At 61.1% G+C, this 47,026-nt stretch carries 39 protein-coding genes (1 of these 39 running past the window's edge); 24 read left to right on the forward strand and 15 right to left on the reverse strand.

From position 1 onward, the window contains the following. A protein-coding gene (gene mdcA / locus BT119_RS05870; RefSeq protein WP_003432104.1) for a malonate decarboxylase subunit alpha crosses the window boundary here: on the reverse strand, positions 1-243 show its 5' portion. 1,434 nt of this gene lie to the left of the window's left edge; 243 of the gene's 1,677 nt are visible here — the first part of the coding sequence; it begins with the start codon at positions 241-243; its stop codon lies off the left edge, out of view. 262 nt (positions 244-505) lie between these two features. On the opposite strand from mdcA, the gene BT119_RS05875 reads away from it, so the two are divergent. Then, a complete protein-coding gene (locus tag BT119_RS05875) occupies positions 506-910 on the forward strand; it encodes a PAAR domain-containing protein (protein ID WP_003366077.1) in 405 nt (134 codons plus the stop codon). 186 nt (positions 911-1,096) lie between these two features. On the opposite strand, the gene BT119_RS05880 is transcribed toward BT119_RS05875, so the two are convergent. Next, positions 1,097-1,876: a ParA family protein gene (locus tag BT119_RS05880; RefSeq protein ID WP_003432106.1), complete on the reverse strand. Its 780-nt coding sequence runs from the start codon at positions 1,874-1,876 to the stop codon at positions 1,097-1,099. Positions 1,877-2,184: 308 nt separating this feature from the next. Here BT119_RS05880 and BT119_RS05885 point away from each other — a divergent pair, with 308 nt between their 5' ends. From BT119_RS05885 to BT119_RS05970, 18 genes are all read left to right on the forward strand, one after another. Then, on the forward strand, positions 2,185-2,904 hold the full coding sequence (locus tag BT119_RS05885; protein ID WP_003366073.1) for a beta-ketoacyl synthase chain length factor: 720 nt from the start codon (positions 2,185-2,187) through the stop codon (positions 2,902-2,904). Further along, entirely contained in the window at positions 2,880-3,692 is an 813-nt protein-coding gene (locus BT119_RS05890) for a lysophospholipid acyltransferase family protein (protein WP_003366070.1), read from the forward strand. Before BT119_RS05885 ends, BT119_RS05890 begins: the two co-directional genes overlap by 25 nt. Next, a complete protein-coding gene (locus tag BT119_RS05895) occupies positions 3,667-3,927 on the forward strand; it encodes a phosphopantetheine-binding protein (protein WP_003316688.1) in 261 nt (86 codons plus the stop codon). The genes BT119_RS05890 and BT119_RS05895 overlap by 26 nt, the downstream gene beginning before the upstream one ends. Before the next feature lie 9 nt (positions 3,928-3,936). Beyond that, on the forward strand, positions 3,937-4,191 hold the full coding sequence (locus tag BT119_RS05900; protein ID WP_003432110.1) for an acyl carrier protein: 255 nt from the start codon (positions 3,937-3,939) through the stop codon (positions 4,189-4,191). Next, positions 4,188-4,733 (forward strand): COG4648 family protein, encoded by a 546-nt coding sequence (locus BT119_RS05905; RefSeq protein WP_003432112.1) that lies wholly within the window; start codon positions 4,188-4,190, stop codon positions 4,731-4,733. The genes BT119_RS05900 and BT119_RS05905 overlap by 4 nt, the downstream gene beginning before the upstream one ends. A gap of 10 nt (positions 4,734-4,743) precedes the next feature. After that, entirely contained in the window at positions 4,744-6,426 is a 1,683-nt protein-coding gene (locus BT119_RS05910) for an acyl-CoA synthetase family protein (RefSeq protein ID WP_175550554.1), read from the forward strand. Further along, positions 6,419-7,153, forward strand: a complete 735-nt coding sequence (locus BT119_RS05915; RefSeq protein ID WP_003366060.1) for a glycosyltransferase family 2 protein — start codon at positions 6,419-6,421, stop codon at positions 7,151-7,153. The genes BT119_RS05910 and BT119_RS05915 overlap by 8 nt, the downstream gene beginning before the upstream one ends. Further along, positions 7,150-8,097 carry an LpxL/LpxP family acyltransferase gene (locus BT119_RS05920; RefSeq protein ID WP_003432116.1) on the forward strand — a complete coding sequence of 316 codons (948 nt, stop codon included), beginning with the start codon at positions 7,150-7,152 and terminating at the stop codon, positions 8,095-8,097. The genes BT119_RS05915 and BT119_RS05920 overlap by 4 nt, the downstream gene beginning before the upstream one ends. 65 nt (positions 8,098-8,162) lie before the next feature. Next, entirely contained in the window at positions 8,163-8,612 is a 450-nt protein-coding gene (locus BT119_RS05925) for an acyl-CoA thioesterase (RefSeq protein ID WP_003366054.1), read from the forward strand. After that, on the forward strand, positions 8,609-9,223 hold the full coding sequence (locus tag BT119_RS05930; protein WP_003432120.1) for an outer membrane lipoprotein carrier protein LolA: 615 nt from the start codon (positions 8,609-8,611) through the stop codon (positions 9,221-9,223). The genes BT119_RS05925 and BT119_RS05930 overlap by 4 nt, the downstream gene beginning before the upstream one ends. Then, the gene (locus tag BT119_RS05935) at positions 9,207-11,570 is read left to right on the forward strand and encodes an MMPL family transporter (protein ID WP_161429165.1); all 2,364 of its coding nucleotides are present in this window, start codon (positions 9,207-9,209) and stop codon (positions 11,568-11,570) included. Before BT119_RS05930 ends, BT119_RS05935 begins: the two co-directional genes overlap by 17 nt. Positions 11,571-11,624: 54 nt before the next feature. Next, positions 11,625-12,872: an NAD(P)/FAD-dependent oxidoreductase gene (locus BT119_RS05940; RefSeq protein WP_054081268.1), complete on the forward strand. Its 1,248-nt coding sequence runs from the start codon at positions 11,625-11,627 to the stop codon at positions 12,870-12,872. Next, positions 12,869-13,603 (forward strand): class I SAM-dependent methyltransferase, encoded by a 735-nt coding sequence (locus BT119_RS05945; protein ID WP_003432126.1) that lies wholly within the window; start codon positions 12,869-12,871, stop codon positions 13,601-13,603. Before BT119_RS05940 ends, BT119_RS05945 begins: the two co-directional genes overlap by 4 nt. Further along, positions 13,600-14,082, forward strand: a complete 483-nt coding sequence (locus BT119_RS05950) for a hypothetical protein (protein WP_058397757.1) — start codon at positions 13,600-13,602, stop codon at positions 14,080-14,082. Before BT119_RS05945 ends, BT119_RS05950 begins: the two co-directional genes overlap by 4 nt. After that, positions 14,079-15,275: a beta-ketoacyl-[acyl-carrier-protein] synthase family protein gene (locus BT119_RS05955; RefSeq protein WP_072365078.1), complete on the forward strand. Its 1,197-nt coding sequence runs from the start codon at positions 14,079-14,081 to the stop codon at positions 15,273-15,275. The genes BT119_RS05950 and BT119_RS05955 overlap by 4 nt, the downstream gene beginning before the upstream one ends. Further along, positions 15,272-15,727: a hotdog family protein gene (locus BT119_RS05960; protein ID WP_003366036.1), complete on the forward strand. Its 456-nt coding sequence runs from the start codon at positions 15,272-15,274 to the stop codon at positions 15,725-15,727. Before BT119_RS05955 ends, BT119_RS05960 begins: the two co-directional genes overlap by 4 nt. Then, positions 15,724-16,452: a 3-oxoacyl-ACP reductase FabG gene (fabG, locus tag BT119_RS05965; protein WP_003432130.1), complete on the forward strand. Its 729-nt coding sequence runs from the start codon at positions 15,724-15,726 to the stop codon at positions 16,450-16,452. Before BT119_RS05960 ends, fabG begins: the two co-directional genes overlap by 4 nt. After that, positions 16,452-17,678 carry a beta-ketoacyl-ACP synthase gene (locus BT119_RS05970; RefSeq protein WP_072365080.1) on the forward strand — a complete coding sequence of 409 codons (1,227 nt, stop codon included), beginning with the start codon at positions 16,452-16,454 and terminating at the stop codon, positions 17,676-17,678. The genes fabG and BT119_RS05970 overlap by 1 nt, the downstream gene beginning before the upstream one ends. A gap of 764 nt (positions 17,679-18,442) precedes the next feature. On the opposite strand, the gene BT119_RS05975 is transcribed toward BT119_RS05970, so the two are convergent. Beyond that, on the reverse strand, positions 18,443-19,333 hold the full coding sequence (locus BT119_RS05975; RefSeq protein ID WP_058397760.1) for a LysR family transcriptional regulator: 891 nt from the start codon (positions 19,331-19,333) through the stop codon (positions 18,443-18,445). 115 nt (positions 19,334-19,448) lie between these two features. On the opposite strand from BT119_RS05975, the gene BT119_RS05980 reads away from it, so the two are divergent. The 4 genes from BT119_RS05980 to BT119_RS05995 all read left to right on the forward strand — a co-directional run bounded on the left by BT119_RS05980 (position 19,449) and on the right by BT119_RS05995 (position 24,697). Beyond that, positions 19,449-20,717 (forward strand): MFS transporter, encoded by a 1,269-nt coding sequence (locus BT119_RS05980; RefSeq protein ID WP_072365082.1) that lies wholly within the window; start codon positions 19,449-19,451, stop codon positions 20,715-20,717. 290 nt (positions 20,718-21,007) lie between these two features. Then, positions 21,008-22,357, forward strand: coding sequence for a GntP family permease (locus tag BT119_RS05985; RefSeq protein ID WP_003366023.1), 1,350 nt, complete (start codon positions 21,008-21,010; stop codon positions 22,355-22,357). Next, positions 22,358-23,218 (forward strand): MurR/RpiR family transcriptional regulator, encoded by an 861-nt coding sequence (locus BT119_RS05990; RefSeq protein ID WP_003432135.1) that lies wholly within the window; start codon positions 22,358-22,360, stop codon positions 23,216-23,218. Positions 23,219-23,221: 3 nt separating this feature from the next. Next, positions 23,222-24,697: an N-acyl-D-amino-acid deacylase family protein gene (locus tag BT119_RS05995; protein WP_058397761.1), complete on the forward strand. Its 1,476-nt coding sequence runs from the start codon at positions 23,222-23,224 to the stop codon at positions 24,695-24,697. 60 nt (positions 24,698-24,757) lie between these two features. Here the strand turns inward: BT119_RS05995 and hemE are convergent, their stop codons facing one another. From hemE to BT119_RS06060, 12 genes are all read right to left on the reverse strand, one after another. After that, on the reverse strand, positions 24,758-25,822 hold the full coding sequence (gene hemE, locus BT119_RS06000; RefSeq protein ID WP_003366016.1) for a uroporphyrinogen decarboxylase: 1,065 nt from the start codon (positions 25,820-25,822) through the stop codon (positions 24,758-24,760). A 139-nt stretch (positions 25,823-25,961) separates the two neighbouring features. After that, positions 25,962-29,222 carry a dermonecrotic toxin domain-containing protein gene (locus BT119_RS06005; protein ID WP_072365084.1) on the reverse strand — a complete coding sequence of 1,087 codons (3,261 nt, stop codon included), beginning with the start codon at positions 29,220-29,222 and terminating at the stop codon, positions 25,962-25,964. A gap of 423 nt (positions 29,223-29,645) precedes the next feature. Then, on the reverse strand, positions 29,646-31,064 hold the full coding sequence (locus BT119_RS06010) for an FAD-dependent oxidoreductase (protein ID WP_010438787.1): 1,419 nt from the start codon (positions 31,062-31,064) through the stop codon (positions 29,646-29,648). Between the two features lie 121 nt (positions 31,065-31,185). Next, positions 31,186-35,631, reverse strand: coding sequence for a glutamate synthase large subunit (gene gltB / locus BT119_RS06015; protein ID WP_054081260.1), 4,446 nt, complete (start codon positions 35,629-35,631; stop codon positions 31,186-31,188). Positions 35,632-35,987: 356 nt separating this feature from the next. Next, a complete protein-coding gene (locus tag BT119_RS06025; RefSeq protein WP_003432141.1) occupies positions 35,988-37,616 on the reverse strand; it encodes an SPOR domain-containing protein in 1,629 nt (542 codons plus the stop codon). 10 nt (positions 37,617-37,626) lie between these two features. Further along, complete coding sequence (gene aroB, locus BT119_RS06030) at positions 37,627-38,730, reverse strand: 3-dehydroquinate synthase (protein WP_044308720.1); 1,104 nt, start codon at positions 38,728-38,730, stop codon at positions 37,627-37,629. A 115-nt stretch (positions 38,731-38,845) separates the two neighbouring features. Further along, entirely contained in the window at positions 38,846-39,364 is a 519-nt protein-coding gene (aroK, locus tag BT119_RS06035; RefSeq protein WP_003365999.1) for a shikimate kinase AroK, read from the reverse strand. A gap of 4 nt (positions 39,365-39,368) precedes the next feature. Continuing rightward, positions 39,369-41,474: a type IV pilus secretin PilQ gene (gene pilQ / locus BT119_RS06040; protein ID WP_024662382.1), complete on the reverse strand. Its 2,106-nt coding sequence runs from the start codon at positions 41,472-41,474 to the stop codon at positions 39,369-39,371. 47 nt (positions 41,475-41,521) lie between these two features. Continuing rightward, positions 41,522-42,049, reverse strand: a complete 528-nt coding sequence (pilP, locus tag BT119_RS06045; protein ID WP_003350151.1) for a type 4a pilus biogenesis lipoprotein PilP — start codon at positions 42,047-42,049, stop codon at positions 41,522-41,524. Next, positions 42,046-42,669, reverse strand: a complete 624-nt coding sequence (gene pilO, locus BT119_RS06050) for a type 4a pilus biogenesis protein PilO (protein WP_072365088.1) — start codon at positions 42,667-42,669, stop codon at positions 42,046-42,048. Before pilO ends, pilP begins: the two co-directional genes overlap by 4 nt. Beyond that, on the reverse strand, positions 42,666-43,241 hold the full coding sequence (locus tag BT119_RS06055) for a PilN domain-containing protein (protein ID WP_003365994.1): 576 nt from the start codon (positions 43,239-43,241) through the stop codon (positions 42,666-42,668). The genes pilO and BT119_RS06055 overlap by 4 nt, the downstream gene beginning before the upstream one ends. After that, complete coding sequence (locus BT119_RS06060; RefSeq protein ID WP_003365992.1) at positions 43,241-44,305, reverse strand: pilus assembly protein PilM; 1,065 nt, start codon at positions 44,303-44,305, stop codon at positions 43,241-43,243. Before BT119_RS06060 ends, BT119_RS06055 begins: the two co-directional genes overlap by 1 nt. A 209-nt stretch (positions 44,306-44,514) precedes the next feature. Between BT119_RS06060 and BT119_RS06065 the strand changes: the two genes are divergently transcribed. Beyond that, positions 44,515-46,956 carry a penicillin-binding protein 1A gene (locus tag BT119_RS06065; RefSeq protein WP_371124301.1) on the forward strand — a complete coding sequence of 814 codons (2,442 nt, stop codon included), beginning with the start codon at positions 44,515-44,517 and terminating at the stop codon, positions 46,954-46,956. Positions 46,957-47,026 lie beyond the last annotated feature (70 nt).

Here is a 47,026-nt window from a genome sequence, read left to right on the forward strand (position 1 = left end):
CAGGTCATGCACCTTGCCCGGATCGACTTTGGCCAGCGCGCGGGAGAGGAAGTCCGCCTGCTTCTGATTGTTGCCTTCAAGCACCACGCGGTCGCCGGAAACCAGCAGGGCCTCCAGCGCGGCGACGATATTGCCGGTCGGCAACACCACACCATCGGCCAACGCCCGCACTTGCTCCAGACGCCGCTGCTTCTCGCTGCGACGACGTGTCCAGCGTGCGTCGGGGGAAGTTGTTGTTGTCATGATCGCTCCACGATTTTGCTGTCGTCGGCCACCTTAGGAGCGATAGCGGTCGGGCATCAATCAAGCAGCGCGTCGAATCATTACGGCTGGAGTAACGATGGGGAAACGGACGTTTCGCCGGGTGCGTCATCGCGCATGCAACATGCTCGAAATGCCCGGCTGGTAATTGCGTAGGACCGGTCTTTAAAGGGCCCGGGGTGCTATCGAAATCCGTGTTTGCGCCTAGCCTTGAGGTTTTCCGTAACCCAGAGGCAGTAGCGCGATGTCATTTATAGTCAGGGAAGGCGATCTCACTACCACCGGCGGCTTCGTGCTGGCCGCATCGGCAAGCGAAGTCATCGAACTGCGTCGTGTGGCGCGCATGGGTGACCCGGTGTGGTGCCCGGCCTGCAGGCAGATTGGCTTCATCGCCCAGGGAAACCCCACCTACATCGACGAACTTGTGGCGGTCGCTACTCAGGGTCATGAGGTGCAGTGTGGCTGTGCACCCGGCAGCAACACGCTGACCACCTCGCAGGAGCACGTCCGGGCCGACATGGACGCAACCGTCGCCATCCCCGAAGAACTGGCCTCGACAGCGCGACTCTATGCCGAACATCTGGCGCGCTCATTGAGAGACGGCAGCTATACGCCCGAAGTACTCAGGCCTCTTTCGCAGCCATGTTGAGTTGCGAATCTCGTGCCCATGCTCCGTATTCAGCATACACATGCTTTGTGGGAGTGAGCTTGCTCACGAATGCGCTGGTTTAAACGCCCTGCTTTCGGGGTCTGTACCGGCCCCTTCGCGAGCAAGCCCGCTCCCACATGACTTGCGTTTCAACTCTAGCGCCAAGGCTCCGTATAGGTATGCCCATCACGGATGGGCGTTGGTCTCGAGCAAGTGATGCAGTTCCATGAACTGCTGCGTCAGTTTGTGCCGTGGGTCGAGGTGGATCAGCGGCAGGTTGGCCTGATGCGACTCGCGCATTTTTACCGAGGCGTTGAGATAGACCGGCAGCACCGGCAGGCCTTCGGCAATCAGTTCGTCGAGCATCTGCTGCGGCAGGCTGGCTCTGGGCTGGAACTGGTTGACGATGATGCCTTCAACCTGAAGATCTTCGTTGTGGTCCTCTTTCAACTCCTCGATCTCGCGCATCAACCCATACAGCGCCTGTCGCGAGAAGCTGTCGCAGTCGAAAGGGATCAGCACCCGATCAGAGGCGATCAACGCCGAAACCGCATAAAAATTCAGTGCTGGCGGCGTATCCAGATAGATACGCTCGTAATCTTCGCTCAACTCGTCGAGCAGTTTGCGCAGCTTGTTGATCTTGTGCTTGGCCTCGAGCTTGGGCTGCAGGTCAGCAAGCTCTGCAGTCGCCGTGATCACGTGCAGGTTGTCGAACGGTGTTTCGTAGATATCGACATGGTTCTTTTTGGCGACCGGTGAGCCGGACAGCGTGTTCTTGAAGAACTCGGCAATCCCCATCGGAATGTCCTGACCGGTCAGGCCGGTGAGGTACTGAGTCGAGTTGGCCTGGGCATCGAGATCGATCAATAACGTCCGATAGCCTTCGTGAGCGCTGACTGCAGCCAGATTGCAGGCGATGCTCGATTTGCCGACACCGCCCTTCTGATTGAATACCACGCGACGCATGCTTTGGATTCCTTGAAAGATGAAGAAACAGCAGGAGTGGCCGATAACGACCGTAAGAGGAAATCGAGTCTAGACAGTGCATGTGACAACGGTGAGCTTAACGCAAAACAGTTGCTGGCCGGTTGTCATACAGAAAAACGACTTCAACCTTAAAATACACGCCTGTAAACGGTTTTTATGTAACAAATTTGCTAGTAATGAGCCCCATCAGGATAATGCGCGCACTCGGTCAATTACCGCACCCAGGCTGATATCGACCTGATATCGATGTAGCGAGAAACAAGCCCGCAGGGGCGGGAAGAGAAGCCTTGATCACCTTCAACATTGCACGATGGCAAGCCTGGGCGCCGGGCCTGGCGAGCGCGGAAGACTGGCAGCGATGGAGCCTCGATCCGACGCTGCTGGAAACCAGTGATGCAGCGCCAGACGTGTCTTTCCTTCCTGCGATGCAACGCCGCCGCCTGGGCCGCATGGCGAGAATGGCGTTTGCCGTCGGCTGGCCATTGACTGAAGGGCTGGAGCGCGTCCCGCTGGTGTTTGTCTCGCGCCACGGAGAAACCCCGAGGACCTTTGAAATCCTGCGTGATCTGGCCGCCAACGAGCCGCTTTCACCGACCCAGTTCAGCCTTTCAGTGCATAACGCCATCATTGGTCTGTGGTCGATCATGCGCGGTGAAACAAGTGAGATGACAGCCCTGGCCGCCACAGGCGACGGGCTGGAGTATGGAGCATTCGAGGCCGCAGCGTTGCTGGCCGAGGGAGCAGAAGCAGTATTGCTTGTGGTGACTGAAGAACAGCCGCCGCAAGCCTATGCCCAATGGATTGATGACGTGCCCTTTCCCTACGCGGTCGGCTTGCTGCTGACGCCGGGGAATGAGTGGCAACTGTCTCTGAACACCGATACGCAAGGCACCAAGCGCACTCAGTGGCCCCATGCCCTGAACCTGCTGCGGGCCTTGCACACTGATCAATCCGTCTGCCTGCACCCTTGGAATAACCGGTTATGGAACTGGCAACGCAGTCACTGAAAAAAGGTCGGGACGCCTATTACTGGCGTCTGCTGGCAACAGGCATCAGCTTTGCCCTGTTCGGGTTGAGCGGTTTATGCCTGCGGTTGTTCGTTTTTCCAGTATTGAGTTGCCTGCCTGGCAGTGTGGCCAGCCATCAGCGCCGCGCGCGACGGACCATCAGCCGCCTGTTCTGGCTGTTCATCCGCATCATGGCGCGCATGCGGGTGCTGACCTATGACGTACAAGGCGCCGAAAAGCTTGGTCGCCCAGGGCAGATGATCATCGCCAACCACCCGTCACTGATCGATGTCGTGTTTCTGATCGGGCTGGTGCGTGACGCCAACTGCGTGGTCAAACGCAGCCTGTGGGAGAACCCGTTCACCCGCGGCCCTGTGCGCTCCACCGGTTACATCAGCAACGACGGCAGCATGGAGATGCTAGACGCCGCCGTAGAGCGCCTGCAAAGCGGCCAGACACTGATCATTTTCCCGGAAGGCACGCGCACCCAGCCAGGCCAGCCGCCTGTCTTTCACCGCGGCGCGGCCGCCATTGCGCTGCGTGGCGCGAGCGTCATCACCCCGGTGACGATCAAGGTCCAGCCGACCACCCTGACCAAGGCCGAGCCTTGGTATCGCATTCCGCAACGCCGCGTGCACTTCACTTTGCGCGTCGGTGCCGATATAGAACCAACCGCCTTCAGTGCGCTAGGCCCACCGCCCCTGGCGTCCCGCAAGCTCAACGATTACCTGCATGACTATTTCACCAAGGAGCTCGCCTCAGATGAGCGATCTGCACCAGGACATTAAATTGTTGATCATCGATGCCCTGGGCCTCGAAGACATCACCCCGGAAGATATCGGCAACGATATGACGCTGTTTGGCGAAGGACTGGGACTGGACTCGGTGGATGCGCTCGAATTGGGCCTGGCCATCCAGAAGCGTTATGGCATCAGGATCGATGCCGATGCAAAGGACACCCGTAACCATTTCGCCAGCGTCGACAGCCTTGCGGCCTTCGTCAGCGCCAGACAACCGGCCTGAGAATTGAACATGCAAACCCGTGAAGACATCTTCGAAATCCTGCGCACCGCAATGGTGGAACTGTTCGAACTGGAGCCTGAGCGAGTCACGCTTGAAGCCAACCTGTATCAGGACCTGGAAATCGACAGCATCGATGCCGTGGACCTGATCGATCACATCAAACGCAAGACCGGCAAAAAGATTGCGGCTGAAGAGTTCAAGTCGGTGAGGACCGTGAATGACGTGGTAGAGGCCGTCTACAAACTGGTCAACACCGCCGAATGAAGCGGCTGATTGGCCTGATTCTGGTGCTGGCCGGCGTGCTCTATCCATTCGCCGTCTATTGGGGGACCGAGCATTTCGCCCCTTGGCAGTTCGCGCTGCTGCTGGGCAGCCTGTGGCTGGCGCGCGCCCTGACCGGAGAGCGCAGGCAAGGCAGCCTGGCGATGGCGATTGTAGCGCTGATCTTTTGCGCGGTGCTCGGCGCCCTCGACAGTCACATGATGCTGCGCTGGTACCCGGTACTGGTCAGCACCTTCATGCTCGGCCTGTTCGGCTCAAGCCTGGTCTACGGCCCGCCGATCGTGGAAAAGATGGCGCGCCTGAACCGTCCCGATCTGCCTGAGGCGGGTATCCGCTATACACGTAAAGTCACGCAGATTTGGTGCCTGTTCTTTCTCGTCAACGGCCTCACGTCAGCCATCCTGACACTGTGGGCACCGTTGTCATGGTGGACGCTGTACACCGGCCTGATTTCCTACGGCCTGATGGGCGTGTTATTCGCTGTTGAATGGATCGTCCGCCCACCCTCAGCGGGCGGCAAATGAAATGGATCGCATGAACTGGTTGAACCTGGAACACCTGCTGCTCGATGCGCTGCCCGACCGGTTGCTGACGCTGGCCCCGACCCTCGACCACGCGCAGTTTCGTGATCAGGCGCTCGGCGTGGCTGCGGGGCTGAACGCGCGCGGCATCACACGCCTTGCAGTGTACCTCGAGGATGCCGCCGACCTGGCCATTGCGTTGTTCGCGGCCTGGCGCGCAGGTGTGCACGTGTTGCTGCCCGCCGACTTGCAGGGCCAGACCCGCGAGCGCTGGGCGAATCAGGTCGACCTGTGGCTGACTGACCTGCCGGGTGACACCCACCTGAGCGACCTGCATGCCGCGCCTCTCCCCGCGGCAGCGCTGGACCTCGACCAGTGCCGGCTGAGCCTGTGCACCTCCGGCTCCAGCGGCGAGCCCAAACTGATCGAAAAACACCTGCGGCAACTGGCCAACGAAGTCTGCGGGCTGGAACAGCTGTGGGGCGCGGAGCTCGGCGCGGCATGCATGATCGGCAGCGTGGCGACGCAACATATTTACGGGCTGCTGTTTCGTTTGCTCTGGCCGCTGTGCGCGGCACGCCCGTTCGTGCGCCGTCAGTTGCCGTTCGCCGAAGACCTGCAACGCGCCAGCCGTGAATACCCGTCATTCGCCTGGGTCGCCAGCCCTGCGCTGCTCAAGCGCATGGGCGACAATCTCGACTGGCCGGGTCTTGCCGCCGTGCGCCGGGTGTTCTCTTCCGGCGGCGCATTGCCGGCCGAAGCCGCACAGAGCCTGCAGCAACGCCTCGGTCAGTGGCCGACGGAAATTCTCGGCAGCTCGGAAACCGGCGGCATCGCCTGGCGTCAGGGCGGGCAACGCTGGCAGGCCTTCGACGGCGTAGAGCTGAGTCAGGATGCGCAAGGTGCGCTGCGCATCAGCTCGCCCTATCTGCCGCCCGGCCATGTCGAGCAGACCGCCGATGCGGCGCTGATCGGTGCAGACGGGCGCTTCGAACTGCTGGGCAGGCTCGACCGCATCGTCAAACTCGAAGAGAAGCGCGTGTCCTTGCCGCTGATCGAGCAGGCCCTCGCGGCTCACCCGTGGGTGAGTGAAGCGCGCCTTGGCGTGGTGCAGGCAAACCGTGCCTCGCTGGGCGCGCTGCTGGTGCTGAGCGACGCGGGCTTGCTGGTCCTGCGCAATCAGGGCCGTCGGGCGCTCACCGAAGCCTTGCGGCAGTACCTGCAACCGCACTGCGAAACCATCGCCCTGCCGCGTCGCTGGCGTCTGCTGCGGCAGATGCCGCTCAACGCCCAGGGCAAGCTGCCTCAGGCAGAGGTCGAGGCGCTGCTGCTGGCGCCACGCTCGAAACAGCCGGAAGTGCTTGAGCAACAGAACGTCGAAGGCGAGCTGCACCTGCAATTGAGCGTCCCGCCCGATCTGGCGTTTTTCAGCGGCCACTTTCCCAAGGCGCCGATTTTGCCGGGCGTGGTGCAAGTCGACTGGGCGATCAGCCTGGGCCAGCGACTGCTCGACCTGCCATGCGGATTTGCCGGTATGGAGGTGCTCAAATTTCAACAACTGGTGCGTCCCGGTGATCGCCTCACGCTGACACTGCGCTTCGATGCGACACGCTCCAAGCTGCACTTCGCCTTTCGCAACGCCGACAACGCGCCCTGCTCCAGTGGCCGCATCCTCCTGGAGGACGACCATGCATAAGCCTTGCGTGATCATTCCGGTGTTTGACCACGAGCTGGCCGTGCCCAACGTGGTCAAGGCCGTGCGCAACGCCGGGTTGCCGTGCATTCTGGTGGACGATGCCAGCAGTCCGGCCTGCGAAGCCGTGTTACAGCAGTTGGCGCAGGGTGAGGCTATCCACCTGCTGCGCCTGCCGGTCAATCAGGGCAAGGGCGGCGCGGTAATGGCCGGCTTTCGCGAGGCGATCCGGCTGGGTTTCAGCCATGCGTTGCAGGTCGATGCCGACGGCCAGCATGATCTGAGTGATATTCCGGTGTTTCTGGAGCAGTCGCGCCAGCACCCGGATGCGCTGATCTGCGGTTATCCGCAGTTTGACGAGAGCGTGCCCAAAGGCCGTCTGTATGCACGCTACCTGACCCACGTCTGGGTGTGGATCAATACCTTGTCGTTGCACATTCGCGATTCCATGTGCGGCTTCCGCCTCTATCCACTGGCCCCGGTCCTGGCGCTGATCGACAGCGTGCAGATCGGTAGACGCATGGATTTCGACTCGGAAATGCTCGTGCGCCTGTCCTGGCGCGGCCAGCCGATGCGCTGGCTGCCGACCCGCGTTCATTACCCGCAGGACGGTCTGTCGCATTTCCGCCTGTTTCATGACAACGCCCTGATTTCGAAAATGCACGCCAAGCTGTTCTTCGGCATGCTGCTACGCCTGCCAATGCTCCTGTGGCGACGGTGGCGGCCATGAGCATCGACAAGTCGCCCAAGGAGCATTGGGCCAGTCATCAGGAGCGCGGCAGCTTCATGCTCATGAAACTCACCGCCTGGGGCATGCGGGTGCTCGGTCGGCGCCTGCTCAGCCCGGTGCTGTATGGCATCGTCCTGTATTTCTTTGTCTTCGGCCGACGTGCCCGGCACAGCATCTGGCAATACCAGCAGCACCTGGCGGACTGGAGCGGCAAACCCGAACTGCGGCCCAGCCAGCGCCGGGTGTTCGGGCAGTTCATGGCATTCGCCGATGCCTTGCTCGACAAGCTCGACGTGTGGAACGGCAGGCTGGGTATCGATCAGATCGAGATCGTCGACCAGGCCTTGCTGCGCCAGAACCTGCGTGGCCAACGCGGACAGATGCTGGTCGGTGCGCACCTGGGCAACCTTGAAGTGTGCCGAGCGCTGGCCGAACTCGGCGAAAAGGTCACCATGAACGTGCTGGTGCACACCAAACATGCCGAACGCTTCAATCGCCTGCTCGGTGAAGCCGGCGCGACACATCTGCGCCTGATTCAGGTCAGCGAGCTGGACCCGGCCATCATGCTGCAATTAAGCCAGCGTCTGGACGAAGGCGAGTGGCTGGCCATCGCCGGTGACCGCGTCGCGCTGCATGGCGGGCGCAATGTGCAGGTCGACTTTCTCGGTCAGCCGGCCAACTTCCCGCAAGGCCCCTGGCTGCTGGCCGGGCTGCTCAAGTGCCCGGTCAACCTGTTCTTTTGCCTCAAGGGTGCGAAAGGCTATCGGGTAATTCTCGAACCGTTCGCCGACGCCATCGAGTGGCGGCGCAGCGACCGTGCCCAGGTCATCGAGCAGTGGGCCACGTGTTATGCCGAGCGTCTTGGGCACTATTGCCTGGAAGCGCCGCAGCAGTGGTTCAATTTCTACCCATTCTGGAAGTCTGCCGATGAATCAGGCTCATGAGCTGATCGCGCTCGGCGGTCATGTGCTGCGTTGTAAAATCAGCGCGGATCGCCACAGGAGGTTACATGCGCAGTAAGGGTTTCCTGCACATCGACACTGAAATCGTCGTGCCGTTTTTCGACGTCGACATGATGAACATCGTCTGGCACGGGCACTACGTGAAGTACCTCGAAGTGGCGCGCTGCGCGCTGCTCGATCATATCGGCCATAACTACATGCAGATGCTCGAATCCGGTTATGGTTGGCCGGTGATCGATCTGCAATTGCGCTATGTGCGCAGCGCCGTGTTCGGTCAGACACTGAACGTGCGCGCCAGTCTGGTGGAGTGGGAGAACCGTCTGAAGATCAATTACCTGATCACCGATGCACACACCGGTGAGCGCCTGACCCGCGCCAGCACTGTGCAGGTCGCCGTCGACAGCCAGAGCCGGGAAATGCAACTGGCCTCGCCGCAGGTGTTCATCGATGCCGTCAAAACTGCCCTTGAGAGCACAATAGAGAGCGCCTCGCCATGAACCGCCCGCTTCGTACCTTGATTCTGCTGGGTCTGCTGTGCCTTTCTTCTCTGGCGCAGGCGTTCGATCTGCAACAACTGAGCGATCAGCTCGCCAAGCCTGCCGTGGTGCAGGGTCGTTTCGTTCAGGAAAAACACCTGCGCGCCCTGCCGCAACCGCTGCTCAGCAAGGGCCGCTTCGTGCTCGCCAGGGATTTCGGGCTGCTCTGGCTGCTGGAAACACCGCTCAAACAGGATTACCGCATCAATGCCGACGGTATTGCCCGTCGTGAAGCCGATGGCAATGTTAGCACCTGGAAGCCGGTGCCGAACAAGAACGCCGGCGCCGAGCAGAACCGTCTGTTCCTGGCGGTCTTGCAAGGCGACAGCAGCGGTCTGCAGCGGGATTTCGACTTGCAGCTCAAGGGCGAGGCGAATGCCTGGCACCTCACCCTGACGCCGCGTTCGATGCTGCTGCAACAAGTGTTCAAACAGATCAACATCGACGGTGGCGAACTGGTGCAGCGTATCGAGCTGCTGGAAACCCAGGGCGACAGCACGGTCCTGAAAATGATCGACAGCAGCAGTGCCCCGACCCTGACCGATGCGCAGCGTAATGACTTCAAAGACTGAGCGGCTGTTGCCGCGACTGTTCCTGCTGATTCTGGCGGGCGTACTGGCGCTCGCGGGCTGGCAGTGGCACGACCGCTCGCCGCTGTCGGCCAACCTGATGGAGCTGGTGCCGGGCACCGATAACGACGAACTGGTCGTGAGCGCCGAAAAGCGCATGCAGGAACCGCTCAACCGCGAAATGCTGGTGCTGGTGGGCCACAGCGATCGGCAGAAGGCCGTCGAACTGGCACGCAATCTGGCTGAACAATGGCAGTCGACCGGCCTGTTCGAGAAGGTTCAGTGGTCGCTGCAGGCCGATCTGCCCGCGTTGCGCACCCAGTTGCTGCAAGGGCGCATCGCCATGCTGCCGACAGCGGACCGCACACTGCTGATCGACGACCCGAAAACCTTCATCGAACAGCGCGTACAGACGCTGTTCGACCCGTTTGCCGGGTTCAGCCTGGTGCCTGGCCAGGATGACTGGCTGGGGCTGACCGGACGTATCCAGAACGGCCTGCCGAAGCAGGGCTCGGTCGAGGCGGACCTGGCCAGTGGCGCGTTGGTGGCCAGCGCCGAGGGCAAAAGCTGGGTACTGCTGCGTTCGCGAACCCGAACCGATGCCTTCGACATGCACCTGCCCGGCCAGGTCGCGGACCTGCTGGCGCAAGCGCGGGTGCAGGCCAGTCAGGCGGGTGGTCAATTGCTCGCGGCCAGCGGGCTGCTTTACGCTGCCGACGGGCAGAAGCAGGCCAGCCGGGAAATCACCTGGGTCGGCGGTGGCGCAACGGTCGGTATCCTGTTGTTGCTGTTACTCGCCTTCCGCCGCTGGAGCGTGCTGCTGGCATTCGTGCCGGTGGTGGTCGGCATGCTCTTCGGCGCGGTGGCCTGCGTTGCGATATTCGGCAGCATGCACGTCATGACGCTGGTGCTGGGCTCGAGCCTGATCGGGGTGGCGGTGGATTACCCGCTGCATTACCTGTCCAAGAGCTGGAGCCTCAAACCCTGGCGCAGCTGGCCCGCCTTGCGCCTGACCCTGCCGGGCCTGAGCCTGAGCCTGATCACCAGTTGCATCGGCTACCTGGCGCTGGCCTGGACGCCGTTTCCGGCACTCACGCAAATTGCGGTGTTCTCGGCGGCCGGCCTGATCGGCGCCTACCTGACGGCGGTGTGCCTGCTGCCCGCGCTGCTCGCAAAAGTCGAGATCAGCCCTGCCCAGTGGCCGCTGAAACTGGCGCAATTGATGCTCGATTGCCGCGCCGCCTTGCTGCTGCGCATCAGCACACCGATCCTGCTGGTGCTGCTGTTGGTCTTCTGTGGCGGCGGACTCTGGCACCTGACCACCAAGAACGATATCCGCCAATGGGTGGCAGCACCTCAGGCGTTGACCGATGAAGCCCAGGCCATCGCACGGATCACCGGTTATCAGCCCACCAGCCAGTTTTTTCTGGTGCGCGGCAAGGACCAACAGCAGTTGCTGGATCGGCAGTCCGAACTGACCCAACGGCTCGACCAACTGGTCAGCATGGACAAGCTGCAAGGCTACATGGCGCTCAACCAGTTGCTGGATTCGCCTGCCGAGCAGCAACTGACCCGTGATGCACTGGGCAAATTGCCGCAACACTGGGAGCCACTGGTACAGCTTGGCGTTCCGGCCAACGCACTGAAAACCGAACTCGCGCAATTGCAGGCACTGCCAACGCAAGACATTGATCAGGCGCTTCAAGGCCCGCTCAGCGAACCGTGGCGCACGCTCTGGCTGGGCGCCAGCGAAGATGCCGAAGGCGACGCTCAGGTAGCCAGCATCGTCAGCCTGCGTGGCATGAACAGCATGGCGTTGCTGCGCGTGCAGGCCATCGGACTGGAGGGCGTGCAACTGGTCGACCGCTTGGGTGAGCTCAACGAGGTGTTTGCCCACACGCAGATCAGCGCAGCGGAATTGAAGCTGGCATCGTGCGTACTGATCGTCCTGCTGCTGATCGCTCCGTTTGGCTTCGGCGGTGCGTTGCGCATCGTCGCCCTGCCCCTGCTGGCGGCCCTGTGCAGCCTCGCCAGCCTGGGCTGGCTCGGTCAGCCGCTGACTCTGTTCAGCCTGTTCGGCCTGTTGCTGGTCACGGCGATCAGCGTCGATTACGCCATCCTGATGCGCGAGCAGATAGGCGGCGCGGCGGTCAGCCTGCTGGGCACGCTGCTGGCAGCGGTCACCACCTGGCTGTCGTTCGGCCTGCTGGCCGTTTCCAGCACCCCGGCGATCAGCAACTTCGGCCTGTCGGTCAGTCTGGGGCTAGCGTTCAGCTTCCTGCTGGCGCCTTGGGCCAGCCCTCGTAAAGCGCTTCATTCGCCAGCCAATGCTGAAGGGCCACACGCATGAGTCTTGCAGCGTTGTCGTCACTCCCAGCCACCGCCCAACCGAAAAGGAATACCTGTGCCCATCACTGATAGGGAAATTCGTCAGGTCGTCATCATCGGTGCCGGCCCGGCCGGTTCAATAGCGGCTGCCCTGCTCAAACGCCAAGGCCATGACGTGCTGATCATCGAGCGCCAGCTGTTTCCGCGCTTCTCTATCGGTGAAAGCCTGCTGTGCCACTGCCTGGACTTCGTCGAAGAAGCCGGGATGCTGGAGGCCGTGCAGGCCGCCGGTTTCCAGCCCAAAAATGGCGCAGCCTTCGCGCGCGGCGAGCAATACAGCGATTTCGACTTCAGCGATACGTTCAGCAACGGCAAGCCGACGACCTTTCAGGTGCAGCGCAGCGAGTTCGACAAACTGCTCGCCGATCAGGCTGCGCTGCAAGGCGTGGACATCCGCTATCAGGAAGAGATCGTCAGCGCCGACTTCGATGGTCCGCAGCCGGTTTTGCGTGTGAGGCGTGAGGACGGCAGCGAATACAGCGTGCAGGCCAGCTTCGTACTCGACGCCAGCGGCTATGGCCGTGTGCTGCCGCGCTTGCTGGATCTGGAAGCGCCGTCGGGTTTTCCGGTGCGCCAGGCGGTGTTCACCCATATCGAAGACCGCATCGAAAGCCCGCCCTTCGACCGCCGCAAGATTCTCGTCAGCATCCATCCGCAGCACAGCGATGTGTGGTTCTGGTCGATCCCGTTCAGCGAAGGCCGCTGTTCGATAGGCGTGGTCGCCTCGGCTGAACGCTTCAAGGACAAGCCCGAGGATCTGGATGCCTGCCTGCGCGCCTTTATCGATGAAACACCGCAACTGGCCAGCGTGCTGAAAAACGCAGTCTGGGATACGCCAGCGAGAACCATCGGCGGCTACTCGGCCAACGTCAAGACCCTGCACGGCAAAGGCTTTGCGCTGCTGGGCAATGCGGCGGAATTCCTCGACCCGGTGTTTTCGTCAGGCGTGACCATCGCCATGCGTTCGGCGAGCATGGCGGCTGGCGTGCTGAGCCGCCAGTTGCAGGGCGAAAACGTGGATTGGGAAAGCGAGTTCGCGGTGCCATTGAAACGTGGCGTCGACACCTTTCGCGCCTATGTCGAGGGCTGGTACGACGGTACATTCCAGAGCGTGATTTTCTACCCCGGCAGCGCTCCGGACATCCGCCGCATGATCAGCTCGATTCTGGCCGGTTATGCCTGGGACGAACGCAATCCGTTTGTCAGCGAGCCCAAGCGCCGCCTGCGCACACTTTCGGAAATCTGCGCGGACGGTGGTTCATGAGTCGACCGTTCCTGAGTGACAGTTATGTCGAGGAAACCCGCTTCGGCCTGTGGTTTCTGCGCAGCAACATCTGGCAGTACCGCGTGCTGCGCGTGGCGATAGACGACTTGCGCAGCCTGTTCGCCAGCCCGCCGCCGGTTGCGCCGGTGTTGCTCGACGCCGGGTGCGGGCAAGGCCGCTCGTTCCAGCATCTGAACAAGGTTTTTCAGCCGTCCAGGCTCATCGGTGTCGACGCCGATCCGCACAGCCTCGAGATGAGTCGCGAAGAGGCGCGGGCCAGGGGCGTAGAGGTCGAGCTGATCGGCAGCGACTGCGCAGCTCTGCCAGTACCCGACGCCAGCGTCGATTTGCTGTTCTGCCACCAGACTTTCCATCATCTGGTGGAGCAGGAACAAGCGCTGGCCGAGTTTTACCGGGTACTCAAACCGGGCGGCTACCTGCTGTTCGCCGAGTCGACCGAGGCGTACATCGACACCTGGGTAATTCGCTGGCTGTTCCGCCACCCGATGCATGTTCAGAAAAGCGCGGCGCAGTATCTGCAGATGATCCGCGACCAGGGTTTCGAGTTCGATGCACCGAATGTTTCGTACCCTTACCTGTGGTGGAGCCGCGCCAGGGACTTCGGCCTGCTCGAAGTCTTGAAACTGCAAAAGCCCAGGCCGTTCGGGCAACGTGAGGAAACGCTGGTCAATGTCGTGGCCCGCAAACCCCTGGAAGTGGAAGCATCATGATTCGCATACTGTTTTTAGCCTTCCTGCTGCTCGGCGGCTGTGCGGCACAAGCCCCGCTGCCGACCAGCGCACCGACCATGCAATTGCCGATGCAGCTGCACATCGAGCGTCGCCAGGCCGATCAGCATCAGGACTGGTTACTGATCATCCAGCGCGAAAACGGCGGATTGCGCTGGTCGATGATGGACCCGCTGGGCATTCCCCAGGCGCGCCAGTTGCTGATCGACGGCAAATGGCAAGCCGACGGTTTGCTGCCGCCCAATCCCGAAGCCCGCGAGCTGTTCGCTGCGCTGATGTTCGCCATGACCCCGGACCTGGAAATGCATGGCCGCTACCCGACGGCTTACCGCCAGGGCATGCAGCGACGCCTGGACGATCGCTGGCTGGTCGAATATCAGTCGGCCAACGCATTCACTATTCGCCTCAAGGACAGGCTGAGCTACAAGGTCACACCACTGAACAACGAGAGCCTGCCATGACCGCCTATCTCAACGCGCTGGGCGTGATCTGCTCGCTGGGCGACAGCCGTGAAGAGGTGTCGCGCAGGCTGTTCGCAGGTGACAGCTCGGGTATGGTGTTCGAAAGCGGCTGGGTACCGGAACGTGCGTTGCCGGTCGGTGCGGTCAAATCCGCACTGCCGCCCATTCCGCCGGCCGTGCATTTGCATCGCAGCCGCAATAACCAGCTGCTGCTGGCCGCCGCCCTGCAGATTGAGGAGGACATCAGCCAGGCCATCACCCGCTTCGGCGCCGGGCGGATTGGCGTGATCATCGGCACAAGCACCTCGGGCATCGATGAAGCGAGCGAGAGCATGGCCGTCTGGCTGCGCGAGCGGACCTTCCCCGACGATTACGATTATCGGCAGCAGGAACTGGGCGCACCGGCAAATTTTCTCGCCGCCTGGCTGCAATTGAGCGGCCCGGCCTACGTCATCTCGACAGCCTGCACCTCCAGCTCGCGGGCATTGCTCAGTGCGCGGCGGGCGCTGGACATGGGCCTGTGCGATGCCGTGCTGTGCGGCGGCGTCGACAGCCTGTGCAGGCTGACCCTGCAGGGGTTCTCGGCACTCGAGGCCATGTCGCCGCAGCTCTGCAATCCGTTCTCCAGCAACCGCAACGGGATCAATATCGGCGAGGCGGCCGCACTGTTCCTGATGACTCGCGAAGCCGACAGCAGGCACTCGATTGCCCTGCTGGGTGCAGGTGCCAGCTGCGACGCTCACCACATCTCGGCCCCCGAACCCACCGGCCGTGGTGCGCGCGATGCAATGTTGCAAGCGTTGCACAATGCGCGACTCGAGGCGGAGCAGATCAGTTATCTGAACCTGCATGGCACCGCCACGCCGCACAACGACGCGATGGAGAGCCTGGCCGTGCAGGGCGTATTTCCGAACGGCGTGCCCTGCTCCTCGACCAAACCGCTCAGCGGCCACACCCTGGGCGCAGCGGGCGCGCTGGAAGCGGCGTTTTGCTGGCTGAGCCTGGCACCGCAGAATGCCGAACGGGCCCTGCCCCCGCACCTGTGGGACAGCGAGGCCGATCCACTGCTGCCTGCGCTGCAATGGACACACGCAGGCTCGCGCCTGACACCTGAAAGCGCTCGTTACATGATGAGCAATTCGTTTGCCTTCGGTGGCAACAACATCAGCCTGATTATCGGAGATGCCCCATGACCGAGTGGCCGCTCGCCGAACTCATCCCCCATGCCGGCGACATGATCCTTATCGATCAGGTGCTGAGCTTTGACGAAGAACAGATTCGAACCTGCCTGACCGTACGCGCCGACGGCCTGTTCAATCAAGCCGACGGCAGCCTGCCCGCATGGCTGGGCATAGAGCTGATGGCGCAGAGCGTCGCGGCCTATGCCGGTTGCAAGGCGCGCAACAACGGCGAAGCGGTCAAGCTGGGTTTTCTGCTTGGCAGCCGCAAGTTCGATTGCAACGTGACACGCTTCCCACTGGGCAGTGAACTGCACATCCATGCCGTGCGCTCCCTGCAGGACGACAACGGCATGGGCATGTTCGAATGCACCCTCACCGGCCCGGGTATCGAGGCTTTTGCCCGACTCAATGTATATTGCCCGCCCAACACTGCTGACTACCTGGCTGAAGGAGCCCCGGCATGACTGAATCGATACTGGTCACCGGCTCCAGCCGTGGCATCGGCCGCGCCATCGCCCTGCGTCTGGCGCAGGCCGGATACGACCTGATCCTGCATTGCCGCACCGGCCGCAGCGAAGCCGAAGCCGTGCAGACCGAAGTCGTTGCGCTGGGCCGTCAGGCACGCGTGCTGCAATTCGATGTCTCGGACCGTGCCGCCTGCAAGGCAATTCTGGAACAGGATGTGGAGACGCATGGCGCCTATTACGGCGTGGTACTCAACGCCGGGCTGACCCGCGACGGCGCGTTTCCGGCGCTGAGCGACGATGACTGGGATCAGGTGCTGCGTACTAACCTGGACGGTTTCTATAATGTCCTGCACCCGTTGACGATGCCGATGATTCGCCGTCGTGCAGCAGGGCGCATCGTCTGCATCACCTCGGTTTCAGGGCTGATCGGCAATCGCGGCCAGGTCAATTACAGCGCTTCCAAGGCAGGGCTGATCGGTGCCGCCAAGGCGCTGGCCATCGAACTGGGCAAACGCAAGATCACCGTCAACTGCGTCGCGCCGGGGCTGATCGATACGGCCATGCTCGACGAGAACGTGCCCGTTGACGAACTGATGAAAATGATTCCGGCACAACGCATGGGCACGCCCGAGGAAGTGGCGGGGGCCGTGAATTTTCTGATGTCGGCCGAAGCGAGCTACATCACTCGTCAGGTTCTGGCCGTCAATGGGGGACTGTGTTGATGAAGCGTGTGGTAGTGACCGGCATGTCCGGCATCACTTCGGTGGGCAGCGACTGGCCGACTATCGATGCCAGCTTCACGGCCAATCGCAGCGGCATTCGCCGGATGGACGAGTGGAACCGTTTTGCCGAGCTCAATACCCGCCTGGCTGGCCCCATCGACGATTTCGTCGTGCCGGGGCACTGGACGCGCAAGCAACTGCGCAGCATGGGCCGCGTGTCCCGTCTGGCCGTGGCGGCTGCGGAGCAGGCCCTGATCGACGCCGGGCTGCTGAATCACCCTATCATTCGCGACGGCCGCATGGGCACGGCCTGCGGCTCGTCCACCGGCAGCACCGACGAGATCAAGGCTTTCGGCAACATGTTGATCAACTCGGTGGCTGTGGGCCTGAACGCCAACTCCTACGTGCGGATGATGCCGCACACCACCGCTGCCAACATCAGCATTTTCTTCGGCCTGACCGGACGCCTGATTCCGACCTCCAGCGCCTGTACCAGTGGCAGTCAGGGCATCGGCTATGCCTACGAGGCGATCAAGTTCGGCCGTCTGCCGCTGATGCTGGCGGGCGGGGCTGAAGAGCTGTGCCCGACCGAGGCCATGGTGTTCGACGCGCTGTACGCCACCAGCCTCAAGAATGATGCGCCCCACAGCACGCCACGCCCCTACGACAGCGGACGCGACGGCCTGGTGATCGGCGAAGGCGGCGGCATGCTGGTGCTTGAAGAGCTTGAGCATGCCCAGGCACGTGGCGCGCACATCTACGCCGAGATCGTCGGCTTCGGCAGCAACGCCGACGGCGCGCACAGCACTCGCCCCGAGCAGGCCACCATGCGCCGCGCGATGGAGCTGGCCCTCGAAGACGCCGCCCTGCCGCCCGACGCCATCGGTTACGTCAACGGCCACGGCACCGCCACCGAACAGGGCGACATCGCCGAGACCCTGGCCACCAGCAGCCTGTTCGGCCCGCGCATGCCGCTCAGCTCGCAGAAAAGCTTCCTCGGCCACACGCTGGGAGCGTGCGGCGCGCTGGAGTCATGGTTCAGCATCGAAATGCTCAACAGCGATCGCTATATCCATACGCTCAACCTGGTCGCCATCGACCCACAGTGCGGTGAACTGGACTACATCGTCGGCGAACCAAGGTACATGAGCAACGAATACGTGATGAACAACAACTTCGCATTTGGCGGCGTGAACACCTCGCTGATCTTCAGGCGTTGGCGCTAAGGGTGTTCTCTGGGACGCCTGCCGTTCCTCATGCTCCAGTCCACACACTTATCGTTCCCACTCTCCGGCGTGGGAATGCAGCTCTGGTCGCTCTGCGTCCGATCTTTACGTATCAACATGCCTACAAGAGAGGGCTGCTGCCCGCAGGACGTTCGGGAGGTTACGACCGGCTGAGAAGCGGCCCGGCCATGCCTTATGCACCGCATGCACCGGTCTTGCTGCCGGTTCCCGGCAGATCGCGAGCAAGCTCGCTCCCACGGCCTGCGGCCAGAATCTCAACTATCGTGCGGCGCTCTGCGTCGTATGCCGTTCTGGACGCTCAGCGGCCCGGCCCACCGGATGCACCGGTCTTGCTGCCGCTTCCCGGCAGATCGCGAGCAAGCTCGCTCCCACGGCCTGCGGCCAGAATCTCAACCATCGTGCGGCGCTCTGCGTCGTATGCCGTTCTGGACGCTCAGCGGCCCGGCCCAACGTACGCACCGGTCCTGCTGCCGGTCCTGCTGCCGGTTCTCGGCAGATCGCGAGCAAGCTCGCTCCCACGGCCTGCGGCCAGAATCTCAACTATCATGCGGCGCTCCGCGTCGTATACAGTTCTGGACGCTCAGCGGCCCGGCCCACCGCATGCACCGGTCTTGCTGCCGCTTCCCGGCAGATCGCGAGCAAGCTCGCTCCCACGGCCTGCGGCCAGAATCTCAACCATCGTGCGGCGCTCTGCGTCGCATGCCGTTCTGGACGCTCTGCGTCCTATCATCAGTACCCTTGAATCACCCCACATTGCGCGTTAACAGCTCGGTGAACGCCTTGGCCATGGGCGATTGTTCGTCCTTGCGTTGCACCAGCCACACCGCGCTGGTTGCGCCGGGGTCGAGGACGTTGCGGTAGACCACGCCGTCGATGCGCATTCGCCGGTAGGACGCAGGCAGTACGGTGACGCCCAATCCTGCTGCAACCAGGCCGATGATAGTCATCACTTCGCCCGCTTCCTGGGTGATCAGCGGGCTGAACCCCGCGGCGCGCGCCAGGCTCAGGACTTGCGCGTAGATGCCGCTGCCGTAGGTACGCGGGAAGAACACGAACGGCTCGGCGGCCAGCGCCGCCATGTAGATCCCTTCCTCGCTCCCTGCCGCCAGAGGATGGTCGGCACGCATGATCGCCACCAGCGGTTCACTGAGCAATTCGAACACCACCAGTGAATCGGGCAATGCCAGCGGGCGCATGATGCCGACCTGAATGGTTTTGTCCTCAAGACCTGCCGCCACTTCCTGACTGGTGATCTCGGTCAGGGTCAGGTGCACGTCCGGGTAGGCCTGGCGGAAAGCAAAAATCGCCTGCGGAATGCTCGACGTAAACGGCGCAGACGAGGTAAAGCCGATCTTCAGCTCGCCGATCTCACCCAATTGCGCACGCCGCGCCACGTCAGTGGCCTTGTCGACCTGCGCCAGCACCAGCCGTGCTTCGTCGAGAAACAGCCGCCCGGATTCGCTCAACTCGACGCGCCGGTTGGTGCGCTCGAACAAGCGCGTGCCCAGTTCCTGCTCCAGCGTCTGAATCTGCTGGCTGAGCGGCGGTTGCGAAATACCCAGCGCCTGCGCGGCGCGGCCAAAATGCAGCTCTTCGGCAACCGCGATGAAGTAACGCAGATGACGCAATTCCATGCGGCCTCCATTAAGTCGTTTTACCTATCAAACAGGTCGAACAATATATTGGATGGAATGATTAGCGAGCTATATGATTTTTTCATCGCCCGCTCAATCGTGCCCTGAGGTCCTTGTGAACCCTGCCGTCGCCCCGCCCACCCCAGACCTGAACACCCCGTCCGTACAGTCGTCGACACTGCCCGACGATACCTACATCGAAAAGAACACGCCGCTTTTCAAACGCACTGCGCTGGCGCTGTTCGCTGGCGGGTTTTCGACCTTTACCCTGCTGTACTGCGTTCAGCCGATGATGCCGACGCTGTCCAGCGAGTTCTCCCTGACGGCGGCACAAAGCAGCCTGATCCTGTCCGTAGCCACGGCAATGCTCGCCATCGGCCTGCTGATCACCGGGCCGATATCCGATCGGCTGGGGCGCAAGCCGGTGATGGTCATGGCGCTGTTCTGTGCGTCGCTGTTCACCATCGCCAGCGCCTTGATGCCTAGCTGGGAGGGCGTACTGATTACCCGCGCCCTGGTAGGCCTGTCACTGAGCGGCCTCGCGGCGGTGGCCATGACCTACCTGAGCGAGGAGATCCACCCCACCCATCTGGGTCTGGCGATGGGGCTGTATATCGGCGGCAGCGCCGTCGGTGGTATGAGCGGAAGGCTGATCGTCGGGGTGATGATCGACTATGTCAGCTGGCATGCGGCAATGCTGGTAGTTGGCGGGCTGGCGCTGATCGCCGCAGCGGTATTCTGGAGGATCCTGCCGGCCTCGCGCAACTTCCGCCCGCGCTCGCTGCACCCTCGCAGTCTGCTCGACGGGTTTGTGGTGCAGTTTCGCGATGCAGGCTTGCCGCTGTTGTTTCTGACCGGCTTTCTGCTGATGGGCGCATTCGTCACGCTGTTCAACTACATCGCCTACCGCTTTCTGAGCGCACCCTACAACCTGAGCCAGGCCGTGGTCGGGGTGTTTTCCGTGGTGTACCTGTCGGGCATCTACAGCTCGGCAAAGATCGGCTCGCTGGCTGACCGCCTTGGCCGCCGACAGGTGCTCTGGGCCGTGATCGTGATGATGCTGGCCGGCCTGCTGCTGACCCTGTTCACCCCGCTGCCGCTGGTGATCGTCGGCGTACTGATCTTCACTTTCGGCTTCTTCGGCGCACATTCGGTGGCCAGCAGCTGGGTCGGACGCAGGGCCACCACCGCCAGAGGCCAGGCCGCGTCCCTGTACCTGTTCTGTTACTACGCAGGCTCGAGCGTAGCCGGAACCGGCGGCGGCGTGTTCTGGCACTACGCGGGATGGAACGGCATCGGGCTGTTTATCGGCGTGTTGCTGCTGATCGCCCTCGGGGTAGCGCTGCGGCTGGCAAGGTTGCAGCCGCTGGGGGCGAAGGTTTAGTCACCCGGCAGACGCAGGCGGATGGGGGGGACGCAATGGCACTCCCATCAGCCACCTAACCCCTTCCAAGAAATTTATTTTCATATATTTGTTTATATTTCGTTTTCGTGTAATTTATTTTCATCACGAAAGCAGAGATAAAAACAATGAATACCTGTGATCGCCCTGAAACGCCCCTGCTCCACCTTATTGCGTCATCCCTGCCGAGTACCCCCGAGTCGCCTTCAGGCTGACAGCTTCAGCTGTTGGTGTTGCGTCCTCGCCTACCCACTTTGCAAGGAACCGTCGCTATGTCGCCGTCACCCGGTATTTCGCTGTTGGTCTACGCCGCTGTCGCCATCATCGCCTTGATCGTGCTGATCGCGCGTTACCGCCTCAATCCGTTTATCGTCATTACGCTTGTTTCGGTCGGTCTGGCCCTGGTCGCGGGAATGCCGGCCAGTGGCGTGGTCGCCTCCTATGAAGCGGGGGTTGGCAAGACGCTGGGGCATATCGCGCTGGTCGTGGCGCTGGGCACCATGCTTGGCAAGATGATGGCCGAGTCTGGCGGCGCCGAGCAGGTGGCGCGCACTCTGATCGACCGCTTTGGCGAACGTAACGCGCACTGGGCCATGGTCTGCATTGCGTTTCTGGTGGGCTTGCCACTGTTCTTCGAAGTCGGCTTCGTTCTGCTGGTGCCGATTGCCTTTACCGTGGCCCGGCGTGTCGGGGTGTCGATTCTGATGGTCGGCCTGCCGATGGTCGCCGGTCTCTCGGTGGTGCATGCGCTGGTGCCGCCACACCCTGCTGCGATGCTCGCGGTGCAGGCGTATCAGGCGTCGGTGGGGCAAACGCTCTTCTACGCCATCCTGATCGGCATCCCCACGGCGATCATCGCCGGTCCGGTGTATGCCAAATTCATTGTGCCGCGCATCCACTTGCCAGCTGAAAACCCGCTGGCCAAGCAGTTTCTCGACCGCGAACCACGCCAGAAGCTGCCCAGCTTCGGCCTGACCATGGCCACGATTCTGCTGCCGGTGGTGCTGATGCTGCTGGGTGGCTGGGCCAACCTGATCAGCACACCGGGCAGTGCGTTCAATGGCTTTTTGCTGTTCATCGGCAACTCGGTGATCGCCCTGCTGCTGGCCACCCTGTTGAGTTTCTGGACGCTGGGCATCGCTCAGGGTTTCAACCGCGACTCGATCCTGAAATTCACCAATGAGTGCCTGGCACCGACCGCCAGCATCACGTTGCTGGTCGGTGCCGGTGGCGGTTTGAACCGTATTCTGGTCGACAGCGGCGTGACCAACGAGATCGTTGGTCTGGCGCAGGACTTTCATCTCTCACCCCTGCTGATGGGCTGGTTGTTTGCGGCACTGATGCGCGTTGCAACGGGCTCGGCGACGGTGGCGATGACCACGGCGTCGGGCATTGTTGCGCCTGTCGCGCTGGGGCTGGGTTACCCGCACCCCGAATTGCTGGTGCTGGCGACGGGCGCAGGCTCGGTGATCTTTTCCCACGTCAACGACGGTGGTTTCTGGCTTATCAAGGAGTATTTCAACATGACCGTCGCGCAAACGTTCAAGACCTGGACGGTCTTGGAGACGCTGATTTCTGTCGTCGCTTTTGCCCTGACGCTGGGCCTGGCGCAGGTGCTTTGAGTGGACATTCTGTACCAGATACGTGCCCGTCAGGATTCCCTCAGCGCGGGAGAGGGACGAATCGCCAGGCTGTTGCTCAGCGATATCGCCTTCGCGGCCAGTGCCAGTCTGGATGAGCTGGCCAGCCGCGCCGAGGTCAGCAGTGCGACGCTGTCACGCTTCGCACGCAGCATCGGTTGTCGGGATCTGCGCGATTTGCGCCTGCAACTGGCCCAGGCCAGCGGCGTCGGCAGCCGCTTCCTTCATCCTGAACCGGCGCCGGAGCAGTCGGCGTTTTTCACCCGGATCGTCGACGACATCGAAGCGACCCTGCGCCAGCACCTGGCGGGCTTCGATGCAACACGCTTTGCCGCCGCCATCGCCTGTGTCGCCGACGCACGCATGATTCACACATTCGGCATGGGCGGTTGCTCCAGCCTGTGCAGCGAGGAACTGCAAACCCGGCTGGTGCGCCTGGGTTACCCGGTGGCCGCCTGCCGCGACCCGGTGATGATGCGCATGGTCGCCGCTACGCTTGGCCCGCAACACAGCCTGATTGTCTGCTCGCTCAGCGGGCGCACACCGGAACTGCTCGACGCCGTGACCCTGGCCCGCAGCTATGGTGCCCGCGTGTTGGCCATCACGCTGCCTGACTCACCGTTGGCACAACTGGCCGAGGTCGTGCTGCCGCTGCAAATTGCTGAAACCAATTTCATCTATAAACCTACCGCAGCGCGTTACGGCATGCTGCTGACCATCGATGTGCTGGCCACTGAACTGGCGCTGGCGAGCCCTGAAGACAATCAGGAGCGGCTGCGCCGGATCAAGCTTGCGCTGGATGAATACCGTGGCGGTGAAGATGGCCTGCCGCTGGGAGACTGAACCATGCTTTATGACCTGATCATTCGCAACGCACTGGTCATCGACGGCAGTGACACGCCGGGGGTACGCGCCGATGTGGCGATCAGCGAAGGGCGCATCCAGCGCATCGGCAGTCTGACCGGTGCCAGTGCCCGGGAAGAAATCGATGCGGCCGGTCGCGTGCTGGCCCCCGGATTTATCGATGTGCACACCCACGACGATACGGTGGTCATCCGCAAACCCGAGATGCTGCCGAAAATCAGCCAGGGCGTGACGACCGTCATCGTCGGCAACTGCGGGATCAGCGCTTCGCCGGTCTCGCTGAGCGGCAATCCGCCCGACCCGATGAACCTGCTGGGCGACGCCGCGGCGTTCGTCTATCCACGTTTCACCGACTACCGCGCGGCGGTTGAAAACGCCCGGCCCGCCGTTAACGTGGCGGCCCTGATCGGCCATACCGCCTTGCGCAGCAACCACATGGATGACTTGTTGCGCAGCGCCAGCCCGGAAGAAATCGCCGCGATGCGCGAGCAGTTGCGCGACAGCCTGGAAGCGGGCGCGCTGGGGTTGTCGACCGGCCTTGCCTACGCTTCGGCGTTCTCGGCCGAAACCAGCGAGGTCAAACAACTGGCTGAGGAACTCAGCGCGTTCGGCGCGATTTACACCACCCACCTGCGCAGCGAATTCGAGCCGGTGCTTGAGGCCATGGCAGAAGCATTCGATATAGGTCGCCATGCGCGCTCACCGGTCATCATCTCGCACATGAAATGCGCAGGTGCCGGCAACTGGGGACGCAGCCCGCAACTGCTGGCGGCCCTGGAAGAGGCCGCGCAGGACCATCCGGTAGGCTGCGACTGCTATCCCTATGCGGCCAGTTCTTCAACGCTGGACCTTAAACAGGTGACTGACGCATTTCGCATTACCATCACCTGGTCTACGCCACACCCGGATCAGGGCGGCAGGGATCTGCAGGACATTGCCGCCGACTGGGGGCTGTCATTGCTGGACGCCGCACGCAAGTTACAGCCTGCGGGTGCGGTGTACTACGGCATGGATGAGGGCGACGTCGAACGCATCATGTCTCACCCGCTGGCGATGATCGGCTCCGATGGCCTTCCGGAAGACCCGTTTCCTCATCCGCGCCTGTGGGGCGCGTTCCCGAGGGTGCTTGGGCATTTCAGCCGCGACAAGGGGCTGTTTGCGTTGCACACCGCCGTACACAAAATGACCGGGCTGTCAGCCGCGCGCTTCGCCTTGCACGAACGCGGCCTTATTCGCGAGGGTTACTGGGCGGATCTGGTGTTGTTCAACCCGCAAACCGTGCGCGACGTGGCGGATTTCAAAGACCCTCAGCGAGCGGCGCAGGGCATCGACGGTGTCTGGGTCAACGGTCGGCTGAGCTACGCAGAAGGCAAGGCGCAAGGCGAGCGCCAAGGTAGATTCCTGCCACGCAGCGGTTCGCTGCGGCAGGGCTTTGCGGATGCAAAAGCGCCGACGTAGTCGTCGGCGCTTAAATCAATCGATGCGTCTTGAGGCATCGACGCCTCGTTGGCTCGGCAATTACTGGTGATACTGCGCCGACAACTCGTGCACCGCATTGATGAACGCGCCGGCATTGGCCGGGTCGACTTCAGGGGTGATGCCGTGGCCGAGGTTGAAGACGTGCCCGGTGCCGCTGCCGTAGCTGGCAAGGATGCGTGCGACTTCCTGGCGGATGGCTTCCGGGCGGGCGTACAGCACGGTCGGGTCCATGTTGCCTTGCAGCGAAACCTTGCTGCCGACACGCTGACGCGCTTCGCCGATGTCACAGGTCCAGTCCAGCCCGAGGGTGTCCGCACCGATGTCGGCAATGCTTTCCAGCCACAGACCGCCACCTTTGGTGAACACGATCACTGGCACCTTGCGCCCGTCGTTTTCGCGAATCAGGCCGTTGACGATCTTGCGCATGTAGGCCAGCGAGAACTCCTGATACGCCGCCGAAGAAAGGCTGCCGCCCCAGCTGTCGAAGATCTGCACGGCTTGCGCACCGGCCAGAATCTGGCCATTGAGGTAGGAGGTCACTGACTGCGCCAGCTTGTCGAGCAGCAGGTGCATCGCTTGCGGGTTGTCGTAGAGCATGGCCTTGGATTTGCGGAAGTCTTTTGACGAACCGCCCTCGACCATGTAGGTCGCCAGCGTCCACGGGCTGCCGGCGAAACCGATCAGCGGTACGCGACCGTTGAGTTCGCGGCGAATGGTGCTGACCGCATCCATCACGTAGCCCAGGTCCTGCTGCGCATCGGGGATCGGCAACGCTTCGATGTCAGCCAGCGTGCTGACGGTTTTCCTGAAGCGCGGGCCTTCGCCGGTTTCGAAGTACAGCCCCTGACCCATCGCATCGGGAATGGTCAGGATGTCGGAGAACAGAATCGCCGCGTCCAGCGGGTAGCGATCCAGCGGCTGCAAAGTGACTTCACAGGCGAACTGCGGGTTCTTGCACAGGCTCATGAAGTCCCCGGCACTGGCGCGGCTGGCGCGGTATTCCGGCAGGTAGCGACCTGCCTGACGCATCATCCATACCGGAGTGACGTCTACGGGTTGCTTGAGCAAAGCGCGAAGGAAACGGTCGTTCTTCAGGGCAGTCATGTCGGCATCCGCAATAAAAGTGCCGGCATTTTCTCAGAGCTCGACGCAAAAGGCACGGCGAGAGCCGTGCCTTTTGTCTATCGTGCCGATTTGCTGTCGTTATGCACGGGCATGCGCCTTCAGAACCGGCTGATTTCCGTCACATTTGCTTATGGTTGAGGATATCGAAAGGCTCGAGCATGCCTTTTTCCACACGCTTGAGCACCAGACGCCAATCCCCTCTCCCGGTGCTATCGCCAATGGAGGGCAAGTCCAGGAAAAAAAACTTTGCGTTTTTATCCAGTTTATTTTTTGCAGTGGGTTTCCATCTATGCAAGTGAGCGGCGCCATCAAGAACGTACTTCTCAACAGCATTCCTGACTGAGGCTTCCAGGTCTTTGGCCTGTATCTCCTTATCCGCTCTTTTGAATTCGGCAGCGTTGAAAAAATCACTCATGTGTATTTTGTACCTGAGTTTTCCAGCACTCTTGCCCGGTGTATCCGTACCGTTCCCTGTTTCCGTGGGCAGCTTGGTTATCCGGTGTCTGCCGCCACCGCGCAAACCGGCCGACGCGTGCACCCAGACACCTTGATCGTCGAGCTGGATCGGCAGTTGGTAATACGCATCCGGTCGCCGCGAATCAATAACCCGCCATGCCGCACAATCTGAGTCGTATCTGACGGCATAGACTTTTTCCTGTTGCACGGCGTAAAAGCGGCTCGGTACACCTTCTTGAGCTTTCTCATGGATGCCCCGGTAAATCCCGTCACTGCGCGCTTTCAGCCCGACAGGCGTTTTGGATACCGCTGTTTTCGGATCGAGCACAGAGCGGCCAACCGTTGCCGTAGAAGATGTTCTGACCCGCCGCCCTTTTGACAACGTCAGCCCATCGGCCAGCAACAATGCCGCCTGAACCAAATACAACGGGGCACTCCCGTGTTCGCTGGACTTCTTTCCTACGCCCTGCCAGATAGCGTAAAAACTGCGAAGGGCAGCGATCGGCAGTTGCACTTTAAAAGGTGTGAAGGTGAGGAGGATGTCGCCAACGGTTTTGGTGATTTCCCAGGCACTTTCCCAATAGGTTTCCCAGTTGGTATTGGTCTGTTCATCGACAGCAGAAATGACCCGCGCGACTTCAGACTCATAGACCACCTCAAGAAAACTCCCGGTACACGGCTGCAGTTCCATGAACAGCGTGTCACGGCCAGCGGTCAGTACCTGCCTGACATCGGCCTGTGAGGCCAAAGGTGCCCTGCCCACCAGGTAGTTCAGCAATTCGGGCTCAAGCAATATCCGCTGCCGGAACTCCTGCGTATCGCTCATTTCCCGGAAGCACATGCCGTCAGGAGCCTGCGGGGTAAAAACCACCACGTTGGCGACGCTGGAGCGCGACTCGGTGCCGATCACCAATACACCGCTCAATGACACACCATTGATGGATAACTGGCTGACCTGAATATGATGCCCCTCCACCGTCGCGCGATCATCACTGTCAACTGGGTGATCGAGCACAGCGGCAACCCATTTGTAGCCTCTGTTCGCCAGCTCGGGAGGAAGCCCGCCATCGCCCAGAAAGTCTCCCGCCATTTTCGCCTCGATCGCGTCGAGGCGCATTTGTGCGCGCATGACGCGTGCATAACGCTCACGGTGCCATTGTCCTGCCGCCGACGTGGACAGGACTATGCTGAGATACCTTGAGTAATCCTCACCAATGTTCAGCTCACGAATCAGGCCGAACAGATAACCGGCGTTGAGGAAACTGAGCAGTTGCCCCTGATCGTCAAACGCGCGACCGGTGAGTAGAAAGTTGATATTGGTGAGTGCAATGTTTTCCAGCGACAGATCTGTAAGGCTGCGCTCTTGCGTTTCGTAATGCGGCTCCAGCTCGGAAGGGCCGACATATTCGTAATCAATATCAATGCCGATGCCCGGATCAATCTCGACGCTGGTGGTATGAACGCTGATGCGGTCGGGATCCACTGTAATGCCGTGGTCGAGCAAAATTCGCTCTTGCAGTTTTCCCCGCGCGTAGTTACGCAACCGGTCAGGCTGTCCGTAAACGGAAGGGTCCGGCAGGTCAGGTGCCTGGGCTTCGAGCAACGCCTGGCTGTAGTCCTGCACCGCCACTTTCCAGCTTTGTTTTTCGACATCGGTCGCGTTCGCGAACCAGTCAGGCAGACAATCGTTTTCGATTTCAGTGGGTTGCTCAGGGTCGAACCAGCCGCGATTTTTCTCAATGGCACGCCGGGTCAGAACGTCGCGAATGCCTTTCACATCCTGCTCGAACTGCATGCCCAGCGCAAAACGCTCTTCGGCTTTCAATTGCGAACTGATCGCAAGATAGAAGCTGTCAGTACCCGGCTTGAATGAGAAAAACCCGCCGCTTTCGGTGTCCCGAGCACTGTAGTTGCCGTAGCCGTCATGCAGCAGAACGATACGGGTATCGTCAGGGTCTTCCGGAAAATACTCGCTCTCGCCGGGTTCGAAGATCACCAGCTCTCGCCCCGATTCGGCAGTCAGCAACTCTCTGATGATCTCGCGGGCCAGCTCATCCGTGTAGGTATTGAAGCTCCGCGTTCGCGACAGGCCGTCGATAGCCAGACTGCTGCTCCACTCATCCAGAGAAATGCTCATCGCCTCGTCGAAAGACTCCGGCAGAACAACATTATCCAGAAAGTCAGCTTCTTCCTGCTCTGTCAGCGGCATCTGCTCCAACAGTCCTTCAAGACGACCGGCCGGAACATCCGGGTATAAAGCGCATAGCTCGCTCAGGACCGCAGAAAGCAGAGTCTGCTGACGAACCCACAGTGGCAGGAAAGGATTACGTGTGCGGGTATCCAGTTGCCCCTTCGAGGCGCCCTCGTCGGCCGCCACCAGTGCATCGAATAACAGCGGCCTTTGGTCATTTGCCAGACCCGCTATTTGTTCGCGCAGGGTAACGATTCGTCCGTCATCACTGTGACTGCCGGGAAAGTTGCCACCCATGCCGAGACTGGAACCTGCCGGCAACTGACTGAACACCCAGTGCAGCAACGGCTCATCATTGGAGACCGGAACATCATCCGGAACGATATAGGCATCGGCGTTTTGCATCAGGACGATGCTGCCTTGAACGGCGCTTTCATCGCTGCCTTTCAAAAAGACCGCGAGCACTTCGTCGTTTTCGTTGTGAATCCTGATAGACAGGTCGGCAGGCCAGTCAGGCAACTGAACCAGCAAGGCGAATAACGCATCTTCACCGCCTTCAGGGAAAAAGTTCTTCCCTGTAAAGCGCCCGATGAATTGGTCGATTATCCGGTCCGCGCGTTCTCGAGCCCGGTGTTCGCGTACGGCAACCGTACTGGGCGTGAACCTGTCCGGCCCGAGAAGTTTCTGTTCTTTGGATAGAGCAAGTTTGCCCATGGGGGCGGCTTTCAACATGGCTATTTCCTTATAGCGACATGGATGGCGGGAGTGCCTGCACGGCAATTGGCATCCCGATGAAAGCGCAACAGCGTAACGCCTTCCGAAAGCAGAAACCGAGGGCAGAAACAAGGCGTTAACAATCGAGTATCGCGCCCCTTACGAACAGGTCGTGATCGGAGAATCGGGGTTGTTTCAGAAGATCTCAAACCCGCCACGTCGAGCGCACACGCGCCTGACGCATTCAAAGCGCAGGAAACAGGCAAAAACGACTATTCATCACTCCTTCCCCGGTGGAAGCGCTCTTCCTGAGCGAGTTACACCGAGTCCAGAGAGTAAGTGCCGGGCGGGATGTCAGAGACATTGGCACAGTGCATACGAAGGGTAGACGCTTGTTGTCGGGGTGCGCGTCAGTAACGACACACCCCGGCAACACCAGGCTCAGACGCCCAGGTAATCCAGAATCCCTTCAGCCGCATTACGGCCTTCGAAGATAGCGGTCACCACCAGGTCGGAGCCGCGCACCATGTCGCCACCGGCGAATATCTTCGGGTTGCTGGTCTGGTGCTTGTACTGCGCCTGTTCCGGGGCCACGACACGGCCCTGGCTGTCGGTGCTGATGGTGAACTGCTCGAACCATGGCGCCGGGCTTGGGCGGAAGCCGAAGGCGATGACCACGGCTTCTGCCGGGATGATCTCTTCGGAGCCAGGAATCGGCTCGGGACTGCGACGACCACGGGCATCCGGTTCGCCCAGGCGCGTCTCGACCACTTTCACGCCTTCAACCTTGCCCTCGCCGATGATGGCGATAGGCTGACGGTTGTAGAGGAACTTCACGCCTTCTTCCTTGGCGTTTTTCACTTCCTTGCGCGAGCCAGGCATGTTTTCTTCGTCGCGGCGGTAGGCGCAGGTCACTGACTTGGCGCCTTGGCGGATCGAGGTGCGGTTGCAGTCCATCGCCGTGTCACCACCGCCCAGAACCACGACCCGCTTGCCCTTCATGTCGACGAAGTCTTCCGGCGCCTTTTCGAAGCCCAGGTTGCGGTTGACGTTGGCGATCAGGAAGTCGAGCGCATCGTGCACACCTGGCAGATCCTCACCGGGGAAGCCGCCTTTCATGTAGGTGTAGGTGCCCATACCCATGAACACCGCATCGTATTCTTCGAGCAGTTGATCGATGGTGACATCCTTGCCGACTTCGGTATTTAGCCGGAATTCGATGCCCATGCCGGTGAACACTTCACGGCGATGGCTCAGCACGGATTTCTCCAGCTTGAATTCCGGGATGCCGAAGGTCAGCAGACCGCCGATTTCCGGATTTTTGTCGAACACCACCGGGGTCACGCCGCCACGCACCAGCACATCGGCACAGCCCAGGCCCGCAGGCCCTGCGCCGATGATCGCGACGCGCTTGCCGGTGGGCACGACTTTGGACATGTCCGGACGCCAGCCCATCGCGAAAGCAGTGTCGGTGATGTATTTCTCGACCGAACCGATGGTCACCGCACCGAAACCGTCGTTCAGTGTGCAGGCACCTTCACACAGGCGATCCTGCGGGCACACGCGGCCGCAGACTTCCGGCAGGGTGTTGGTCTGGTGCGACAATTCCGCAGCCGCGAGGATATTGCCCTCGGCGACCAGCTTGAGCCAGTTGGGAATGAAGTTGTGCACCGGGCACTTCCATTCGCAGTACGGGTTGCCGCAGCCCAGGCAGCGGTGCGCCTGATCGGCAGACTGCTGGGGCTTGAAAGGCTCGTAGATTTCCACGAACTCTTTCTTGCGTTGACGCAGCAGTTTCTTCTTCGGGTCTTTACGTCCGACGTCGATGAACTGGAAGTCGTTACTGAGACGTTCAGCCATTCTCTGGAGCCTCTTTGCAGCAGCTTCAGGTTACAAGCCTGAAGCTGCGGGAATCATGATCGCAGGCAATTGGCGCACTGCTGTTAACGTGCGGCGTGAAGCTCGCCGCTCGCAGCTGCTGTTATTGCGGGTTGGCCCGAGTGCTGGAGAGCAGCGATTTCAGGTTGGCAGCCTTGGGCTTGACCAGCCAGAAACGACGCAGGTAATCGTCCAGGTTTTCCGCGATATTACGGCCCCATTCGCTGTCGGTTTCCGCGACGTACTCATTCAGGACGCTTTGCAGGTGAGTGCGGTAAGCCTCCATCGATTCGCCGCTGATACGCTGGATCTCGACCAGTTCATGGTTGACGAGGTCAACGAAGGTGTTGTCCAGGTCGAGCACGTAGGCGAAACCACCGGTCATGCCGGAACCGAAGTTGTAGCCGGTCTTGCCCAGTACGCAGACGAAACCACCCGTCATGTATTCGCAGCAATGATCGCCAGTGCCTTCAACGACAGTGTGGGCACCGGAGTTACGCACAGCGAAACGCTCGCCAGCCGTGCCCGCTGCAAACAGCTTGCCGCCAGTTGCACCGTACAGGCAGGTGTTACCGATAATCGCGCTTTCGTTGGTCTTGAACGGGCTGCCCTTGGGCGGCACGATCACCAGCTTGCCAGCGGTCATGCCCTTGCCGACGTAGTCGTTGGCATCGCCTTCCAGATACATGTTCAGGCCACCGGCGTTCCACACCCCGAAGCTCTGGCCGGCAGTGCCCTTGAAGCGGAAGGTGACAGGTGCCTTGTTCATGCCCTGGTTGCCATGCAGTCTGGCGATTTCGCCGGAGATGCGCGCGCCGATCGAACGGTCGCAGTTGCAGATCTCCAGTTCGTAGTCGCCGCCGCTGAGCGACTCGATGGCCGGCCTGGCCATCTCCACCATCTTCTCGGCCAGCAGGCCCTTGTCGAACGGCGGGTTGCGATCCACCAGGCTGAACTGAGGCTTGTCGGCCGGAATATGGTCGCTGCCCAGCAAGGGTGTCAGGTCCAGATGCTGCTGCTTCTCGGTTTCGCCCGGCAGGATGTTCAGCAGGTCGGTACGGCCGATCAGCTCTTCCAGCGAGCGAACACCCAGCCTGGCCAGCCATTCGCGGGTTTCTTCTGCCACGTAGGTGAAGAAGTTGATCACCATGTCGACGGTGCCGATGTAGTGGTCCTTGCGCAGCTTTTCGTTCTGGGTCGCTACGCCGGTGGCGCAGTTGTTCAGGTGGCAGATACGCAGGTATTTGCAGCCCAGCGCGATCATCGGCGCGGTGCCGAAGCCGAAGCTTTCGGCCCCGAGGATGGCAGCCTTGATCACGTCCAGGCCGGTTTTCAGACCACCGTCCGTTTGTACCCGAACCTTGCCGCGCAGGTCGTTGCCGCGCAGGGTCTGGTGAGTTTCGGCCAGCCCGAGCTCCCACGGTGCGCCGGCGTATTTGATCGAGGTCAGTGGCGATGCACCGGTGCCACCGTCGTAACCGGAAATGGTGATCAGGTCGGCGTAGGCCTTGGCGACACCGGCGGCAATGGTGCCGACGCCCGCTTCTGCCACCAGCTTGACCGACACCAGCGCCGCCGGGTTGACCTGTTTCAGGTCAAAAATCAGCTGCGACAAGTCTTCGATGGAATAGATGTCGTGGTGCGGTGGCGGCGAAATCAGCGTCACACCCGGCACCGCATAACGCAGCTTGGCGATCAGCCCATTGACCTTGCCGCCCGGCAATTGCCCGCCCTCGCCCGGCTTGGCGCCCTGCGCAACCTTGATCTGCAGCACATCGGCATTGACCAGGTACTCGGGCGTCACGCCAAAGCGGCCCGTCGCGATCTGCTTGATCTTGGAGCTGCGGACCGTGCCGTAACGAGCCGGGTCTTCGCCACCCTCACCGGAGTTGGAGCGCGCGCCCAGACGGTTCATCGCCTCGGCCAGCGCTTCGTGGGCCTCGGGCGACAAGGCACCCAGCGAAATACCGGCCGAGTCGAAGCGCTTGAGGATTTCGCTCAGCGGCTCGATTTCGTCGATGTTCAAGGGCTGATCGAGTGTCTTGACCTGCAGCAGGTCGCGAATCATCGACACCGGACGCTGGTCCACCAGCGAGGTGTATTCCTTGAACTTGCTGTAGTCGCCTTGCTGCACGGCAGCCTGCAGAGTGCTGACCACATCCGGGTTGTAGGCGTGGTATTCGCCACCAAACACGAACTTGAGCAGGCCGCCTTGCTGGATCGGCTTGCGCGGGCTCCAGGCTTCGGCAGCCAGCGCCTTCTGTTCGGCTTCGATGTCGACGAAGCGCGCGCCCTTCAGGCGGCTCGGCACACCGCGGAAGCTGACATCGCAGACTTCCTCGGACAGGCCGATGGCTTCAAACAACTGCGCGCCACGGTAGGACGCAACGGTCGAGATGCCCATCTTCGAGAGGATCTTGAGCAGGCCCTTGGTGATGCCTTTGCGATAGTTCTTGAAGACTTCGTACAGATCGCCCAGCACTTCGCCGGTACGGATCAGGTCGCCCAGCACTTCGTAAGCCAGGAACGGATAGACCGCCGAGGCGCCGAAGCCGATCAGCACGGCGAAATGGTGCGGGTCACGCGCCGTCGCGGTTTCGACCAGAATGTTACTGTCGCAGCGCAGGCCCTGTTCGGTCAGACGGTGGTGAACCGCGCCGACCGCCAGTGAAGCGTGCACCGGCAGTTTGCCCGGTGCGATGTGTCGGTCGCTCAAAACGATCAGCGTATGACCGGAACGCACGGCCTCTTCGGCCTGGTCGGCAACGCTGCGCACAGCGGCTTCAAGACCCAGGCTTTCATCGTAGTTCAGGTCAATGATATGGCGCTCGAAGCCCGGACGCTCCAGGTTCATCAGCGACCGCCACTTGGCTGGCGAAATGACCGGCGAACTGAGGATCACGCGCGAGGCGTGCTCCGGCGATTCCTGGAAGATGTTGCGCTCGGCACCGAGGCAGATTTCCAGCGACATGACGATGGCTTCGCGCAGCGGGTCGATCGGCGGGTTGGTCACCTGCGCGAACTGCTGGCGGAAGTAGTCGTAAGGCGAACGCACACGACGCGACAACACAGCCATTGGCGTGTCATCACCCATCGAGCCTACGGCTTCCTGACCCTGCTCACCCAGCGGGCGCAGCACCTGATCACGCTCTTCGAACGTGACCTGATACATCTTCATGTACTGCTTGAGCTGCTCGCTGTCGTAAAAAGCCGAACCGTGGTCGTTGTCTTCCATGGTGGCCTGAATGCGCAGGGCATTCTTGCGCAGCCATTGCTTGTACGGATGACGCGACTTGAGGCGGTTGTCGATGGCGTCGGTGTCGAGGATCTGACCGGTTTCGGTGTCCACGGCAAAGATCTGCCCAGGGCCGACGCGGCCCTTGGCGATGACGTCTTCAGGCTTGTAGTCCCATACGCCGATTTCCGACGCCAGGGTGATGTAGCCGTTCTTGGTGGTGACCCAGCGCGCCGGGCGCAGGCCGTTGCGGTCGAGCAGGCAGACCGCATGACGACCTTCGGTCATGACCACGCCCGCAGGGCCGTCCCACGGCTCCATGTGCATGGAGTTGTACTCATAGAACGCCCGCAGGTCCGGGTCCATGGTCTCGACGTTCTGCCACGCAGGCGGAATGATCATGCGCACGCCACGGAACAGGTCGATGCCGCCGGTGACCATCAGCTCAAGCATGTTGTCCATGCTCGACGAGTCAGAACCCACGCGGTTGACCAGCGGGCCCAGCTCGTCCAGGTCCATCAGATCGTTGGTGAACTTGGTGCGTCGCGCCTGCGCCCAGTTGCGGTTGCCGGTAATGGTGTTGATCTCGCCGTTGTGGGCGAGGAAGCGGAACGGCTGCGCCAGCGGCCATTTCGGCAGGGTATTGGTGGAAAAACGCTGGTGGAACACGCAGATAGCGGTCTGCAGACGCTCGTCGCTCAGGTCCGGGAAGAAGGCCGTGAGGTCGGCCGGCATCATCAGGCCTTTATAAATGATGGTCTTGTGCGAAAAGCTGCAGATGTAGTGATCGGTATCTGCGGCGTTGGACACCGACGAGCGGCGACGCGCACTGAACAGCTTAATGGCGAATTCCTGATCGCTCAGGCCTTCACCGCCAATGAATACCTGCTCGATTTTCGGCAGGCGCTCCAGCGCCAGACGACCCAGAACGCTGGTATCGATCGGCACCTGACGCCAGCCCACCAGATCCAGGCCCTCGGCGAGGATTTCACGGTTCATGTTTTCGCGTGCGGCGTCGGCCTTGGCGTCGTCCTGATTGAGGAACACCATGCCCACAGCGTATTGGCGGGGCAGATCGACGGCGAAGTGTTCCTTGGCGATCGCACGCAGGAAGCCGTCGGGCTTCTGAATCAACAGACCGCAACCGTCGCCGGTCTTGCCGTCGGCGTTGATACCGCCACGGTGGGTCATGCAGGTCAGGGCCTGAACGGCCGTCTGCAACAGGTGATGACTGGGCTCGCCCTGCATATGAGCGATCAGGCCGAAGCCGCAGTTATCCTTGAATTCATCTGGTTGGTACAGACCTGCTTTCATAGACACTTTCTCACCAGGCTGCCTCTATTCGAGGCAAATTTCCTTTTAATTCAACCAATTACCTGTCACGCCGAACGTGCGCCAGCTTCGGACAGGCAAAACGGAGGTCATTGTACACAGCGACACAAGGGCTAACAAATTTAACGACGACTGGCTGATAATCAATGTCGCAATTATGAAAGTTTTAAAACGGGTCGCTGTGCTAGTCAAAGTATTTCTTCGTGAATCTGACTGACGCGACGGGAGACTGTAAGGCGCTTGTAACGCAGACGCCGCAAGGCGCGCCGACATGCGGCGCGCTCAGGCGGGTTAAGTCAGGTAGGTCGGCGGGCGGCCCGGGTAGGGCCGCTGCGACTTCAACGAGTGGCGCCGAGCTCTTGTTGGACGCTGGCGACAGTACGAGGCCAAGGTTTACCAGCCTGAACCTTGGCTGGCAATACCTTGATGGCTGCCAGGGCGGCAGCACGGTCAGGAAAGTTGCCGTACGTCACGACGTACAGCGGCTTGCCCTGCAGGGTTTTCTTGAAATAACGATACTCGCCACCCTGCTCTGCAACGTAGGCCTGAGCCGTCGCTTCGGAGCTGGTGCCGAGGATCTGGACCACGTAGTGACCGGGTGCCTGGCTGCTGTACCAGCTACCGCCGGCAGCCGGTTTGGCCGCCGCCGCTGCCGGTTTTTCAGCAGGCTTGGCAGCCGGAGCCGGAGTCGGGGCAGGCTTGGCTGTCGCGACCTGAGTCTGCGCAGGGGCCGGCTTGGCGGCTGGCGCAGGTGCCGGGGTCGGTGCAGGGATGGACGAGCGAGGCGTCTGTGCTGCGGCCTGACCTGCCGGTACACCCGCTGGCGGCGCCGTAGTGGTGACGGTCGGCGGCTGTGCAGGCGAACCTGTCGGCACTGCGTCTTCGTCGGAATCACTGGACCCGGCAGCCTCGGCCAGAGGACCGCGCATCACCGGCTGAGAGCCATTCATCGGTAGCGGCATCGGCTGGGAGTTACCAGCGAATTCGATGGCCGGGCTGCCGTTATTCGATTGTTGAGCAGTTGGCTTGCCTTCACCCAGCGGCAGTTGCGCCTGAGCGGAAGCCGGGGCATTGGCGGGTGTACCCGTCTTGTCGCCGCGACCCGGGATCAGCACGGCTGCTGCCACGGCCACTATGACAACGGCACCCAAGGCCAATACGTGTTTTTTCGGCATTTTGAACCCCACACTTGGGCGCTTGACCGCGGAACGACTCGCGATCATCGCCTCGATCATTGAATCGCGGGCTACCTGGTTGATTGCGCCAGGCCAGCCATCGGACTGTTCATGAATATCGGTGATCTGGTCGGCGGTGAACAACGCGATTCCCTGCCCTGCACCCTCCAGACGCTGAGCCAGATACTCCCGGGTTTCCTCTTCCGTATAGGGTTGCAGCTCGATGACGTGAAAGCGTTCGCCTTCGACATCACCCTGCAGGTCGGCACACATCTGATCGAGACGATCGAGCAGCGATGGCTCTCCGAACAGGAATACATGCGGACGCCCTTCAGGCGTTCCCGCAGCAAGACCCAGCAACGCTTCGAGCGCCGAATCGCCAAGTTGTTCCGCATCGTCAACCAGCAGGTAGACTTCCTGGCCGGTCAGCCCGAGCTGCACGACCTGCGACAGGATCGACTGCATTTCAGCCTGCGCGACGCTCAGCGCCTGCGCGACCTGCTGCAGCACGCCTGCCGCATCACCTGCACCGCGCGCAGAAATCACGACACTTTGCACCGACTGCTTGTTGGTGCTCGCCACCAGCGCCTGGCGCAGCAGGGTCTTGCCGCTGCCCTGAGGCCCGGTGACCGCCAGCAGCAGCTGGCTGTAGCGCGCCAGATGATGAAGCTGACCCAGCACAGGCTTGCGTTGGGCAGGAAAGAATTTGAAGCCAGGTACCCGCGCAGCAAAGGGGTCATGACTCAACTGATAATGGCCGAGGAAGGCCTCGTCGGCATGCAAACTAGTCATGGGGTTTCCGTTAACCTCTGAGCTGATCCACCAGGGCGCGATAATCCGCAACCAGGGTGGCCTGTAATACTTCTTTTGGATAATCGTCCGTGATGACCGCTTCACCCATCCGGCGCAACAGCACCAGACGCAGGCGACCGTCGATGACTTTCTTGTCGATCGCCATGTGTTCGAGGAAATTGTCTTCCGTCATGTCCTGCGGTGGCACGACCGGCAGCCCGGCACGCTGAAACAGACGAATGCCGCGATCCCGCTCCTGCGTGCTGATCCAGCCCAGGCGCGAGGACATTTCCAGCGCCATGACCGTACCGGCAGCAACCGCCTCGCCATGCAGCCAGACACCATAGCCCATATGCGTCTCGATGGCGTGCCCGAATGTGTGACCCAGGTTCAATGTCGCACGAACGCCGGACTCGCGCTCATCGGCGCCGACCACCAGCGCCTTGGCGGCGCAGGAACGTTCGATGGCTACGGTCAGCGCCGCCTGGTCCAGGCCGCGCAGTGCATCGACGTGCTCTTCGAGCCAGGTCAGGAAGGGCTCGTCGCAGATCAGGCCATATTTGATGACTTCGGCCAGCCCGGCGGACAGTTCACGCTCGGGCAGAGTATTGAGCGAAGCGGTATCGATCAGCACCACGCTCGGCTGATAGAAGGCACCCACCATGTTCTTGCCCAGCGGATGATTGATACCGGTCTTGCCGCCGACCGATGAGTCCACCTGAGACAGCAGCGTGGTCGGGATCTGGATGAAGTTCACGCCGCGCTGATAACAGGCGGCGGCAAACCCGGCCATGTCGCCGATCACCCCGCCGCCCAGAGCGATGACCGTGGTGCGACGGTCATGGCGAGCGGTCAGCAAGCCATCGAAAATGGTCTGCAGGGTTTCCCAGTTCTTGAACGCCTCGCCATCGGGCAGAACAATCGGCAGAACGTTGTAACCGGCCAGGGTTTGCGTCAGGCGCTCCAGGTACAGAGGTGCCACTGTCGTGTTGGAAACGATAGCCACCTGACGCCCGACGATATGCGGGGTCAGGAGCTCTGGCTGATCCAGCAGGCCTTCGCCAATATGGATCGGGTAGCTACGCTCACCAAGCTCGACCTTAAGTGTCTGCATGTGTCCCCACATTGATTACCGATTGGACGGTTTGTGCTTCAGCATCTCATGACGCAAGGCCATGAACCGACGCTGTTTTGCTGGTCGACGAGAATAGCGCATTTTCGCCTGCGCTTTAACGGGGAGGAAGCTCTGCCAGTCGCGCCAGTATCTCGAGAACCACCATTCGGGGAGGCCGCTCATCGGTTTCAATCACGATATCGGCGATTTCCCGATAGAACGGGTCGCGGATGGCCAGCAGCTCGCTCAGTACCCGGGCAGGATCGGCGGTACGCAGCAAAGGACGATTGCGATCACGCGCGGTGCGCCCCACCTGTTGCTCGATCGAGGCATGCAGATACACCACGCGCCCGCCGGCCCGCAGTGCCTGGCGATTTTCGCCGCGCATGACCGCGCCACCGCCGGTCGCCAGAACCACGCCATCGGCGTCGCACAGTTCGGCAATCATGGCCTGCTCGCGATCACGAAAACCCGGTTCGCCTTCCTTGTCGAAGATCCAGGGAATGTTGGCGCCCGTACGCAGCTCGATTTCCTTGTCGGAATCCTTGAACGGCAGTCGCAATTCTTTGGCAAGCAAACGGCCGATGGTGCTCTTGCCAGCACCCATCGGCCCCACAAGTATTAAATTTCGCACAAAATCAACGACTCACAGAAATCGCCTGGTTGTTCATGATACGCGGAGTCAGAAATACCAACAGCTCGGATTTGGACTCGGATACCACATCGCGCCTGAAAAGCCGGCCAAGATACGGTACATCGCCAAGAAATGGCACTTTATCGACAACTTTACTTTGCGTATTCGAGAACACACCACCGATGACGATGGTTTCGCCGTCGGAAATCAGCACCTTGGCGTTGACCTCGTTTTTCTTGATCGGCGGTACGCCCAGCACCGCATTCAGGTAGTCCGGCTCGTCCTTGGTAACCTTCACTTCCATGATGATGCGGTTGTCCGGCGTGATCTGCGGCGTTACCTCAAGCGACAGGGAGGCCTCCTTGAAGCTCACGGTGGTCGCACCGCTGGAGCTGGATTCCTGATACGGGATCTCCGTACCCTTGAGGATCTTGGCGGTTTCCTTATCGGAGGTGACCACCTTGGGCTGGGAGACGATTTCACCGTTACCGGTTTTCTCCATGGCACTCAGCTCAAGGTCCAGCAGCGTGTTATTGGTCACGAAGCCCAGGCCGATACCGGTCGTCGCATTAGCTGCGCCCAGGTCCACGAACGGCACGTTGGAGGTAGTACTGCTGCCGGTGTTACCGGCCTCGTCACCGTTATTATCCAGCCCGTAGGTTGTCCATTTGCCGCTGCCGCTGGTGTTGGTAGAACCGCCCCAGCGAACCCCGAGTTGCTTGTTGTAATCGACGTTGGCCTCGACGATGCGCGCCTCGATCATCACCTGGCGTACCGGGATGTCCAGTTGCGACACGATACGACGCAGCTCGTCGAGGCGCTCTTGGGTCTGGTAGGCAATGATGTTGTTGGTCCGGTCGTCCACCGTGATCGAACCGCGCTCGTCGGCCTTGGACTCGGCACTGGTCACGGACTGGAACAGCTTGGCGATGTCGGCAGCCTTGGCGTAATTGACTTGCAGCAGCTCACGACGCAGGGGCGCCAGCTCGGCGATCTGCTTGAGCGACTCCAGCTCCTGACGCTCGCGGGCGGCAATTTCATCGGCTGGCGCAACCAGCAGCACGTTGCCGACCTTGCGCTTGTCCAGGCCCTTGGTTTTCAGCACCAGGTCCAGCGCCTGATCCCATGGCACATTCTGCAGACGCAGGGTGATACCGCCCTGGACCGTATCACTGGCCACCAGATTGAGGTTGGTGAAGTCGGCAATCAGTTGCAGTACCGAGCGTACGTCGATGTCCTGGAAGTTCAGCGACAGCTTTTCACCGGTGTACACCGGTTTGTCAGCGGCGCGGCGGTCCAGATCCTCATTGGTCAACGGGCGCACGCTGATCGTCAGCTTGTTTTCGGTCTGGAACGCCGAGTAGTCGAAGGCACCCGACGGCTCGATCAGAATACTGGCCTTGTCACCCGACGCCGAAGCACTGACGAACTGTACCGGCGTGGCGAAGTCCTTGACGTCCAGCCGGACGCGCAGCGGTTCGGGCAGCTGGGTCTTGGCGAAGTCCACGCGGATCTTGCCGCCCTGCTCCTGAATATCCGGGGCAATGCTGGGGTTGCTCAGGTCGATGACCACATTGCCCTCACCCAACTCGCCACGCTGGAAGTCGACATTGCGGATGGCCTTGACGCCTGCGGGGATGAACGGTTTGGCGGATGCAGGCGTGGGCGGTGGCACCGCGACCCGTTGCGCACCCATTGCGGTGGTCGGTTGGGAAGCTTGCGCGGCGCCGGCACCCTGGCCGATGACCACGAACAGGTTGTTGCCATCGACGCGGGAGCTGTACGGCGAAAGCGTGGTCAGGTTGATGATCACCCGGGTGCGGTCCTGAGCCTGTACCACAACCACACTGCGCGCATTACCGGTGCCCAGGTCACGACTTTTGGTTGCCAACTGGCTGGTAACACCCGGCAGATCCAGCGCAATGCGCGCTGGTTGCGACGTGGTGTAACCGCGCGGTGCCGGCACCGGGGCGTCGAATGCCAGCTTAAGCTCGATGCGGTCACCCGGCAGGGCGGCGACATCCAGGGTCTTGAGGTTGGCAGCCTGGAGAACCGGCGCCAGCACCGCGATGCATAACGACACGCCGATAATCGAGAGAATCCGGGTCATGATCAATTTCCGTTGAGCGCTACTGTGCATACTTGGCCTTGCCCACTTCATGAGCGTTCTTTGAGGGCGATAGTGCGCGGCCTTTCCAGCCACGCCCCCTCTCCATCAGGAACAATTTCGATGACATCAACCTGCGCGTCGCCGATCGACACTACCCGGCCGTTGTTACGCCCCAGATAATCGCCCACCTTGACGCGATGAACACCTCCGGCACCGCGCAGCAGGGCAAACGTCCCCGACTCGTTGCCAATCGTGCCGACCATCTCGAACGACTCGATATTGAAACCTTCAAGAAACTGCCTGACCCGGTGTTCGTCCGGCGCCACCAGCCGTGAACCCTTCTGGCGGTTGAGCAGGTCGATCTTGACCGGCGGCTGGAAAGGACTGCGCAGCGTGGAGGCGTTGTAGGTGAACGCCTCATACGGCCGAAACTTGGGTAAAGGTTCGATGTTGCCACTCGGGCGGGCTCTGGCCTGATCCATGAATTCGGACAGATCGGCAAAATCATTGTCATTACCGCAACCGGCCAGCCCTGCCAGAACCACACTGACGCACAGCAATCGCGCCGCCCTCATTTCTTCAGCCCTTCATCGTTGTAGCGGTAGGTCTTGGCCAGAATGCTCATGCGCAACTTGGTCGGCACTTTGGGATCGACCGGCTTGATCTCGAAATCATGCAGCGTGACGATGCGCGGCAGGCTGGCTACACCGCTGACGAAGGTCGCCAGGTCGTGATAACCACCGACCACGGTGATCTGTATCGGCAGCTCGATGTAGAACTGCTGGACCGCCTCGGGCAGCAGCTTGATTTCCTCGAACTCAAGCCCGCTTCCCAGCCCGGTGCGGGTGATGTCCTCAAGCAGGCCGGGCACTTCGGTGTCGCTGGGCAATTGCCGTAGCAGGGCGCCGAAGGTGTTTTCCATCTCTTCCATCTGCTTCTTGTACGGCTCGAGGTTGGCCGCCTGGAAGGCCTTGTTGGAGAACTGTTCCTTGAGCGTCACCTCGCTGTTCTGAGCACTTTCCAGCTGGGTTTCCAGGTCCTGGATAAAGAAGAAGTAGCCCAGTGCGAAAATCATGACCGCAACCAGGAGCCCGGCAATGGCCTTGACCGCTGCGGGCCATGAGCCCAGGTTGTTCAGGTCCAGCTCGCTCAGATCGATCTTGCGCAGCCCTTCCAGCCATTCGGACATATTCATGGCTTGGCTCCTGGGGCAGCGGCAACCGGCGGCTGGGTCTGGCGTACGGTCAGCTGAAAGACATTGGCCTGATCCACGGCACCGGCCGTGGTGGCCTTGACCTCGGTCAGGCTCGGCGCTTCCAGCCAGTCAGAGGCTTCAAGATTACGCATCAGGTCGGAAACCCGGTTGTTCGACTCGGCAGCGCCATTGATGGCAATCAGCTTGTCGGTCATTTTGACCTGCGAGTAATAAACGCCGTCCGGCAGGGTCCGTGCCAGTTGATCGAAGACGCGCCCGGTGATCGGGCGGTTGCCTTGCAGGTCCTGAATGATCTTCATGCGCTCGAGCAGCTGTTTGCGTCGGGCCTTGAGATCACTGATCTCCTTGATGCGGATATCGAGCTGGGCAATCTGCGTCTGCAGAAAGGCATTGCGCGCCATCTGATGCTCGATGGCATTGCTGACGTAACGATCGATCAGAAACAGAATGCCGACTGACACCACCAGCACGCCGACCAGTGCGGTCAGGAAGCGTTTCTTTCGTTCTTCGCGAAGCTCTTCGCGCCACGGTAATAAGTTGATCCGCGCCATCAGTCGAAGCTCCTCAACGCCAGGCCACAGGCGATCATCAGGGCTGGCGCGTCACTGGCCAGGGCCCCGGCATTGACCTTGGCGCTCAGGGCCATGTCGGCAAACGGGTTGGCGACCATGGTCGGAGTGCCGATGCGTCGCTGGATCAGATGCTCCAGCCCTGAAATCGAAGCCGTGCCGCCTGCCAGCATGATGTGATCCACAGAGTTGTATTGACCGGCCGCGAAGAAGAACTGCAGGGAGCGGGAAACCTGCTGCACCAGCGCTTCCTTGAAGGGGTCGAGCACTTCGCTGACGTAGTCGTCGGGCAAGCCGCCCTGCTTCTTGGCAAGCCCGGCTTCCTCCATGGAGAGCCCATAGCGGCGCTGGATTTCGTCAGTCAGCTGGCGCCCGCCAAACAGCTGCTCGCGGGTATAGATGATCCGGCCGTGATGCAGCACGCTCAGGGTGGTCATGGTGGCGCCGATATCGACCACGGCCACCGTCAGTTCGTCATGGCCGTTGCCCAGTTGCGCAGCCAGCAGCCCGAACGAGCGCTCAAGGGCGTAGGCCTCGACATCGACGACGCGCGCGGTCAGCCCGGCCAGTGCCAGCGCGGCCTCGCGCACTTCGACGTTCTCCTTGCGGCAGGCAGCCAGCAACACTTCGACGCGCTCAGGGTTGCGCACCGAGTAGCCCTGCACTTCGAAATCGATGGCGACTTCTTCCAGCGGATAGGGGATGTACTGGTCAGCCTCAAGCTTGAGCTGGTTTTCCATGTCATCGTCGGAAAGACCGGCGTCCATCTCGATGGTCTTGGTGATCACCGCCGAACCGGCCACGGCAACCGCCACGATCTTGACGCTGGTCTTGGCCTTGACGAGTACGCGTGACAACGCCTGCCCGACCCCTTCGAGTTCGGCAATGTTCTTTTCGACGACAGCGTTGGCCGGCAAGGGCTCTACTGCGTAAGACTCGACCTTGTAACGGGTGCCGGAACGACTCAATTCCAGGAGTTTTACCGAGGTGGAGCTAATATCGATCCCTAGAAGGGTGTTGGCCTTCTTACTGAAGAGTTCGAACACAACCTGATTCCTATGAGTTTCCGTCACTTACGGAGTTATTTCGGGCCAACGTCACTGTCGACAGCCTTGACAGTAGCGCAAATCACGCTTGGGGACGAAAAATGCTTATAATGCCCAGCGTTTTTTTCATTTAACAAAGCTTCAAGGCGTGTTCATTTGTAAATGCCTGCGCTTAACCCATTATTTTTTCTGGAAATCCAAAAGCCTTGATACGCCTGCTGAAGTTTTTCTGGTGGTCCCTCGTCGCGGTATTCTGCTCGCTGTTGCTTGGCCTGAGCGGCGCGTTTCTTTACCTGAGCCCGACCCTGCCATCCGTTGACGCGCTGCGAAGCATTCAACTGCAAATCCCCCTGCGGGTGTTCACCAGCGACGGCAAGCTGATTGCCGAGTTCGGTGAAATGCGCCGCACGCCGATTCGCTTCGCGGAAATCCCGCCCAATTTCATCAACGCACTGCTGTCGGCCGAAGACGACAACTTCGCCAACCACTATGGCGTCGACCCGGGCAGCCTGATGCGCGCCGCCACTCAGCTGGTCAAGAGCGGCCATATCCAGTCAGGCGGCAGTACCATCACCATGCAGGTCGCGAAAAACTTCTTCCTGACCAGCGAGCGCAGCTTTTCGCGCAAAACCACCGAGATTCTGTTGGCCTTGCAAATCGAGCGCCAACTTACCAAGGACGAGATTCTCGAGCTGTACGTCAACAAGATTTATCTGGGTAACCGCGCCTACGGGATCGAGGCGGCGGCGCAAGTCTACTATGGCAAGTCGATCCGTGATGTAAGCCTTGCGCAAATGGCCATGATTGCCGGTCTGCCCAAGGCACCGTCACGTTTCAACCCACTGGCCAACCCGACCCGTGCCAAGGAACGTCGCGACTGGATCCTGGGCCGCATGTATCGCTTGGGCAAGATCGACCAAACGGCTTATCAGGCCGCTTTGAATGAGCCGCTAAACGCCAGCTATCACGTGCCGACGCCGGAAGTGAATGCACCGTACATCGCTGAAATGGCGCGGGCTGAAATGGTCGGCCGTTATGGCAGCGAGGCCTATACAGAAGGCTTCCGCGTTACCACCACCGTGCCGAGCGACCTTCAGGAACACGCCAACAAGTCCATTCAGCAGGGCTTGATCGATTACGACCAGCGCCACGGCTACCGTGGTCCGGAAAGCCGCTTCCCGGGCATGACCCGCGCCAACTGGGTACAGGAACTGACCAAGCAGCGCATGATCAACGGCCTCGAGCCCGGCATCGTGACGCAGGTCGACAAGACCGGTCTACGCGTTCTGACCCGCAACGGCGAGAAGGAAGAAACCGTCGACTGGGCCACCATGAAGTGGGCGCGTCCTTACCTGAATACCAACAGCCTGGGCGCCAATCCGAAGCAGCCGGCTGACGTTGCCAAGGTCGGCGACCTCGTTCGTCTGCTGCGCCAGGACGATGGCTCGCTGAAATTCAGTCAAATTCCCGTCGCGCAGAGCGCCCTGGTGTCGCTTGATCCGCAAAACGGTGCCATTCGCGCCCTGGTCGGCGGCTTTGCGTTCGAGCAGAGCAACTACAACCGCGCCATGCAAGCCAAACGTCAACCGGGCTCCAGCTTCAAGCCGTTCATCTACAGCGCTGCGCTCGATAACGGTTACACCGCTTCCAGCCTGGTGAACGACGCGCCTATCGTGTTCGTCGACGAATACCTGGACAAGGTATGGCGTCCGAAAAATGACACTAACACCTTCCTTGGGCCGATCCGCCTGCGCGAGGCGCTGTACAAGTCTCGTAACCTGGTATCGATCCGCCTGCTCCAGGCCCTCGGCATCGACAGCACCATCGACTACATCACCCGCTTCGGCTTCTCCAAGCAGGATTTGCCGCGCAACCTGTCGCTGGCACTGGGTACGGCGACGTTGACCCCGATGGAAATCGCCACCGGCTGGGCGACCTTCGCCAACGGCGGTTACAAGGTCAGCCCTTATCTGATCCAGACCATCGAGAACCGTGACGGCCAGACCCTGTTTGTCGCCAACCCGCCAAGCGTCCCGGCCAATGACGTCAATACCGCGCCCAACACCTCGACCTTTGCGGTACATGACAGCCCGAGCGTGGTCACCGGCGAGCCAGGGGCACCTGCTCAGCCTCAGGCGCCCGCAGTGGCAGAGCGTGTGGTCGATGCGCGCACCACGTACATTCTGAACAGCATGCTGCAGGACGTGATCAAGCGCGGCACAGGGCGCCGCGCACTGTCCATGAACAGACCGGACATCGCCGGCAAGACCGGTACCACCAATGATTCCAAGGATGCCTGGTTCTCCGGGTATAACGCGGACTACGTGACCACGGTGTGGAGTGGTTTCGATCAGCCTGAAAGTCTTGGCCGTCACGAATTCGGTGGCACGGTCTCGCTGCCGATCTGGATGGACTACATGAGCGCCGCGCTCAAGGACAAGCCGCCGCATCAGCAGGCCGAACCGCCAGGCATTCTCAGCCTGCGCGTCGACCCATTGAGTGGCCGCGCCGCCACGCCAAGCACGCCGAACGCATTCTTCGAGCTGTTCAAAAGCGAAGACACACCGCCAAGCGTCAACGAACTGGGCGGCAGCAGCGCACCGGGCAGCCCGTTGCCGGCAGATGAGTCAGCGCCGATCGATTTGTTCTGATAGCACAGACTTAATGGATCAGTAGATTTTCAGCGGCTGCACAGGCCTCTTCGTGAGCAAGCTCACTCCC

It is taken from the genome of Pseudomonas sp. NFACC10-1 (genome assembly GCF_900119195.1).
Taxonomy (GTDB): domain Bacteria; phylum Pseudomonadota; class Gammaproteobacteria; order Pseudomonadales; family Pseudomonadaceae; genus Aquipseudomonas; species Aquipseudomonas cerasi.

Excerpts from the sequence above, each read along its gene's own strand:
- BT119_RS05895 (WP_003316688.1), top strand. The coding sequence starts at position 3,667 with ATGAGCGATCTGCACCAGGACATTAAATTGTTGATCATCGATGCCCTG.
- BT119_RS05925 (WP_003366054.1), top strand. The coding sequence starts at position 8,163 with ATGCGCAGTAAGGGTTTCCTGCACATCGACACTGAAATCGTCGTGCCG.
- BT119_RS06010 (WP_010438787.1), bottom strand. The coding sequence starts at position 31,064 with ATGGCTGAACGTCTCAGTAACGACTTCCAGTTCATCGACGTCGGACGT.
- BT119_RS05930 (WP_003432120.1), top strand. The coding sequence starts at position 8,609 with ATGAACCGCCCGCTTCGTACCTTGATTCTGCTGGGTCTGCTGTGCCTT.
- BT119_RS05945 (WP_003432126.1), top strand. The coding sequence starts at position 12,869 with ATGAGTCGACCGTTCCTGAGTGACAGTTATGTCGAGGAAACCCGCTTC.
- BT119_RS05875 (WP_003366077.1), top strand. The coding sequence starts at position 506 with ATGTCATTTATAGTCAGGGAAGGCGATCTCACTACCACCGGCGGCTTC.
- gltB (WP_054081260.1), bottom strand. The coding sequence starts at position 35,631 with ATGAAAGCAGGTCTGTACCAACCAGATGAATTCAAGGATAACTGCGGC.
- BT119_RS05905 (WP_003432112.1), top strand. The coding sequence starts at position 4,188 with ATGAAGCGGCTGATTGGCCTGATTCTGGTGCTGGCCGGCGTGCTCTAT.
- BT119_RS05900 (WP_003432110.1), top strand. The coding sequence starts at position 3,937 with ATGCAAACCCGTGAAGACATCTTCGAAATCCTGCGCACCGCAATGGTG.
- BT119_RS05915 (WP_003366060.1), top strand. The coding sequence starts at position 6,419 with ATGCATAAGCCTTGCGTGATCATTCCGGTGTTTGACCACGAGCTGGCC.
- BT119_RS05950 (WP_058397757.1), top strand. The coding sequence starts at position 13,600 with ATGATTCGCATACTGTTTTTAGCCTTCCTGCTGCTCGGCGGCTGTGCG.
- BT119_RS05985 (WP_003366023.1), top strand. The coding sequence starts at position 21,008 with ATGTCGCCGTCACCCGGTATTTCGCTGTTGGTCTACGCCGCTGTCGCC.
- BT119_RS06055 (WP_003365994.1), bottom strand. The coding sequence starts at position 43,241 with ATGGCGCGGATCAACTTATTACCGTGGCGCGAAGAGCTTCGCGAAGAA.
- BT119_RS05935 (WP_161429165.1), top strand. The coding sequence starts at position 9,207 with ATGACTTCAAAGACTGAGCGGCTGTTGCCGCGACTGTTCCTGCTGATT.
- pilQ (WP_024662382.1), bottom strand. The coding sequence starts at position 41,474 with ATGACCCGGATTCTCTCGATTATCGGCGTGTCGTTATGCATCGCGGTG.
- aroB (WP_044308720.1), bottom strand. The coding sequence starts at position 38,730 with ATGCAGACACTTAAGGTCGAGCTTGGTGAGCGTAGCTACCCGATCCAT.
- pilO (WP_072365088.1), bottom strand. The coding sequence starts at position 42,669 with ATGAATATGTCCGAATGGCTGGAAGGGCTGCGCAAGATCGATCTGAGC.
- BT119_RS05910 (WP_175550554.1), top strand. The coding sequence starts at position 4,744 with ATGAACTGGTTGAACCTGGAACACCTGCTGCTCGATGCGCTGCCCGAC.
- hemE (WP_003366016.1), bottom strand. The coding sequence starts at position 25,822 with ATGACTGCCCTGAAGAACGACCGTTTCCTTCGCGCTTTGCTCAAGCAA.
- pilP (WP_003350151.1), bottom strand. The coding sequence starts at position 42,049 with ATGAGGGCGGCGCGATTGCTGTGCGTCAGTGTGGTTCTGGCAGGGCTG.
- BT119_RS05880 (WP_003432106.1), bottom strand. The coding sequence starts at position 1,876 with ATGCGTCGCGTGGTATTCAATCAGAAGGGCGGTGTCGGCAAATCGAGC.
- BT119_RS05955 (WP_072365078.1), top strand. The coding sequence starts at position 14,079 with ATGACCGCCTATCTCAACGCGCTGGGCGTGATCTGCTCGCTGGGCGAC.
- BT119_RS05920 (WP_003432116.1), top strand. The coding sequence starts at position 7,150 with ATGAGCATCGACAAGTCGCCCAAGGAGCATTGGGCCAGTCATCAGGAG.
- BT119_RS06025 (WP_003432141.1), bottom strand. The coding sequence starts at position 37,616 with ATGACTAGTTTGCATGCCGACGAGGCCTTCCTCGGCCATTATCAGTTG.
- fabG (WP_003432130.1), top strand. The coding sequence starts at position 15,724 with ATGACTGAATCGATACTGGTCACCGGCTCCAGCCGTGGCATCGGCCGC.
- BT119_RS05890 (WP_003366070.1), top strand. The coding sequence starts at position 2,880 with ATGGAACTGGCAACGCAGTCACTGAAAAAAGGTCGGGACGCCTATTAC.
- BT119_RS06005 (WP_072365084.1), bottom strand. The coding sequence starts at position 29,222 with ATGTTGAAAGCCGCCCCCATGGGCAAACTTGCTCTATCCAAAGAACAG.
- BT119_RS05995 (WP_058397761.1), top strand. The coding sequence starts at position 23,222 with ATGCTTTATGACCTGATCATTCGCAACGCACTGGTCATCGACGGCAGT.
- BT119_RS05970 (WP_072365080.1), top strand. The coding sequence starts at position 16,452 with ATGAAGCGTGTGGTAGTGACCGGCATGTCCGGCATCACTTCGGTGGGC.
- BT119_RS05960 (WP_003366036.1), top strand. The coding sequence starts at position 15,272 with ATGACCGAGTGGCCGCTCGCCGAACTCATCCCCCATGCCGGCGACATG.
- BT119_RS05975 (WP_058397760.1), bottom strand. The coding sequence starts at position 19,333 with ATGGAATTGCGTCATCTGCGTTACTTCATCGCGGTTGCCGAAGAGCTG.